The organism is Ruegeria sp. AF3 (assembly GCF_056536285.1).
The window spans coordinates 1,628,307-1,682,450 of sequence record NZ_JBQFJM010000001.1 but is presented as its reverse complement, the minus strand read 5'-3'; the positions used below and the strand labels follow the sequence as shown (position 1 = coordinate 1,682,450).

60 protein-coding genes (2 of these 60 running past the window's edge) are annotated in these 54,144 nt (G+C 59.0%); 33 read left to right on the top strand and 27 right to left on the bottom strand.

Translation table 11 applies throughout. The annotated features are described in order from the left end of the window. Positions 1 to 162: the 3' end of a potassium channel family protein gene (locus ACR3FC_RS08535; RefSeq protein ID WP_209505145.1), read on the top strand. 351 nt of this gene lie to the left of the window's left edge; only the last 162 of its 513 coding nucleotides appear in the window; the start codon falls outside the window, past its left edge; it ends in the stop codon at positions 160 to 162. Positions 163 to 165: 3 nt separating this feature from the next. Here the strand turns inward: ACR3FC_RS08535 and ACR3FC_RS08530 are convergent, their stop codons facing one another. After that, a complete protein-coding gene (locus ACR3FC_RS08530) occupies positions 166 to 495 on the bottom strand; it encodes a hypothetical protein (RefSeq protein ID WP_480474311.1) in 330 nt (109 codons plus the stop codon). 188 nt (positions 496 to 683) lie between these two features. Here ACR3FC_RS08530 and betB point away from each other — a divergent pair, with 188 nt between their 5' ends. Continuing rightward, on the top strand, positions 684 to 2,138 hold the full coding sequence (gene betB / locus ACR3FC_RS08525; RefSeq protein ID WP_480474310.1) for a betaine-aldehyde dehydrogenase: 1,455 nt from the start codon (positions 684 to 686) through the stop codon (positions 2,136 to 2,138). 119 nt (positions 2,139 to 2,257) lie between these two features. Continuing rightward, a complete protein-coding gene (locus tag ACR3FC_RS08520; RefSeq protein ID WP_480474309.1) occupies positions 2,258 to 3,625 on the top strand; it encodes an MmgE/PrpD family protein in 1,368 nt (455 codons plus the stop codon). A 58-nt stretch (positions 3,626 to 3,683) separates the two neighbouring features. Here the strand turns inward: ACR3FC_RS08520 and ACR3FC_RS08515 are convergent, their stop codons facing one another. From ACR3FC_RS08515 to ACR3FC_RS08495, 5 genes are read right to left on the bottom strand one after another with little or no spacing between them, the layout of a single operon-like run. After that, entirely contained in the window at positions 3,684 to 5,831 is a 2,148-nt protein-coding gene (locus ACR3FC_RS08515) for a hypothetical protein (RefSeq protein WP_480474308.1), read from the bottom strand. Then, a complete protein-coding gene (gene motA / locus ACR3FC_RS08510; RefSeq protein WP_209505140.1) occupies positions 5,828 to 6,697 on the bottom strand; it encodes a flagellar motor stator protein MotA in 870 nt (289 codons plus the stop codon). Before motA ends, ACR3FC_RS08515 begins: the two co-directional genes overlap by 4 nt. Before the next feature lie 47 nt (positions 6,698 to 6,744). Beyond that, entirely contained in the window at positions 6,745 to 7,329 is a 585-nt protein-coding gene (locus ACR3FC_RS08505) for a MotE family protein (RefSeq protein ID WP_480474307.1), read from the bottom strand. Continuing rightward, positions 7,326 to 7,808, bottom strand: coding sequence for a hypothetical protein (locus ACR3FC_RS08500; protein WP_480474306.1), 483 nt, complete (start codon positions 7,806 to 7,808; stop codon positions 7,326 to 7,328). The genes ACR3FC_RS08505 and ACR3FC_RS08500 overlap by 4 nt, the downstream gene beginning before the upstream one ends. 9 nt (positions 7,809 to 7,817) lie before the next feature. Further along, entirely contained in the window at positions 7,818 to 8,315 is a 498-nt protein-coding gene (locus ACR3FC_RS08495) for a flagellar basal body-associated FliL family protein (RefSeq protein WP_480474305.1), read from the bottom strand. 118 nt (positions 8,316 to 8,433) lie between these two features. Here ACR3FC_RS08495 and fliF point away from each other — a divergent pair, with 118 nt between their 5' ends. Genes fliF through fliP form a run of 4 tightly spaced genes read left to right on the top strand, consistent with a single transcriptional unit; the run spans position 8,434 to position 11,624 of the window. After that, positions 8,434 to 10,017, top strand: coding sequence for a flagellar basal-body MS-ring/collar protein FliF (gene fliF / locus ACR3FC_RS08490; protein ID WP_480474304.1), 1,584 nt, complete (start codon positions 8,434 to 8,436; stop codon positions 10,015 to 10,017). After that, entirely contained in the window at positions 10,017 to 10,613 is a 597-nt protein-coding gene (locus ACR3FC_RS08485; protein WP_480474303.1) for a FliH/SctL family protein, read from the top strand. Before fliF ends, ACR3FC_RS08485 begins: the two co-directional genes overlap by 1 nt. After that, positions 10,606 to 10,893 (top strand): FliM/FliN family flagellar motor switch protein, encoded by a 288-nt coding sequence (locus tag ACR3FC_RS08480; RefSeq protein WP_480474302.1) that lies wholly within the window; start codon positions 10,606 to 10,608, stop codon positions 10,891 to 10,893. Before ACR3FC_RS08485 ends, ACR3FC_RS08480 begins: the two co-directional genes overlap by 8 nt. Further along, positions 10,893 to 11,624 carry a flagellar type III secretion system pore protein FliP gene (gene fliP, locus ACR3FC_RS08475; RefSeq protein WP_480474301.1) on the top strand — a complete coding sequence of 244 codons (732 nt, stop codon included), beginning with the start codon at positions 10,893 to 10,895 and terminating at the stop codon, positions 11,622 to 11,624. The genes ACR3FC_RS08480 and fliP overlap by 1 nt, the downstream gene beginning before the upstream one ends. Before the next feature lie 102 nt (positions 11,625 to 11,726). Here the strand turns inward: fliP and ACR3FC_RS08470 are convergent, their stop codons facing one another. Further along, positions 11,727 to 12,326: an MlaC/ttg2D family ABC transporter substrate-binding protein gene (locus ACR3FC_RS08470; protein WP_480474300.1), complete on the bottom strand. Its 600-nt coding sequence runs from the start codon at positions 12,324 to 12,326 to the stop codon at positions 11,727 to 11,729. Then, complete coding sequence (locus ACR3FC_RS08465) at positions 12,316 to 13,086, bottom strand: MlaA family lipoprotein (protein ID WP_480476848.1); 771 nt, start codon at positions 13,084 to 13,086, stop codon at positions 12,316 to 12,318. Before ACR3FC_RS08465 ends, ACR3FC_RS08470 begins: the two co-directional genes overlap by 11 nt. 350 nt (positions 13,087 to 13,436) lie before the next feature. Here ACR3FC_RS08465 and ACR3FC_RS08460 point away from each other — a divergent pair, with 350 nt between their 5' ends. From ACR3FC_RS08460 to ACR3FC_RS08445, 4 genes are read left to right on the top strand one after another with little or no spacing between them, the layout of a single operon-like run. Continuing rightward, positions 13,437 to 13,892 (top strand): RidA family protein, encoded by a 456-nt coding sequence (locus ACR3FC_RS08460; RefSeq protein ID WP_480474299.1) that lies wholly within the window; start codon positions 13,437 to 13,439, stop codon positions 13,890 to 13,892. Beyond that, positions 13,889 to 14,656, top strand: a complete 768-nt coding sequence (locus ACR3FC_RS08455) for a glycerophosphodiester phosphodiesterase family protein (protein WP_480474298.1) — start codon at positions 13,889 to 13,891, stop codon at positions 14,654 to 14,656. The genes ACR3FC_RS08460 and ACR3FC_RS08455 overlap by 4 nt, the downstream gene beginning before the upstream one ends. A 45-nt stretch (positions 14,657 to 14,701) precedes the next feature. After that, complete coding sequence (locus ACR3FC_RS08450; protein ID WP_480474296.1) at positions 14,702 to 15,889, top strand: GNAT family N-acetyltransferase; 1,188 nt, start codon at positions 14,702 to 14,704, stop codon at positions 15,887 to 15,889. Then, positions 15,886 to 16,179, top strand: coding sequence for a 4a-hydroxytetrahydrobiopterin dehydratase (locus tag ACR3FC_RS08445; RefSeq protein WP_209505128.1), 294 nt, complete (start codon positions 15,886 to 15,888; stop codon positions 16,177 to 16,179). Before ACR3FC_RS08450 ends, ACR3FC_RS08445 begins: the two co-directional genes overlap by 4 nt. Here the strand turns inward: ACR3FC_RS08445 and ACR3FC_RS08440 are convergent. From ACR3FC_RS08440 to ACR3FC_RS08425, 4 genes are all read right to left on the bottom strand, one after another. Next, positions 16,176 to 16,487 (bottom strand): hypothetical protein, encoded by a 312-nt coding sequence (locus tag ACR3FC_RS08440; RefSeq protein WP_480474295.1) that lies wholly within the window; start codon positions 16,485 to 16,487, stop codon positions 16,176 to 16,178. The two genes, ACR3FC_RS08445 and ACR3FC_RS08440, sit on opposite strands and share 4 nt — an antisense overlap. A gap of 15 nt (positions 16,488 to 16,502) precedes the next feature. Beyond that, positions 16,503 to 16,850 (bottom strand): EF-hand domain-containing protein, encoded by a 348-nt coding sequence (locus ACR3FC_RS08435; protein ID WP_480474294.1) that lies wholly within the window; start codon positions 16,848 to 16,850, stop codon positions 16,503 to 16,505. Between the two features lie 10 nt (positions 16,851 to 16,860). After that, complete coding sequence (locus tag ACR3FC_RS08430) at positions 16,861 to 17,106, bottom strand: glycine zipper 2TM domain-containing protein (RefSeq protein WP_209598444.1); 246 nt, start codon at positions 17,104 to 17,106, stop codon at positions 16,861 to 16,863. Positions 17,107 to 17,209: 103 nt separating this feature from the next. Next, the gene (locus ACR3FC_RS08425) at positions 17,210 to 17,695 is read right to left on the bottom strand and encodes a redoxin family protein (RefSeq protein WP_480474293.1); all 486 of its coding nucleotides are present in this window, start codon (positions 17,693 to 17,695) and stop codon (positions 17,210 to 17,212) included. A 99-nt stretch (positions 17,696 to 17,794) separates the two neighbouring features. Between ACR3FC_RS08425 and ACR3FC_RS08420 the strand changes: the two genes are divergently transcribed. From ACR3FC_RS08420 to ACR3FC_RS08405, 4 genes are read left to right on the top strand one after another with little or no spacing between them, the layout of a single operon-like run. After that, entirely contained in the window at positions 17,795 to 19,006 is a 1,212-nt protein-coding gene (locus ACR3FC_RS08420; protein WP_480474292.1) for an NAD(P)/FAD-dependent oxidoreductase, read from the top strand. After that, positions 19,003 to 19,563 (top strand): 16S rRNA (guanine(966)-N(2))-methyltransferase RsmD, encoded by a 561-nt coding sequence (rsmD, locus tag ACR3FC_RS08415; protein ID WP_480474291.1) that lies wholly within the window; start codon positions 19,003 to 19,005, stop codon positions 19,561 to 19,563. Before ACR3FC_RS08420 ends, rsmD begins: the two co-directional genes overlap by 4 nt. Further along, positions 19,556 to 20,191: an HAD family hydrolase gene (locus ACR3FC_RS08410; RefSeq protein ID WP_480474290.1), complete on the top strand. Its 636-nt coding sequence runs from the start codon at positions 19,556 to 19,558 to the stop codon at positions 20,189 to 20,191. The genes rsmD and ACR3FC_RS08410 overlap by 8 nt, the downstream gene beginning before the upstream one ends. 25 nt (positions 20,192 to 20,216) lie before the next feature. Next, positions 20,217 to 20,396 (top strand): hypothetical protein, encoded by a 180-nt coding sequence (locus ACR3FC_RS08405; RefSeq protein WP_480474289.1) that lies wholly within the window; start codon positions 20,217 to 20,219, stop codon positions 20,394 to 20,396. Here ACR3FC_RS08405 and map read toward each other — a convergent pair. Both map and ACR3FC_RS08395 read right to left on the bottom strand, forming a co-directional pair. Further along, positions 20,384 to 21,196: a type I methionyl aminopeptidase gene (map, locus tag ACR3FC_RS08400; RefSeq protein WP_209598440.1), complete on the bottom strand. Its 813-nt coding sequence runs from the start codon at positions 21,194 to 21,196 to the stop codon at positions 20,384 to 20,386. The genes ACR3FC_RS08405 and map overlap by 13 nt on opposite strands. A gap of 488 nt (positions 21,197 to 21,684) precedes the next feature. Then, positions 21,685 to 22,230 (bottom strand): TetR/AcrR family transcriptional regulator, encoded by a 546-nt coding sequence (locus tag ACR3FC_RS08395; RefSeq protein ID WP_480474288.1) that lies wholly within the window; start codon positions 22,228 to 22,230, stop codon positions 21,685 to 21,687. Between the two features lie 108 nt (positions 22,231 to 22,338). Here ACR3FC_RS08395 and ACR3FC_RS08390 point away from each other — a divergent pair, with 108 nt between their 5' ends. The 5 genes from ACR3FC_RS08390 to ACR3FC_RS08370 are packed head-to-tail and all read left to right on the top strand — an operon-like array spanning position 22,339 to position 26,535. Continuing rightward, positions 22,339 to 23,040: a type 1 glutamine amidotransferase domain-containing protein gene (locus ACR3FC_RS08390; protein WP_480474287.1), complete on the top strand. Its 702-nt coding sequence runs from the start codon at positions 22,339 to 22,341 to the stop codon at positions 23,038 to 23,040. Between the two features lie 57 nt (positions 23,041 to 23,097). Then, positions 23,098 to 24,078, top strand: coding sequence for an MBL fold metallo-hydrolase (locus ACR3FC_RS08385; RefSeq protein ID WP_480474286.1), 981 nt, complete (start codon positions 23,098 to 23,100; stop codon positions 24,076 to 24,078). A 15-nt stretch (positions 24,079 to 24,093) separates the two neighbouring features. Beyond that, positions 24,094 to 24,771 carry a cupin domain-containing protein gene (locus ACR3FC_RS08380; protein WP_480474285.1) on the top strand — a complete coding sequence of 226 codons (678 nt, stop codon included), beginning with the start codon at positions 24,094 to 24,096 and terminating at the stop codon, positions 24,769 to 24,771. Between the two features lie 4 nt (positions 24,772 to 24,775). Continuing rightward, complete coding sequence (locus ACR3FC_RS08375) at positions 24,776 to 25,450, top strand: SDR family NAD(P)-dependent oxidoreductase (RefSeq protein ID WP_480474284.1); 675 nt, start codon at positions 24,776 to 24,778, stop codon at positions 25,448 to 25,450. Then, positions 25,450 to 26,535 (top strand): flavin monoamine oxidase family protein, encoded by a 1,086-nt coding sequence (locus ACR3FC_RS08370; RefSeq protein WP_480474283.1) that lies wholly within the window; start codon positions 25,450 to 25,452, stop codon positions 26,533 to 26,535. The genes ACR3FC_RS08375 and ACR3FC_RS08370 overlap by 1 nt, the downstream gene beginning before the upstream one ends. A gap of 202 nt (positions 26,536 to 26,737) precedes the next feature. Here the strand turns inward: ACR3FC_RS08370 and speB are convergent, their stop codons facing one another. After that, the gene (speB, locus tag ACR3FC_RS08365) at positions 26,738 to 27,682 is read right to left on the bottom strand and encodes an agmatinase (protein ID WP_480474282.1); all 945 of its coding nucleotides are present in this window, start codon (positions 27,680 to 27,682) and stop codon (positions 26,738 to 26,740) included. An 84-nt stretch (positions 27,683 to 27,766) separates the two neighbouring features. After that, on the bottom strand, positions 27,767 to 28,858 hold the full coding sequence (locus ACR3FC_RS08360) for an extracellular solute-binding protein (RefSeq protein WP_480474281.1): 1,092 nt from the start codon (positions 28,856 to 28,858) through the stop codon (positions 27,767 to 27,769). 172 nt (positions 28,859 to 29,030) lie between these two features. On the opposite strand from ACR3FC_RS08360, the gene ACR3FC_RS08355 reads away from it, so the two are divergent. Beyond that, positions 29,031 to 29,831 (top strand): helix-turn-helix transcriptional regulator, encoded by an 801-nt coding sequence (locus ACR3FC_RS08355; RefSeq protein WP_480474280.1) that lies wholly within the window; start codon positions 29,031 to 29,033, stop codon positions 29,829 to 29,831. A gap of 186 nt (positions 29,832 to 30,017) precedes the next feature. Here the strand turns inward: ACR3FC_RS08355 and ACR3FC_RS08350 are convergent, their stop codons facing one another. Then, on the bottom strand, positions 30,018 to 31,715 hold the full coding sequence (locus ACR3FC_RS08350) for an adenylate/guanylate cyclase domain-containing protein (protein WP_480474279.1): 1,698 nt from the start codon (positions 31,713 to 31,715) through the stop codon (positions 30,018 to 30,020). An 86-nt stretch (positions 31,716 to 31,801) separates the two neighbouring features. Then, on the bottom strand, positions 31,802 to 32,509 hold the full coding sequence (gene sfsA, locus ACR3FC_RS08345) for a DNA/RNA nuclease SfsA (protein ID WP_480474278.1): 708 nt from the start codon (positions 32,507 to 32,509) through the stop codon (positions 31,802 to 31,804). A 50-nt stretch (positions 32,510 to 32,559) separates the two neighbouring features. On the opposite strand from sfsA, the gene ACR3FC_RS08340 reads away from it, so the two are divergent. From ACR3FC_RS08340 to ACR3FC_RS08325, 4 genes are read left to right on the top strand one after another with little or no spacing between them, the layout of a single operon-like run. Next, complete coding sequence (locus ACR3FC_RS08340; RefSeq protein WP_480474277.1) at positions 32,560 to 33,282, top strand: competence/damage-inducible protein A; 723 nt, start codon at positions 32,560 to 32,562, stop codon at positions 33,280 to 33,282. Continuing rightward, entirely contained in the window at positions 33,279 to 33,989 is a 711-nt protein-coding gene (locus tag ACR3FC_RS08335; protein ID WP_480474276.1) for a GNAT family N-acetyltransferase, read from the top strand. The genes ACR3FC_RS08340 and ACR3FC_RS08335 overlap by 4 nt, the downstream gene beginning before the upstream one ends. Positions 33,990 to 34,004: 15 nt before the next feature. Continuing rightward, positions 34,005 to 34,577 (top strand): peroxidase-related enzyme, encoded by a 573-nt coding sequence (locus ACR3FC_RS08330; RefSeq protein WP_480474275.1) that lies wholly within the window; start codon positions 34,005 to 34,007, stop codon positions 34,575 to 34,577. Next, positions 34,574 to 35,476, top strand: a complete 903-nt coding sequence (locus tag ACR3FC_RS08325) for an OmpA family protein (protein WP_480474274.1) — start codon at positions 34,574 to 34,576, stop codon at positions 35,474 to 35,476. The genes ACR3FC_RS08330 and ACR3FC_RS08325 overlap by 4 nt, the downstream gene beginning before the upstream one ends. On the opposite strand, the gene ACR3FC_RS08320 is transcribed toward ACR3FC_RS08325, so the two are convergent. Further along, positions 35,469 to 36,431: a sodium-dependent bicarbonate transport family permease gene (locus ACR3FC_RS08320; protein ID WP_480474273.1), complete on the bottom strand. Its 963-nt coding sequence runs from the start codon at positions 36,429 to 36,431 to the stop codon at positions 35,469 to 35,471. The two genes, ACR3FC_RS08325 and ACR3FC_RS08320, sit on opposite strands and share 8 nt — an antisense overlap. Positions 36,432 to 36,529: 98 nt before the next feature. Here ACR3FC_RS08320 and ACR3FC_RS08315 point away from each other — a divergent pair, with 98 nt between their 5' ends. Continuing rightward, positions 36,530 to 37,447, top strand: coding sequence for a hydrogen peroxide-inducible genes activator (locus tag ACR3FC_RS08315; RefSeq protein WP_480474272.1), 918 nt, complete (start codon positions 36,530 to 36,532; stop codon positions 37,445 to 37,447). Between the two features lie 52 nt (positions 37,448 to 37,499). Here ACR3FC_RS08315 and ACR3FC_RS08310 read toward each other — a convergent pair whose 3' ends face one another. Further along, the gene (locus tag ACR3FC_RS08310) at positions 37,500 to 38,405 is read right to left on the bottom strand and encodes a LysR family transcriptional regulator (protein ID WP_480474271.1); all 906 of its coding nucleotides are present in this window, start codon (positions 38,403 to 38,405) and stop codon (positions 37,500 to 37,502) included. Between the two features lie 405 nt (positions 38,406 to 38,810). Further along, a complete protein-coding gene (locus ACR3FC_RS08305) occupies positions 38,811 to 40,838 on the bottom strand; it encodes an FAD-dependent oxidoreductase (protein ID WP_480474270.1) in 2,028 nt (675 codons plus the stop codon). Positions 40,839 to 40,975: 137 nt separating this feature from the next. On the opposite strand from ACR3FC_RS08305, the gene ACR3FC_RS08300 reads away from it, so the two are divergent. Continuing rightward, complete coding sequence (locus tag ACR3FC_RS08300; protein ID WP_480474269.1) at positions 40,976 to 41,467, top strand: RNA pyrophosphohydrolase; 492 nt, start codon at positions 40,976 to 40,978, stop codon at positions 41,465 to 41,467. A gap of 409 nt (positions 41,468 to 41,876) precedes the next feature. Then, complete coding sequence (locus tag ACR3FC_RS08295) at positions 41,877 to 42,776, top strand: LysR family transcriptional regulator (RefSeq protein WP_480474268.1); 900 nt, start codon at positions 41,877 to 41,879, stop codon at positions 42,774 to 42,776. A 74-nt stretch (positions 42,777 to 42,850) separates the two neighbouring features. On the opposite strand, the gene ACR3FC_RS08290 is transcribed toward ACR3FC_RS08295, so the two are convergent. Continuing rightward, positions 42,851 to 43,840 carry an adenosine kinase gene (locus tag ACR3FC_RS08290; RefSeq protein ID WP_480474267.1) on the bottom strand — a complete coding sequence of 330 codons (990 nt, stop codon included), beginning with the start codon at positions 43,838 to 43,840 and terminating at the stop codon, positions 42,851 to 42,853. Then, positions 43,837 to 44,481, bottom strand: coding sequence for an endonuclease III (gene nth / locus ACR3FC_RS08285; protein ID WP_209505105.1), 645 nt, complete (start codon positions 44,479 to 44,481; stop codon positions 43,837 to 43,839). Before nth ends, ACR3FC_RS08290 begins: the two co-directional genes overlap by 4 nt. A 117-nt stretch (positions 44,482 to 44,598) precedes the next feature. On the opposite strand from nth, the gene ACR3FC_RS08280 reads away from it, so the two are divergent. Both ACR3FC_RS08280 and ACR3FC_RS08275 read left to right on the top strand, forming a co-directional pair. Continuing rightward, the gene (locus ACR3FC_RS08280; protein WP_480474266.1) at positions 44,599 to 45,450 is read left to right on the top strand and encodes a bifunctional helix-turn-helix domain-containing protein/methylated-DNA--[protein]-cysteine S-methyltransferase; all 852 of its coding nucleotides are present in this window, start codon (positions 44,599 to 44,601) and stop codon (positions 45,448 to 45,450) included. A gap of 177 nt (positions 45,451 to 45,627) precedes the next feature. Then, the gene (locus tag ACR3FC_RS08275) at positions 45,628 to 46,062 is read left to right on the top strand and encodes a glyoxalase superfamily protein (RefSeq protein WP_480474265.1); all 435 of its coding nucleotides are present in this window, start codon (positions 45,628 to 45,630) and stop codon (positions 46,060 to 46,062) included. A gap of 61 nt (positions 46,063 to 46,123) precedes the next feature. Here ACR3FC_RS08275 and ACR3FC_RS08270 read toward each other — a convergent pair whose 3' ends face one another. Then, positions 46,124 to 47,563: an aldehyde dehydrogenase family protein gene (locus tag ACR3FC_RS08270; protein WP_480474264.1), complete on the bottom strand. Its 1,440-nt coding sequence runs from the start codon at positions 47,561 to 47,563 to the stop codon at positions 46,124 to 46,126. 214 nt (positions 47,564 to 47,777) lie between these two features. Here ACR3FC_RS08270 and ACR3FC_RS08265 point away from each other — a divergent pair, with 214 nt between their 5' ends. Next, the gene (locus tag ACR3FC_RS08265) at positions 47,778 to 48,428 is read left to right on the top strand and encodes a peroxiredoxin (RefSeq protein ID WP_480474263.1); all 651 of its coding nucleotides are present in this window, start codon (positions 47,778 to 47,780) and stop codon (positions 48,426 to 48,428) included. 129 nt (positions 48,429 to 48,557) lie between these two features. Here ACR3FC_RS08265 and ACR3FC_RS08260 read toward each other — a convergent pair whose 3' ends face one another. Beyond that, a complete protein-coding gene (locus ACR3FC_RS08260; RefSeq protein ID WP_480474262.1) occupies positions 48,558 to 49,247 on the bottom strand; it encodes an outer membrane protein in 690 nt (229 codons plus the stop codon). A 265-nt stretch (positions 49,248 to 49,512) separates the two neighbouring features. On the opposite strand from ACR3FC_RS08260, the gene ACR3FC_RS08255 reads away from it, so the two are divergent. After that, positions 49,513 to 50,148 carry a DUF1326 domain-containing protein gene (locus ACR3FC_RS08255; protein WP_480474261.1) on the top strand — a complete coding sequence of 212 codons (636 nt, stop codon included), beginning with the start codon at positions 49,513 to 49,515 and terminating at the stop codon, positions 50,146 to 50,148. Between the two features lie 12 nt (positions 50,149 to 50,160). Here ACR3FC_RS08255 and ACR3FC_RS08250 read toward each other — a convergent pair whose 3' ends face one another. Further along, complete coding sequence (locus ACR3FC_RS08250; RefSeq protein ID WP_480474260.1) at positions 50,161 to 51,165, bottom strand: Hint domain-containing protein; 1,005 nt, start codon at positions 51,163 to 51,165, stop codon at positions 50,161 to 50,163. A 175-nt stretch (positions 51,166 to 51,340) separates the two neighbouring features. Next, a complete protein-coding gene (gene pnp, locus ACR3FC_RS08245) occupies positions 51,341 to 53,491 on the bottom strand; it encodes a polyribonucleotide nucleotidyltransferase (RefSeq protein ID WP_480474259.1) in 2,151 nt (716 codons plus the stop codon). Between the two features lie 331 nt (positions 53,492 to 53,822). Between pnp and ACR3FC_RS08240 the strand changes: the two genes are divergently transcribed. Next, a protein-coding gene (locus ACR3FC_RS08240) for an adenylate/guanylate cyclase domain-containing protein (protein WP_480474258.1) crosses the window boundary here: on the top strand, positions 53,823 to 54,144 show its start. 1,391 nt of this gene lie beyond the right edge of the window; the window shows 322 of its 1,713 coding nt (coding positions 1–322); the start codon lies at positions 53,823 to 53,825; its stop codon lies beyond the right edge, outside the window.

The following is a 54,144-nucleotide window of genomic DNA, read 5'->3' as shown; positions in this document are numbered from 1 at the left end:
GTCACCTTCACCACGGTCGGGTATGGCGACATGTCCCCGACCGGCCTGTGCCGCGGGCTTGCCGTGTCCGAGGCTGTGACCGGTTACATTCTGCTGGGAATGTTTGTTGCGGCTGCGGTTGCGCTATATACCCGCAATCATGCGCCAGAAGACCCTAAATAAGGGTTATCTGTTGTGGTCAATCCAGCGGGACATCATTTTCTTGTCTCGAAAACACTCGGACGGGATCGGGCGACGCTTGCTGCGTGAAATCCGTTCAGCGAACGCCACCTGCTTGCCCGTCGGGTAACTGTCGAATTGCGAGGTGCCACATGATTTGTGGGCCGAAATCCAGTCGGACAACAATCGCCTGTCACGTTGAACTTCGACCGGGATCTCAAGCGCTGATTTCTCGGCAATGGCGCGCGCATATCGCATCTGCCGGTCTGTTACCGGAAGCAGGTGGTAGTCATTGTTTGGCCCGTTCAGGGCCGTGTGGCGCATGTGCTGGGTCATCGGTTTGTCCTCTGACTATGTGGAACATATATAGAACATTAACCAAGGAGTTTCAAGATTTGTGCGCGGTGGCAGGCGTGACCTTGCCGCTTGGATGATTTTATTGACTGGCCAGTCAATAACCATTAGGGCCGATTCAAAATGACCAAATGCCCCGCCCGGACGGGGTCGAGCGAAAAGGACACGGTATGAAGTTTCAGCCCAAGGCCAGCCATTTCATCGACGGCACCTATGTCGAGGATACCGATGGCGCGGCCATTGACGTGATCTACCCCGCTACCGGCGAGGTGATTGCCCGTCTGCATTCGGCAACACCGGCGATTGTAGAAAAGGCTCTGAACAGCGCGAAAACCGCTCAGGCAGCTTGGGCCGCACTGACCGGAACAGAACGCGGCCGCATTCTGCGCCGCGCGGCCGACATTATGCGCGACCGCAACTACGACCTGTCGGTTCTGGAAACCCATGACACCGGCAAACCGATTCAGGAAACCACGGTGGCAGATGCCACATCGGGTGCGGATGCGCTGGAATATTTCGGCGGGTTGGCCGCCTCTCTGACCGGCGAGCATATTCCGCTGGGCGGTGGCGATTTCGTCTACACCATCCGTCAGGCGCTGGGTGTTTGCGTCGGCATCGGGGCGTGGAACTATCCCACGCAGATTGCCTGCTGGAAAGGTGCCCCGGCGCTGGCCTGCGGCAACACAATGGTCTTCAAGCCTTCGGAAACCACGCCCCTTTCGGCATTGAAAGTGGCCGAAATTCTGGTCGAAGCCGGCGCACCCAAGGGTGTCTACAACGTGATTCAAGGCTATGGCGACGTGGGGGCCGCACTGGTCACCGATCCGCGTGTAGCCAAGGTCTCGCTGACCGGATCGGTGCCGACAGGCCGCAAGGTCTATGCCGCGGCAGCTGACGGCATGAAGCACGTCACCATGGAGCTGGGCGGCAAATCTCCGATGATCGTCTTTGACGATGCCGACATCGAAAACGCGGTTTCCGGCGCGATCCTTGGCAATTTCTATTCATCGGGTCAGGTCTGCTCCAACGGTACCCGTGTCTTTGTGCAAAAAGGGATCAAAGATGCCTTCCTGAAACGCCTGTCCGAACGTCTGGCCAACGCCAAAATCGGCGATCCGATGGACGAGGACGTCAGCTTTGGTCCGATGGTCAGCGAAAACCAGTTGAACATCGCGCTGAGCTATGTCGACAAAGCCAGGGCCGAGGGCGCAAGGCTGGTGTTCGGCGGCAACCGGATCGAAGGCGACGGTTTCTACATGCAACCAACCGTTTTTGCGGATGTGAACGATGACATGACCATCGCGCGCGAGGAAATCTTTGGCCCCGTCATGTCGGTGCTGGATTTCGACACGGAATCCGAGGTCATGGCCCGTGCCAATGACACCGAATTTGGTCTGGCTGCAGGCGTCTTCACCAATGACCTGACCCGCGCGCACCGTGTTGTGGCCGGGTTCGAGGCGGGGACCTGTTATATCAACACCTATAACCTTGCCCCGGTCGAAGCCCCGTTCGGGGGATCGAAAATGTCGGGTGTCGGACGCGAGAATTCGAAGATTGCGATCAACCATTTTTCGGAAATGAAAACAGTCTACGTGTCCATGAATGGCGTCGAAGCCCCTTACTAGGGTCTCTTCTTCATACGTTTTCCTCTGATCCCGACATTTGGCGTCGGGAACAGAGTACAAGCCCGCCCTTACCTGTGGCTGACTTTCCTGTACCGGCCCCGCCCGACAGGAGAGCTCTCATGACGCATAACCCGCAGACAGATACATTTTCCAGGGTTGCCGATTTCACGCTGACCCGCGCGGCCTCGGACATGCCCGAAAGCGCACTAGAGGCCGCGGCGCTGATGATGCTCGACACGATGGGGATCCTGATCGCATCCGGCCCGATGCAGGCAGGTGTGATCGCTCGGGACACGGCAGCGTTGCTTTATGCCAGCTCCGATCCTGCTTATGGCGCACGGATGCTGTTCGATGGTCGTACCGTCAGCATGGCAGGTGCTGCCTATGCCGCCGCTACGCAAACCGACAATCTGGATGGTCACGACGGATATAACCCCACCAAGGGCCATATCGGGGTGGTCGTGTTGCCAGCGCTGTCCGCACTGGCCGAACATTGCCCGAACCTGACCGGACCCGAGGCTTTGGCAGCGGTCGTCACCGGGTACGAGGTGGCCGGGCGCGCGGGCCTGTCACTGCACGCCAGTGTCAGCGACTACCACACATCCGGTGCCTGGAACGCGCTGGGCGTGGTCGCGATGGCGGCGCGCCTGCGCGGATTGTCTGCCGACCAAATGCGGCAGGCGATGGGGATCGCCGAATATCACGGGCCACGCAGCCAGATGATGCGCGAGATTGCCAACCCGACAATGCTGCATGACGGGTCGGGCTGGGGCGCGATGGTGGGGCTTTCCGCCGCTGTTCTGGCCGAACGCGGCTTTACCGGCGCGCCCGCCATCACCATCGAGGCGGAAGAGGTCAAACCCTACTGGGATGATCTGGGCACCTTCTGGCAGGTCGAACATCAATATGTAAAACCCTATCCGATCTGTCGCTGGGCCCATGCCGCGATTGATGGCGTGCGCGCTGTCATGATCGCGCATGACCTGACCAGCGCGCAGATCGAAACAGTGCATATCAACAGCTTTCATCAGGCGGCCTGTCTTTTTGCGGGGCTGCCCGAAACAACTTCGCAAGCGCAGTATTCCCTGCCATTTGCCGTGGCCGTTCAGGCCGTTTACGGGCGCATCGGCGTTGAACATATCTCAGGGTCTGGCCTGTCTGATCCCGCGGTCGCCAATCTGATGTCCCGCATCACGGTCGCGGAAAGCGAACACCACAGCGTCCGGTTTCCTGAAGGGCGCTGGGCAGATGTCACGATCACAACAACGGATGGCCGTGTTCTGAAATCCGGGGATATTCATGCCCGCGGCGGCCCCGAGGCCCCCATGACACGGGACGACGTCATCGCCAAATACATGCAGTTTGCAGCCCCTGTGCTTGGGGAAGTACGTGCCGACCGCATCCGTCGTGTAATACTTGGCTGGCCGGACAAAAGCGTGCGCTGTGCAGACCTGACACCGCTGATTTTTGATCCGCCAGAACCGTGAACAGCGCCCCGTCCTGCCTGCATCGATCCGGGCAATTGGTCCGGTCGGTTGGGAAACCTCACTCCACCCTGACCGTGTTCAGCATTTCGACGATCCTCTGCCGCGTTGCCTGACTGTCCTCCAGTAGGCTTCCCGCATCAGCCAGCGGCTTGCCTGACACGCGAACCGGCGGGGCCAAAAGGGCCTCCGCAGTTTGGTTGAGGCTTGCGTATTTTCCGTCAGATGGCCCCGATCTTTTCCCCGGCAACCCGGCCAGCCATAGGTATCGGTTCGCCTCGTCCTGTTGCCCGCGGCTCTGCATGAGTTCGGCCACTGCGGCGTAGTCCTGCACCTTGTCCAACGCCTGCGCCCGCAGGACGAGCGCCTCATCCGAGGTATCATTGGCCAGCTCAAGCATGGCCTGTTGCGGGCGGTCCGACAACAACGCCGCACGGGCGCGCAAACGGGCGCGCTCTGATCGCCGGGCCTGATCTTCAGGCCTGTTTGTCAGCGCAACGGCCTGATCGGCAAAGCCAAGCACGGCCAAGCGTTCGGCCAGTGCAATCGCGGTATCCGTGGACAGCGCCGCCATGCGATCCGACTGCTGCACCAGCGTAACCTGACGCAAAAAGGTAAGGTCGTCTGATCGCTCTGCCAGCAATTGCAGGTGACGGTTGAAAGCGCTGTTGCTGTCCGGGCCGTCTGGCAAAGACTGGATCACATCGAATGCGCTGTCGAAATCCTGACTCAGACCCAGGGCAATCGCATGGGCGCGGTTCATCATCGGGCCCAGTTCGGATCGCCGGAATTCGATCGCGTAAGACGCGGCCAGTTCAAGTTCCCTTGAAGACACGGTCTTGCGGTCTGACCACCGATTTTCCACCATCCGGGCCAAAGCCAAAGGCGCTTCGGTCTTTGTCCCGGCCGAGGTCGCGACCTCGGTCAGCAGGGCCTCTTCAAGGGCGCCGTTGCCTTCGGCTTCGGCGACGCCAGCCCGGGCCAGCGTGGCGTTCGGGGACGGGTTCTGTTCAACCCGGTCGACCGAACGCATTATCCTGCGCGCGGCCTCAAGCTCTTGCGCGTTTGTCAGGATATCCGAAAGCCGCGCGCCAAGATGGCGGCGAAGATGCTCTGGCAGCTTTGCAAAGCTGTGTTCGATGGCTTCAAGATGTGCGTCGGATGCCAGCTGACCTTCGGACAGCACGGCCCAAAGTGCCACGTCGCCGTTACACCGTTGCTGGCCCCTGAATGGATTTGGCACCTGTGCTGGCCGCTCATCCACCAGCCGTGCAATCCCTTCAACATGTCCAGCCTCTTCCGATGGGGTGTTCAATAACTGCAAAACCTTTTGCGCCTCGGCCCCAAAGCCGTGATAGGCATAGAGCTTTGCCAGGCTCAGCGCGCTTTCCGCGTCAAGACGGTCGAACTCTTTGTATAGGGCGGTGCGCAAGGCGGACACCTGCTCTGGAAACGGGCGCGTCCCGGACCATGTCGTGAACCCCAGTTCAGCCGTTGAGATACAAACCGGGTTGTTGTCGATCTGCTGCAAACCAGAGTTCAGAATGTCCTGCAGATCATCCAGAACCGAGGTCACGCGGATGTTCGATGTCAATCCGGGTAACAGCGTCACGGCCTCGGACGAGGCAGAACGGCGCGGTCCGACAGGAGCCAGATTCAGGTCAAGCAGCTCACGATCCGCCCCTTGCACCAGACGGGTCGACAATTGATCCCTGATCCCTTGCGTCTTCCCGGTCAGAAGCGGCAGGTCCAGCTGGGAAGGAAGCTTTTGTTCCGGGGGCTGAGGTTTCAGAGCATCCCGATTTATTCGGGTCGGCGGAGGGATATCTGCAAGTAGGGGCGGCAGGGCTGTTGCTGGTGCAATGTCCAGAACGATCATCGAGTTTCGAAACAGGAACGCCGACGCCGTGCAATCGCATCCGAATTCCAGCTCAAGCGCGCCACCGGGTTGCGCCTGCGACAGCGCGGCCAGCCGATCTGATGTCAACCGCGCAAACACCGAACCCGTCCGAAATGTGACACCCTTCAGGTCAATTGCCAGCTTGGCACTGTTCTTACGCTGGCTCAGAACCCAGCCCGTATCCGGTGGAACGTTGAAAACCAGCCGGGTGTAGCCGTCATGTTCACCGGACCGCACAATCACCTCTTCAGAGGTTGCTGCCGTTGCAAGAGTGATCAACGCTGCTAACAGTATCCCGATTTGCCTCATGCCGCGGCCCGTTTAAGCTCTTTCAACGCATCCTCAAGCTCGGAGAAACCGGGGCGGTTATGCGTTGGTGTGTTCTGGCGTCCCACCTCAATGCACATTGCGGCATTGTGGTTGTGCAGGTTTGCAACCAGAACTTCCTTGATCAGCTGATAGAAGTGGTTGTCTTCCTCGACCACGGATTTCAGCTTGGCCGCAAAGGGACCGACCAGTCCGTAGGCCAGAAAGACGCCCAGAAACGTACCCACAAGGGCGCCGCCGATCAGTTTTCCCAGAACTTCCGGTGGCTGATCAATGGACCCCATTGTCTTGATTACCCCCAGAACGGCGGCGACAATTCCAAGCGCGGGCAGGCCGTCGGCCACGGTTTGCAAGGCGTGGCTCGAATGCAGGGCATGGTGGAAATTCGCTTCCATCCGTTTCTCAAGAACCTCTTCGACCTGATGCGGATCGTCGTAATTCATCGCCGCGGACCGCATCGTGTCGCAAATTAGATCAACCGCTTCCTTGTCGGCCTGAATTCTGGGGTAGGACGAAAACAGGTCCGAGCTGCCGGGGTCTTCTATGTGCTGTTCCACCTCTACCGGATTGGCGCGGGCAATGCGGATGAGGGAAAACAGCAGGCACAACAGGTCGCGGTAATCCTCGGGCTTCCATTTCGGGCCTTTAAAGACCTTCCCCATGTCCTTGATCGTGTGTTTCACGCCGCCGATGTCGTTGCTGATCAAAAAGGCACCAACAGCGGCACCACCGATCATCATCATTTCAAACGGAAGCGACTTTAGAATGATGGTCATCTTGCCGCCAGCGGCCAGATAGCCGCCGAAGACCATCACGAAAATGACGACAATTCCAACAATTCCAATCATCTGAGATCTCCGGCTATGTGTGTTGCACCCGCGGGGAACACGGGCGACTATTCCTGAGGGGCCGAGGCGTTTCGGCCCGCCATGACAACGCTGATCGTATAGGCCGCTTCGGGGCTGAGCCCCGCCAGAACCCCGGCTGCCGCATCCGGTGACATGCGTGACAGAAACCCGGCGGCAAAGGTCGGGTCCATGGTTTCGAACAGCGCAGCCGCGTCTTTCGGCTTCATGTTCTGATAGACATCGGTCAGGCGCGTCAGGTCGTTTTCCGCCGCCCTGTCCGCCAGCGCCAGAGTGGTGCGCAACGACTCCTCGGCCTCCTCAAGCGCGGCCATGCGCATCTCGATAGCCTGACCCGCGATTTCCAGAGCGTTTTCCCGCTCGCGCAGCATGTCTTCCTTTTGTTTGACACGCTCTTCCCGGCGCAGAAGCTCGGTCAGCAGAACCTGCATGTCACGGGTGTTGGACGGGGCGGGTTCATCGTGTTCCGCCTCAGGTTTGGCTGGTTTGGCAAAGGCGGGTCCGGCTTCCAGCCCGATGCGGATAGCGGCCGAGCCGATCATCAGCAATGAGATCACGGCAAGCACCCCTCCGCGGGGCCGCGCGTTGGGAGTGTTGATCCGCGGGCGGCTCATGCCTGCGCCTCGCCTTGCTTGCGGTCATGCCGGAAGAACATCAGCCCCTCAGGTGCGCGTGCCTGTTCTTGGGGCGCAGCGGCTTCGCTGGCCTGCGGCTCGGGTTTGCCTTCGTGTTTCACGCTCTCCGGAACTTCGGTGATGGTGCTTGTCTCTGAAACCTCTGCCTCAGGTTGGGGATCAGCGTCTTTTTCGGGCACGACGTCGTGCATTGACGCCATCATGAGTTCCAGCCGCTGTGCCACCGTTTCGGCGCGCCCCGTCAGCGCCCTAAGCTGGTCGCCTGACTGATCAGAGGCGTTGAGCGCATCATCCAGTGATTTCCGCAGCTCTTCCGCTTGGGTCGACAGCACCGCCACCGCGCCGCCGACGCCCTTTTCAAGATCGGCAAAACGCTTGAGACGGCGCGACAGCACAAAACAATACAGACCCGCACCCATGGCGCCGGCGACCAGCAAAATATCCGCAATCAGCTCCAATTTCGCCTCCTAGTTCAGAACAAATTCCATCACCAGCACGTCGCGCACGCGACCTTCGCCAACGACAATCTCGATGCGGCGCAGCAGGTGGCCCCGGATGCGCATCAACGCCAGTGAATCCTCAAGATCCTTCAATTCGACGGCCCGCAGATACCCGTTCAGGACATCCATGATTCGCGGTCGCATTTTTTCCACGTCAGTCATGTACGGGGCGTTAACCTCAAGCTGTGCGTGAAACTTCAGATGCCGCGCGCCGCCGGAATTCACCGAAACGATCACCGGCGGCAAATCGAGAAAGGCAACATCCGCCAATGCCTTGGCCGGTTCTTCCTTTTCCAAGTCATGGCTTTCCGCCTTCTCGGCCTTGTTCCCCAGCGGCAGCAGCCCGGATGAGGTCAGGAAATACCCACCGGCGGCACCGGCGATGGCCAGAATCACCCCGACGATGGTCCCTTTTTTCCCCTTCTTTTCCGGGGTTTCCGCCTGTTCAGCCGTTGCGTCGGTCATGACGTCCTCATTCCTGTGATCTGTCCTGTCATAACCTCGCAGGGACTAACCGATTGTTAAGGGCAATCGTCCACACAGAAGATGCGCCGGGCAGAAAGTCGGCGAGTCGGAGGTGAGTGTGCAGCAGATCGGAACTGTCTGGGCAAGTTTGGACAGGCGTAAACAAATCGTCGTTGCCGGTGCGGTTGTGCTGGTGTTTCTCGGGATCCTCGGAATGTCGCGCCTTGCGACAGCGCCGTCGATGACCCTGCTTTACGCGGGTCTGGAAAGCGGGGCCGCCGGGGATATCGTGCGTGCGCTGGATCAGCGTGGCGTGGCCTACGAGATTCGGGGCGGATCAATTTACGTCTCGGGCGCACAGCGGGACGAGCTGCGGATGACTTTGGCCAGCGAAGGTCTGCCTGCCAACGGCACCAAGGGCTACGAACTGCTTGATTCGCTGAACGGTTTCGGTACCACTTCCCAGATGTTTGATGCCGCCTACTGGCGCGCGAAAGAGGGTGAACTGGCGCGTACAATCGTGGGCAGCCCGCATGTCAGCCAGGCCCGCGTTCATATCGCCAATGGCTCTGCCAATCCGTTTCAGCGCAGCGTCGCACCGACGGCTTCGGTCTATCTGGTGCCCTCGGGGGGCGAGATCACCGGCGATCAGGCCAAGGCTATCCGGTTTCTTGTCGCCTCGGCCGTTAGTGGTCTGTCGCCTGAAAGCGTGACAGTGATCGATTCGAACGGGTCCGTGATTGGCGGGCAGGACACCGCCGTGGCCGCTGACACGGCAGATGACAAGGCGCGGCAGCTGCGGGAACGGGTTCTGCGTCTGGTCGAAGCGCGTGTCGGTACGGGGAATGCCGTTGTCGAGGTCAGCGTCGATACCGAAACCAGGACGGAATCCCTGCGTGAGCGACGCTTTGACCCCAAGGGCAGGGTGGCGATCAGTACAGATGTCGAGGAACGCTCCGACAGCGCGCGCAACCAGTCAGCTGATGTCACGGTGGCCTCAAACCTGCCCGACGGCGATGGCGCGGGGGGGGAAGAATCGAATTCGACCGGGACCCAGACACGTGAGAGGGTGAATTACGAGGTTTCCGAAACCGAGCTGGAGGTGCACACCGCCCCCGGTGCGATCAAACGCCTTACGGTTGCCGTTCTGGTCAACGGAACGCGGGCGGTGGATGCCTCGGGCGCTGAATCCTTCACACCGCTGCCGCAGACGGAACTCGAAGCACTTGAAGAGCTGGTGGCCTCGGCTGTGGGATTTGACGCCGTGCGCGGGGATGTCATCACTCTGAAATCGCTGGATTTACCAACGGTCGCGCCACAAGGCACGCTGGTTTCCTCTTCGCTTTGGCAAAACATCCACCTGGACGCCATGTCACTGATCCAGATGGCAGCGTTGGCGCTGGTGTCGCTGGTGCTGGCGTTGTTCGTGATCCGTCCGATCCTGATGAAACCTGCGATGGTCCCGGCGATGTTGCCAGCTGCGGAGGGGGGGGCTCCGCCCCCGTCGGTCCTGACCGGTGAAATCGCGGCGGACGGAACGGCAGAGTTCACGCCACTGCCCCAACAAGGGACCGTTCCCGTGCTTGGGGTCAGTGCCATCGGGGACCCGGTTGATCGGTTGCGCGCAATGATCGGCGACAAACAGGAAGAAACGGTCGAGATCCTGCGCAGTTGGCTTGAAGAAGGTGAGGAGCGCGTGTGATGTCCATCGCTCATCTGCTTGAGGATTTCACCACCCGAACCAGCGCCGGAGCCGTTCTGTATCTGGACGAGGAAACGCTGGAAGAACAACGCCTTGCCGCGTTCGAAAACGGGTACGGGGCGGGTTGGGAGGATGCCGCGCAGGCGCAGGAACAGAACCGCGACCGCGTTTCGGCCGAACTGGCGGGATCGCTCGAGGATATGTCCTTCACCTATCACGAGGCGCTTACCCGGATGACATTGTCTCTGGAACCGATGTTCGAAAGCCTGGTTCAGACCGTATTGCCTGACATGGTCGAACGCGGGTTGGCCGCCCGGATCGTCGAACAGCTTTGCGAAATGGCGCGCACGGAAATCGAACAACCGATGCAGATCATGGTGCCGGAAGGGTGCGCGCAAGCGGTGCAATCCCTGCTGCCGCAGACCTTGCAATCCGCACCGCGTGTCATCGAAGACCTTGGCCTGGCGCCTGGACAGGCGCGATTACAGGTCGGCACAAGCCGGCGCGAGATTGATTGCGCGGCCCTGCTGTCCACCATTGCACAGGCATTTGACGCATACGTCTTTGAGGCAAGAAAGGCTTTGTCCAATGAATGACACCCAGTTCCCGATAACTGAAAAACCCAATCCTTTCGAAACGGTTCCGATTGAAGTGACCGTTTCGGTTGGCCGCGCCCGCCCGTTGATCCGGGATTTGCTGAACATGGGTGAGAACGCGGTGCTGACCCTGGACAAGCGGATCGAAGACCCGGTCGACCTGTATGTCGGGGATCAGCTGGTGGCACGCGGGGTGCTTGAGGAGATGGATGGCGATCAGGCGGGGCAACTGGCCGTGCGCCTGACCGAGATTGCAGATCTGCAAAACGGAATCGGCTGATGCGCTATGTGATCTGGCTGGGTCTGGCTGTAGTGGTGTCCCTGCCGTCGATGGCGGCGGCTCAGGATGTGACCCTGTCGCTGGGCGAAGGCGGTTCGATCTCGGCCCGCACCATACAGTTGATCCTGTTGATCACGGTGCTCAGCGTTGCTCCGGGTCTGGCGATCATGATCACCTGCTTCCCGTTTCTGATCACCGTGCTGTCGATCCTGCGGCAGGGTGTTGGCCTTCAGCAATCACCGCCGAATATGCTTTTGGTCAGTCTTGCGCTGTTTCTGACCTATTTCATCATGGACCCGGTGTTCACCGAGGCCTGGACCGCGGGAATACGCCCGATGATGGAAGAAACCATGGCGGTCGAGCCCGCGCTGGAACGCGCGTTAGAGCCGTTTCGTACCTTCATGGCGAACCGGCTGGATTCAGATACGTTTTATGCAATGGCGGCCCTGCGCCCCGGCGGTGACGCGATCGAGCTGTCAGCCCAGGCCCCTCTATCGGTATTGATGCCCTCTTTCATGCTGTCCGAGATCGCGCGCGCCTTTCAGATCGGGTTCCTGATCTTCCTGCCCTTTCTGATCATTGATCTTGTGGTTGCAGCGGTATTGATGTCGATGGGCATGATGATGGTGCCACCTGCCATCGTGTCTTTGCCGTTCAAGCTGGCGTTTTTCGTAATCGCTGACGGGTGGGCTTTGATCGCAGGCGCGTTGGTTCGCAGCTACATGCCGTAAATCTGTCAGGCACGCGCATCACGAGAAAGGGTCAGGCAGACCCGACCCTCTTGAACTTCCAAAAACACGAGCTGTCCGGCACACTTTTGTGCCGGAAACGGCTTAACCCGTCTTTTTCAGGTCCGTGATCAGTTGATTCAGATTGCCTTTGCGGGCGTCCAGCATCGCGCCGATTTCGGTTCGCTCGGTCAGCAACAGATTCACGCCTTCGATGAACATGTTGTAGAACTTGTCCCGACCTGATTTGTCGGAAACAAGGAACGTTACGTCGAACGGGGCTGATCCGCGCAGCTTGACCAACGTGCGAACCTCGTACCCGGCTTTGATCTTGCGGGCATTGCGAACATCGACCTCACCGCCGATAAATTCACGAAAACGGCGACCGTATTTACGCGAGATATAGCCCTGAAATGCAGCGGTGAACTGTTTCAGCTGGGTCGGGCTGGCTGTGCGGGCGTCCGCACCCAACGCATAGCGCGCCATGATCGGCACATCAGCATATTGAACAAAGATCTTTTCGAAATCGCGCAGCATCGCTTTTTCGGATTTACCCGACTCGATCACCCGGTTGATGTCGGAAACCACGTTGGTCACAAGCGCCTTGGCGGCGGCCTCGGTCTGGGCAAAGGCAGGTACGGGCAGCACTGCCAGCGCAAGCCCGGCTGCGATAAAATGACGACGGTTCAACGCGTTATTCAGCATAGGGGTCCTCATAGGGGTCAAGATAGGGGTCCCTGACCGGGTCCGTCCCGGTTTCGGCATAGGGGTCAGAATACAAATCCAGATAGGCGTCTTCGTCATCTCTTGCCAGTTCGAAGCGGCGGTTTTGTAGATAGATCAGGCGAGCCTGCGCATAGCTGTCGGCACTTTCGTAAAGAATGGAATCGACAGTATCCGAGAACCGGCCCCGATCCCCCATGCGCCGCACGATTTCGGCGTAGACACCAAGATTGTCGGCGGGTCGGGTCGGGCTGAAATTGATCGGATTCGAGAACAGGTTGACCACAACCCCGATCGCATCCCTTTGGGTCGACGGGCCATAGAACGGCAGCTCGACATAAGCGCCTTCGCCAACCCCCCAGACATGCAGGGTCTCACCGAAATCAGTGTCAACGGGTGGCAGGTTCAGCTCATCAGCGGGCGAGGACAAGCCAAAGCCGCCGACGGTCATGTTGATCACAAAGCGCAGCAGAGCATTGCCCATCTGTTTTGGGTTGCCCTGAAGCAGGTAGTCAACTGCCTGACCGGGCAGCGAGATGTTTTCGGCAAAAGTGCTGAAACTGGTGACCATCGGGTCAGGAACGATTTTGACATACCCTTTCGAGGCCGGACGGAACAGGAACCGGTCAACACCCAGATTGAACTTGTGAATTCCCCGGTTCGCATTTTCGTACGGATCAAACACGTCGCTGCGCAAGGCACCCTCTGGCGGCGTTGTTGCGCAAGCGGACACAAGGGCCATGACCGACAGTAAAACAAGGTGTTTCAGGCGAAATCTGCTCGACACGATCTTTGTTTCTCCTAAATGGCCCGGCACATGCGCCCGCCGGACATTCAATCAATAATTCACCAATATCCACGTGCCGGGGTGGCACAAGTTGCAGTCACATAGTCGTTTCAGGTCTTAAATGAAACACCTTGCGTGTAACCTGTTCATCACGGTGGGGTAAAGTGACCGTCGATCAACAGTGAGTTTTCAGTAAAGATACGCTCAGATCGCATGAAGGCCGAAATTTGCCGGTTTCCGTCTTTCCCAATCCGTGCTTCCCGGTTAGCGTCCCGCTGAGTTGATATTAGGGAAGGACCCTCGCAATGAGCATCGCTGCAAAACTGGAAAGCCTCGGTGTAACGCTGGAAGACGCGCCCGCGCCTGCGGCCAACTATGTGCCTTTCGTGCGTGTCGGCAACATCCTTTATGTATCTGGCCAGATCTCGAAGACTGATAAGCTGATCACCGGAAAACTGGGCGATGACTTGGATGTCGAAGCCGGGGCTGCGGCGGCGCGTGTCTGCGCGATCAACCTGCTGGCACAGGTCAAGGCGGCTTGCGGCGGCGATATCGAAAAGCTGGTCCGCGTGATCAAGCTGACCGGATTCGTGAACTCGACCGCTGAATTCACGGCACAGCCGCAGGTGATCAACGGCGCGTCCGATTTTCTGGTCGAGGTGCTGGGCGATGCCGGTCGCCATTCGCGTTCCGCCGTCAGCGCGGCGTCGCTTCCGCTGGGTGTCGCGGTCGAGATCGAAGGCATTTTCGAAATCGAATGACGCCGCCCCTACCAGATGTGTTTTTGCAGGCCCCGATTGCGCATCGGGCGCTGCACGACATTACCAAGAACCGCCCGGAAAACAGCCGGGCGGCCATTCGTGCCGCGATTGAAGCTGGCTACGGGATCGAGATCGATCTTCAACTGACATCGGACGACCAGGCAATGGTCTTTCACGATTATGACATGACCCGTCTGACCGGGCAGTCGGGGCCCATTCAGCAGGTCACGGCACTGGCCGCCTCTGGCACGCCGCTTCTGCATGGGGATGACGGCATTCCGACACTGGATGATGTGCTGGAAATTGTCGCGGGCCGGGTGCCGTTGCTGATCGAATTAAAGGATCAGGACGGGGCGATGGGCACGAAGGTGGGCGCGCTTGAACGCGACACCGTACGCGCGTTGCAGGGCTACAAAGGCCCGGTGGCCCTGATGTCCTTCAATCCCAACTCGGTCGCTGAACTGGCGCGGCTGGCCCCGCATCTGCCGCGCGGGATCACGACCTGCGCGTATGAGCCCAGTGTCGAGCTTTTGCCGCAAAGCGTCTGCGATCACTTGCGCGATATCCCGGATTTCGACCGTGTCGGCGCCAGTTTCATCAGCCACGAAGCCGCAGACCTGTCGCGCCCCCGCGTGGCGGAACTCAAGGCGCGGGGCGTGCCGATCCTGTGTTGGACAATCCGGTCGCCCGAACAAGAGGCAGAAGCCCGCAAGGTTGCCGACAATGTGACCTTCGAAGGCTATTTGGCTGCGCATTCGACTTGAACCCCCTCCGTGCGGTCACAGATAAAGGACAGGCGCGGAGGACATATGGATCAGGCACAGATCGAGGTTCAGGTACTGGGCGCTCTGTCGCAGATTTCAGCGGCAGAGTGGGATGCCTGCGCCTGCCCCGAAGCTGCCGATGGCGGGCGGCCGCTTGATCCCTTTACCACACATCGCTTTTTGCTGGCGCTGGAAGACAGCGGCTCGGTAGGGCGTGGCACCGGCTGGCAGCCGCAATACCTGACGGCCTATCATGACGGGATGCTGATCGCGGCGGCCCCGATGTATGCCAAGTCGCACAGCCAGGGCGAATACATCTTCGATCACAGCTGGGCCCATGCCTATGAAAGCGCGGGCGGGCGGTATTACCCCAAACTGCAAATCGCGGTGCCGTTCACCCCGGCAACCGGGCGGCGGTTTCTGGTGCGTCCGGGCTATGAACGGATCGGTATGTCGGCGCTGGTTCAGGGGGCGGTGCAGCTTGCGGCTGACAACCGGGTTTCGTCCCTTCACGCGACCTTCTGTACCGAGGATGAAGCATTGGCTGGCGAACAGATGGGTCTGATGCTGCGCCGATCGCAGCAGTTTCACTGGCTGAACGATAACTATTCGGATTTCGACGGCTTTCTGAGCGCGCTGTCGTCGCGCAAGCGCAAGACTATCCGGAAAGAACGTGCGCAGGCCTGTGGTTTTGGTGGTGAGATCCGCACTCTGACCGGTGACCAGCTGCGCCCCGAACATTGGGACGCGTTCTGGCGGTTCTACCAGGACACCGGATCGCGCAAATGGGGCTCACCCTACCTGACGCGGCGGTTCTTTGATATTGCACAGGATACGATGGCAGATGACATGGCCCTTGTGCTGGCCGAACGGAATGGATTTCCCATTGCGGGTGCGTTGAACTATATCGGCCGTGAAACCCTTTTTGGGCGTTATTGGGGTTGCATCGAACATCATGCCTGCCTGCATTTCGAACTGTGCTATTATAGGGCAATCGACTTTGCCATTGCCCAAGGTCTGGCCCGGGTCGAGGCAGGCGCACAGGGTGAACACAAGCTGGCGCGAGGGTACCTGCCAACACGCACGCATAGCTTGCATTGGGTAGGCGATCCGGGTTTTGCCGATGCGGTCAAGAAATATCTGGACGCCGAAGGCCACGCAGTGGAAGAAGAGATCGAGATTCTGACGGATTACGGCCCGTTCAGGAAATCGAACCCGGAGGAACAGCAATGACCGAACTCTTGTCGACCGAAACCCGTGGCCCGCTGCTGGATCCGCTGTTCAAAAACGGTTGGACCATGGTTGAAGGCCGCGATGCGATCACCAAGACCTTCATTTTCGACAATTTTGTCCACGCCTTCGGCTGGATGACACAGGTGGCAATCTGGGCTGAGAAGTGGAACCATCACCCCGAATGGTTCAATGTCTACCGCACGGTCGAAGTTGTCTTGTCCACCCATGACGTGGGCGGCCTGTCGTCGCTGGATGCCAAGCTGGCCCGCAAGATGGACAGTCTGTGCTAGCGATCGTTGCGGCCTGACCCTTCTCCGCCAGCCAGCGATGCGGCAGTGCCCATCTGCCGGAACTCGACAGGCGTGACAGTGCCGTCGCTGACATCAATCGCCCTTGGAATACCCGTGGTCTTGTTTCCGATCTGCCGCACGCTGCGCGCGGCCGGGTTGATATCCAGACACTTGTTTTCATAACAGGTCAGGCCAGACAGGTTGATCTGTATGCGGGCCTGCCCGTCCGGGCCTGTCACCATCGGGGCCTGCGGCACGTCACAGGCCGCAACCAGCCCCAGCGCCGTCACCCCAAGCCATTTGTTCATCTCATGCTCCTGCTGTTAGTCAAGCTGACCATTCCCGTCCTGATCGGCAGACTGGAAATCCTCGCCCATCTGGGTGTCAAATTCAGGTCTTGAGATTACGTTGTCGCCGTTTCGGTCAGCGTTGCGGAACAGTTTGATATCCATGAACGGTTTGGCCTCGGCCTGACCCAAAGTGCCGTTCCTGTCTTCGTCCATCGTCTGAAAGGCGTAATCCGAGAAAGCATCGAACTCGTCTTTGGACAGGAACCCGTCATTGTTGGCGTCGATGGCCTTCAACTCGTTTTCGTGCAGTTCAGCCACGCTTTCGGCGTGACCCGTACCGGCCAAAGCCACCATGAACATCACTAGGCTTAGCTGTTTCATATCGACCTCCTCAGCACGCGAATCTCTGACCTTCGATGCCGCCAGCGGCAGCGCCCGCTGCGGTCAGGATCGTCTTGCCTGATCCGCCACCAAACTGGTTGCCGATCGCGCCCCCGATAAGCGCCCCGCCCAACGTTCCGCCCAGACAGGCAATTTCGTGCTGGCGTGCAGCTTGCTGTTGCGGGGTTGGGGCCGGTCCACAGGCCGCCAAAAGGGCTGCGCCGGACAGTAATAGGTAGAACGCGTTAAGTTTCATGAAAAAACTCCCCGTATGAATACGCCAAGTATTCGCGCTCTGGGGCGGTGCTTCAAGTTAATTTGGCGGCGAAAGGCCCCGGTCGGACCGGGGCCGATCAAAATCAGATCACATCCAACAGGCCTTCACCGGCGGAAATCTCGCAGGCGCCGGGGTTTTCTTCCATATTCAGCACCGTGACCGTGCCATCCTCGACCAGCATTGCATACCGCTTGGACCGCGCGAAAAGCCCCACGGGCGGCGCGTCGAAATCCATGCCGATGGCCTTGGTGAACTCTGCCGCTGCGTCCGACACCATGGTCAGCCCCGCCTCGGTCGCGCCTGTGGATTGCCCCCACGCCTGCATCACAAACGGATCATTGACCGAAAGGCACAGGATCTCGTCCACGCCCTTGGCGTCAAACTGTTTCTTTGTGCGGATGAAACTGGGCACATGGGCGGTCGTGCAGGTTCCGGTATAGGCCCCCGGCACGGCAAAGATCACCACCTTGCGGCCTTTGGTCTTGTCTGAAATCCGCACCTCTTCCGGCCCGTTCGCACCCATCTGGATCAGCGTTGCTTCGGGTAGGGTATCTCCTGTTGAAATCATTATTCAGCTCCTGTCGTTTGGATTTGCAGAAATGGGCTTAGCCGCAATATAGGTGGTCTGGTCACAGTGACCACTTGAAAACTACGGGGTAGACAAAGCATGAGCCATATTGTCGTGATCGGCGCGGGGCAGGCAGGCGCCTCTTTGGTGGCTCGTCTGCGCAAGGACGGGTTTGCGGGTGAGATCACTCTGATCGGGGCCGAGCCGCATCTGCCCTATCAGCGCCCACCCCTGTCCAAAGCCTATCTGCTGGGCGAGATGGAGCTTGAGCGTCTGTTCCTGCGCCCCGAAAGTTTTTACACGGAAAACAACATCACCCTGCGTTTGGGTCAGCGCGTCACCGGTATCGACCCCAAGGCCAAAACGGTCACCCTGGGGGATGAGGTTATTTCTTACGACGAACTGGCGCTGACCACCGGGTCTGACCCGCGCCGCCTGCCCGCAGCGATTGGTGGGGATCTGGACGGTGTGCATGTGGTGCGCGATCTGGCCCATATCGACGAGATGGAGCCCAAAGTGACCGAAGGTGCCCGCGCGCTGATCGTGGGCGGCGGGTATATCGGGCTCGAAGCTGCCGCCGTCTGCGCCAAGCGCGGTGTCAAGGTCACTCTGGTCGAAATGGCCGACCGTATCCTGCAACGGGTCGCAGCGCCCGAGACCAGCGATTATTTCCGCGCGTTGCACAGTGCATACGGCGCTGACATCCGCGAAGGCGTCGGGCTGGATCATCTGATCGGCGAAAACGGCAAGGTCACCGGTGCGGTTCTGACTGACGGAACAAAGCTGGACGTTGATTTCGTTGTGGTTGGCGTCGGCATTGCACCCGCAACCCAACTGGCCGAGATGGCGGGGCTGGACCTGGACAACGGCATCAGAACCGACGCCCATGGCCGCACGTCCGACCCGTCGATCTGGGCGGCTGGGGATTGCGCCTCCTTTCCCCATGGCGAAGGCCGCATCCGTCTGGAAAGCGTCCCCAATGCCATTGATCAGGCCGAGATCGTGGCCCAGAACATGTTGGGTGCGGCCAAGGACTATGTGGCAACCCCGTGGTTCTGGTCGGATCAATACGAGGTCAAGCTTCAGATCGCGGGTCTGAACACCGGATATAACCGCGTGGTGACCCGGCAGGGCGACGGGCAGACCGTGTCCTTCTGGTATTACAACGGGGAAAAACTGATTGCGGTCGACGCGATGAACGATCCGCGCGCCTATATGGTCGGCAAACGCCTGATCGAAATGGGAAAAACGGCCGACCCGGCTGTCGTGGCTGACCCGGACGCAGACCTTAAACCGCTGCTCAAGGCATGAGGATCATCGCCGGAGAGTTCCGCGGTCGCGCCCTGACCCCCGTCGGCAAGGGCGATGCGGGCGCACATCTGCGCCCGACCACCGACCGGGTGCGCGAAAGCCTGTTCAACGTGCTGGCCCATCAGATCGATTTCGACGGCCTGCGCGTGCTGGACCTGTTTGCTGGCACCGGCGCGCTCGGACTCGAAGCATTGTCACGCGGTGCGGCGCATGTCACCTTCGTCGATGACGGGCGTGTGGCGCAGGGTTTGATCCGCAAGAATATCGACCTGACCCGCAGTGCCGGGCGCACCGACCTGATCCGCCGCGATGCAACCCGGTTGGGCGAAAATCCGGACGCGCCCTACGATCTGATCTTTCTGGACCCGCCCTATGGCAAGGCCATGGGACAGAAAGCCATCGCCGCGCTGGCCAACGGCTGGATCGCGGATGATGCGCTGCTGGTTTGGGAAGAAAACTCACGGATGCAGGCCCCGGCCGGGTTCACGTTGCACGACAGCCGCAAATATGGCGACACGTATATCTCATTGATGCGGAACGGTGATCAGAGTGCATGATCTGGTCATTTTCGATTGCGATGGCGTTCTGGTCGACAGCGAGGTGATCTCGAACCAGGTGTTGGCGGACAATCTGGCGGGCTATGGCCTGCACCTGACCTTGCCCGAATGCATGTCCCTGTTTGTGGGCGGAACCATGGTCGGGGTGCGTGACAAGGCGCGTGCGATGGGCGCAGACCTGCCCGAAGACTGGATTGATCAGGTCTATGCCGAAACCTACGACCGCCTGCGCGCCGGTGTGCCTTTGGTGCCGGGTGTCACGGACCTGCTTGCGGCGCTGGATCAGCGGGGCATCCCCTATTGCGTGGCCTCAAACGGCAGCCCGGACAAGATGCAGATCACGCTCGGCCAGAACGGGCTCTGGGACCGGTTCAAAGATGTGATGTTCTCGGCCCATGTGCTTGGTACCGGCAAGCCTGATCCAAAGATGTTCCAACTGGCGGCGGAACATTTTGGCGCACAGGCCCCCGTGGTTATCGAAGACAGCCACAACGGTGTTACGGCTGCAATCCGGGCCAATATGCGCTGTCTGGCCTACGCGCCGCATGGCGGTGGTGACAGGCTGGCCGATCTGGGGGCCGAGGTGATCACGGATATGTCACAGGCACATCCGCTGTTGCGACTTTGACCCCCAACTGTGCTATGGTGCAGCCATGGACCATGCTCTGACACCCTTTGCCTGGAAAATCTCCCGCGACGCCGAGGTCACGACGAAACCTGACCGCAAACCCCTGCGTGCGCCGGTGTTCATTCACGACGCGGTTACCCCTTGGGGGACTGAGACGATGCTGCTGAAACTCCTGCGCGAACAGGCTGCCGATCAGGACGAATAGGTCGGGTGAAACTTGCCGCCCGGTGACAGCGTAAAGATATCGACCCCATTCGCCGTTACGCCTACCGAATGCTCGAACTGTGCCGACAGCGACTTGTCGCGGGTCACGGCGGTCCAGTCATCGGCCAGTGTCTTGGTTTCGGGACGGCCCAGATTGACCATCGGTTCAATGGTAAAGAACATGCCTTCCTCAAGAACCGCGCCTGTGCCGGGGCGGCCATAATGCAGTACATTCGGCGGCGCGTGGAACACGCGGCCCAGACCGTGCCCGCAAAAGTCGCGAACAACACTCATCCGATGCGCTTCGACATAGGCCTGAATGGCATGGCCGATATCGCCGAACGTGTTGCCCGGTTTGACCATCTCGATGCCCTTGAACAGCGCGTCGTGGGTTACCTGGATCAGACGCTCGGCCTTGCGCGGCAGCTTGCCCGCTACATACATGCGCGAGGTGTCACCGAACCAGCCATCCACGATGACGGTCACATCGATGTTCAGGATATCGCCATCCTTCAGCTTCTTGTCACCGGGAATACCGTGGCAGACCACATGGTTCACACTGATGCAGCTGGCGTGCTCATACCCCTTATAGCCGATCGTGGCCGAGGTCGCGCCCGCATCCTCGACCATCTGTGTGATCAGCCCGTCAAGCGCACCCGTGGTCTGACCGGGAAAGACATGCGCGGCAATATCATCCAGAATCCGCGCCGCCAGAGCGCCCGCCGCGTGCATCCCGGCAAAATCACCCTGTTCATAGATGCGAATACCGTCCTTGGTCAGGCGGCCACGATGCTCTTTCATCGACGCAAAGCTCCAAATGTTACGCGCGGCACTTCTTTTACGCTGCTTGTGCAGAAAGTACCAGAGGGCGTCAGGTTGCGGGTGTCAGATGGGGCAAAAAGCAGCAAGTTCAAGCATCGGCTGACCGAGGGGTGTTTTGATTGTTGGGAATGGCGTTTCGTGACGCAGAAAACCCTCGCATTCACAGCGATGGGTCATCGGTAGCGCCGCGAGGTTCCCGCTTGCGGGCATTCAGCCGTGCAGATTTCTACAAAATCTGAATAATTCTTTGCTGCATCCAGGAACAACCAACAACAGCTGCGCCAGATTTTTTACCGAAGAGAAGGGCGGTTCCTGCGTAAGGAGCGTACTGTAAGCCTCGGTTCGCAATACACGCGTTGGAAAGGAAGGCTACGGTGAGATTACGCATTCTACCTTGATGACACTTACGAGAACATCGTTTTGATGAGGAATGTCGTAGTCGAACTGGGCAGCTCCAAACTCGGTTCCTATCCCTGGCCAATGCCGCGAATTGCCGCTTTGGCGACCTGATCAAATATTGATCGGTCGCTAGAAGCGGAGGCGACAATCATGCCGCCCTCCAAGGCTGCGACGATGAGGCCTGCGGTATCTTCGGCATTCTTGACCTCGTGCTTGGTGAATAGGTTTTCTAACCATGCCTTGTTCATCTCAAAGAAGGCTTTAGTGCGCTGATTGACGTTTTCGGGCAGCCCAATGGCTTCGGCACCCATGATGGCGCAAAGGCAAATGGACTCGTTCAGCACCAGCGCGCCGGAATAGAGCGCCACGAAACCTTCCAATGCAGAATGCAGGTCGTTCAGGTCAATCTTGTCCAGTTCTGCCTTGAACTGCTCGGCGTAGCGGGTGACGAGAGCCTCCCCGAGATCCGGTTTGGTGGGAAAATGGTAGTGAACGCTGGCACTTTTGATTCCCACATCGTTGGCCAGGTCACGGAAGCTCATCTCCGAAAAGCCCGCACTGCGCACGCGTTTCTCGGCGGCGATGAGAATTTTTTCTTTCATTGTCAGCGGCATGACTATCTCCAATCTATCGATTGATAGATAAACGTTGACAGCTCGGGAATCAACTTCTAACTGGTGTCTACCTAGTGATAGATAGACATCCATGAAAGGAACACGCTGATGGCTACTGGAAACAAACAAAAACGCGTCTTGCTGGTCATGTCGTCCGTTGACGAAATGGGCATTTCGGGCAAGCAAACCGGCACCTGGTTCGAAGAGGTCGCAACCCCGTATTACGTCCTGACGGAAGCGGGCTATGAGGTTGTCTTTGCCTCGCCCAAAGGCGGCAACGCGCCGATTGACCTGCTGTCGATGAAGGCTCCGTTCACTACCGAAAACACTGACCGCTTCTTCAACGATCCGGTGGCCATGTTCGCGGTACAGAATACCCGCAAACTGCGCGAGATCGACTATTCGACCTTCGATGCGCTTTTCGTACCCGGCGGTTATGGATTGATCTGGGATCTGGCGTCGGACAGCCATGCTATCAAGATGATCCGGGAGTTCTACGAATCCGAACGGCCTGTCGCGATGGTCTGCCACGCGCCGGCCATACTGCGGGATATCAAGAAGTCAGACGGCAGCTACCTGGTTGAGGGCCTCAGCCTGACCGGTTTCAAGAACGACGAAGACAGTGAGATCGAGCTTCTGCATCACCTTCTGTTCTCTCTCGAAGATGAACTGAAACGCCGTGGCGCCACCTACGTCAGCAAGGCCAACTGGGAGGCCAACGTGGTCGAAGATGGCGCCCTGATGACCGGCCAAAGCCCGGCGTCGGCACCACCACTCGCGGAAGCGCTCAAGCAGCGCCTGGCTGCCTGACGCCTTACGTCGGGGCGGGCACCTGTCCGCCCCGGCAATTCGAAATGGAGAAGTCCCATGTCCGCCGATCTGCAACCCATCGACAGTGTCGAGATTCTCGTTCTCATCGACAACCGGACGGACAGCCTGTCCAGCGTGCCCGAGGGGTTCACCCATGAGTGGATCAACCTCCACAACGTCGGGATGAAGCAAATCTCGGGCGCCGGTCAGTGTTGTGCCAATCACGGCTTGGCGTTGATCATCACAGCCCGGCGCGGTGTGACGGAACATACATTGCTCTTTGACGCCGGGCCGGTGGATTTTGCCGTCGAGTTCAACGCATCACGCCTTGGCAAATCCTTTGCAGCCATCGAGGCGATCGCCCTGTCGCATGGGCATTGGGACCATGCAGGCGGCATTCCAGCGGCAATCGACCTGATCCGCAAGGATGGCCAGACCGGCGAGTTACCGGTTTATCTGCATCCCGGGATGTTCCGCAAACGCGCCTTTCCGCTTTCATCGGGGGAACTGATCGAAATTCGCGAAATCGCCACGCCCGAAGCCCTGGCTGCGCAGGGGGCTACACCCGTTGTTACGGATCAACCGGTCAGCGTGCTGGACGATATGTTCTATATTTCGGGCGAAATTCCCCGTGTCACGGATTACGAGGTCGGATTTCCGGGTCATGTCCGCCGCACCGAAGACGGCGCGGGTTGGGAAGACGACCCGTTGCTCATGGACGAACGCTATGTGGCGGTGAACATCGCGGGCAAAGGGCTGGTGGTGTTTTCGGCCTGTAGCCATGCGGGTATCGTCAATGTCCTTCATGCCGCTCAAAGGGATATCCCCGGAGTGCCGATCCATGGCCTAACCGGCGGCTTTCACCTTGCCGGTGGCAACGAAAAGATCATCGACCGGACCGTCGCCGACTTTGCGCAGTTCGACATCGACCTGATCATGCCCGGCCACTGCACAGGTTGGCGTGCGACAAACGCGCTGGAACGCCAATACGGCGAACGGGTTGTGCCGATTGCCGTCGGCATGAAGATCAACCTTTGAGAAAGGGAATGAGCCATGGAAATCAATGCAAACTTTGATGAACGCGCTGTCGTCCACTCGGAGAACGAGCCCTGGGTCCCCTCGCCAATGAAGGGTGTCGACCGTCGCATGCTCGACCGGATCGGCGACGAGGTTGCACGGGCAACAACGATTGTCCGCTATGCACCAGGCAGCGCCTTTTCGGCCCATACCCATACCGGTGGCGAAGAGTTTCTGGTGCTTGACGGCGTCTTTCAGGACGAGCACGGGGATTTTCCCGTCGGCACCTATGTGCGCAACCCGCCGACCACGTCGCATACGCCAAGCGCGGCGGACGGAGCAACGATCCTGGTCAAGCTTTGGCAGTTCGACCCGGAGGACCGCACACAGCTGACAATCGACACAAACGCGCAGGACCCGCGCCCGGTTGCAGATGGCATATCCGAAATCCCGCTTTTCGAGGATTCCCGTGAACGGGTCCGGATCGAGCTTTGGGATGCATCGGCCAATGTGACCGTGACCGACCACAAGGGGTTCGAGGCACTGGTGATCGAAGGCAGCTTCTCTGAGCACGGAGAGATCTTCGAGAAGAATTCATGGCTGCGTCTGCCGCCGGGTATGGCGCTCGATGCCACGGCCGGGCCCAAAGGCGCGCGCCTGTGGGTCAAATCCGACCACCTGGCAGAACCGCCGGTCATCCCGGGCAAAGGATAGGATCATGGGCAAACCCCTTGCAATTGTCGCTGGTGCTGGTCCGGGGCTTGGGCAGACGCTGGTTTCGGCATTTGGTCAGAATGGCTATACGGCATTTGGTCTCAACCGGACGATCCCGTCGGGTGCCGACCAAATTCTGCAAGTCGACCTGGCGGATCCGAAACACACAAAGGCCAAGCTGCGCAACATCATCTGCACCCATGGCGCGCCGAAGCTTGTTGTTCAGAACACCGCGAAACTCGTGATCGCGCCGTTCGAGGAAACAAGCATCGAGGATTTCGAAGCGACCTGGCGGGCCATGGTCCTGTCAACGGTCAACCTGGCACACCGAATTTTGCCCGCAATGGTTGATACCGGGGGCGGCACCTTTATCGTCTCTGGTGCCACAGCCAGCCTGCGCGGTGGCAGGAACTTTGCAGCCTTCGCTTCGGCCAAGGCGGGTCTGCGGGCATTGACCCAATCCCTGGCCCGCGAATACGGGCCGCAAGGCGTGCATGTGGTGCATGTGATTCTGGACGGGATCGTCGACACCAGGGCCAGCCGGGATCTGCACAAGATGGATCCGGCGCGGATGATGAAACCTGTGGACATCGCTCAGACCTATCTGGCGCTGGCCAACCAACCGCAATCCACCTGGACCCACGAATTGGATCTCAGACCCAAAGGGGAGGCATTCTGATGCAAACCGATACTCTGATTGTTGGCGGAGGTCTCTCCGGCCTTGCCCTTGCCGATCAGCTGACACGAAACGGCACGGATTTCCTTCTGATCGAGGCGCAGGACCGCCTGGGCGGGCGCATCCTGACCAAAGACCTGTCGGGCGGAAAGTTCGACCTTGGCCCGGCCTGGTTCTGGCCCGGCCAGCCGCGAATGGCCGCCTTGGCCCGGCGTTTCCGAATCCCGGTGTTCGAACAGTTTGCCACCGGCGATCAGATGTATCAGGACCAGTCCGGCGCCGTCCAACGTGCCCGCGGCTATGCCTCGATGCAGGGCTCCTACCGGCTTGCCGGGGGCATGGGCGCCATGATCGACGCGCTTGCCGGATCGCTGGGTGCAGGGCGTATCCTGACACATACCGGACTCAGATCGGTCCGGTATTCTCCCGGCAAGATCACCGCATTTCTCGACCATGACGGCGGACCTTATTCTGTCGAAGCCAGACAGATCATGCTGGCCATCCCGCCGCGGGTGATTGCGGATACCGTCAACTTTGAACCAGCGCTGGATGCGGATCAGATCCAAGCCTTGAAAAACATTCCGACCTGGATGGCCGGGCAAGCCAAGATTCTCGCGGTTTACGATGAGCCCCATTGGCGCAACGCTGGGCTTTCAGGTGACGCGATGAGCCACCGCGGCCCCATGGTCGAAATTCATGATGCCTCCCCCATGAAGGGAGGACCTTATGCACTGTTCGGATTCGTCGGATACCCCGCCGATATGCGCGCGACACACAAAGAAGCCATGATGGACCAGGCCTTGGCGCAACTCACGGCCATGTTTGGCCCCAAGATGGCGCAACCCCTTGATCTGGAACTGCAGGATTGGGCAACAATCGCGGAAATCTCCCGCACGCAGGATCATGTTCCGGCTCGCTTCCACCCAAGCTACGGCTTGCCTTCGATCCTTAACAGCCTTGCAGCACGAGGTGTCCATTTCTGCTCAACCGAAACCGCGCACGGGTTCGGCGGATATCTTGAAGGCGCTCTGGAGGCCGCTGAGAAAGCTGCAAAACTCGCGACTCACTCAATGGAAACCAAGGTCTGACCGACATTTGACTGTCACCCTTTGTCCTGGATGGATCATTGATCTGCACGATTTCTATCGTCGCCCAAAAAGAAACTGGTTCACCGCGCCACATGCAACTTTTCGACCATTTCGCTTGGACGTCTGACGTGTTGCACGGCCCCGATCGCTGTGCGAATGAGTTTTGGGCGGCGGCATCACTCACAAGCCATCTCTTTATCCGTTATTTTCGCGCCTTTGCTATTAAGCAAACCATATCCAGCAAGAGCGATGCACCGGCCAAAGCTGTAATCTCTGCATGATCGTACGGAGGGGAGACTTCGACGAGATCGGCCCCGACAAGGTTGACCCCGTCGAGCTTGCGTACCAAAGACTGCCCTTGATAGGTAGACAGTCCTCCGCATACCGGCGTTCCGGTTCCGGGCGCGAATGCCGGATCAAGCGCGTCAATATCGAAGGTCAGGTAAGCAGGCCGGTCTCCTACTGTCTCTTTGATGCGCGCAACCGTTGCATCAATCCCGTTCTCGTGAACCCAATTTGCGTCGAGTACCGTGAACCCGTGAGTCTTTTCATTCAGCGTGCGCATGCCTGCCTGCACTGACGTCTCAGGGGATATGATGCCTTCGACAGTGGCATGGTAGAACATTGAACCATGGTCGATCCGCTTTGGGTGTTCTTCCCATGTATCCGAATGGGCATCAATCTGGATCAGCGAAATGGGGCCGTGGCGTTCTGCCTGCGCCTTCAGGATCGGATAGGTGACCGAGTGATCTCCGCCCATCGTCAGAAGAAAGGCACCGGATTTCAGGATTTCCCGCGCTTGGTCCTGAATTTGTAGCGCAATCTGCTCTGGAAAGCCTGGGTCGATATCACAATCGCCGTAATCAACCATGTTCAGGATTTCGAAGGGATCAAATCCCCAGGGCCAGGGCCCACCATCCCAGGCGAGGTTGGTCGATACAGCACGAATGGCACGTGGCCCGAACCTGCATCCCGGGCGATTGGTCACAGAGAGATCATAGGGAACGCCCCACGTGACCATATCCGCGCGCTCCAGATTGCGGCAATATTGTCGCCGGAACAGACTTGTCGCACCGCTAAAGGTCGGCTCATACCCCATGCCCATTTCATTTTGCGCCAGAAAGGCGCGGTCGGTTGAAGTCACCATTATTGGCTCCGTTCATTTTGATGATTGCTGCCCGAGTGGCGGGGTATTGCAATTCTTTCCCGCCTTTGCCGGGCTTGGCAGGGTTCAGGTGCCGGATTTTACATTCGTCCAAAGACGGTTGCGATTGCGCAGCGTTTTCGCGCCGACACTCAGATCAGGGAAGAGCCGTCTCAATGTCGCCTCATCCGGGTAGATTCCCGGGTCGGTCAGAATGGCTTCATCTACGAACGTATCTGCTGCGGAATTCGCATTCGCAAAATAGACGTAGTTGGACACTCCTGCGATGACATCAGGCCGCAGCATGTAGTCAATGAATCGATATGCCTCATCCGCCCGTGTTGAATCCACCGGGATGGACATGAGGTCGATCCACATCAACGTGCCTTCGCTCGGAATTGTATACAGAATTTCGACACCATTGCCGGACTCCATGGCGCGGGCCTGAGCTATGCCGGCATCACCACTGTACATCACTGCCAAACAGGCATCTCCACCGGGCAAGTCTGTAGATGCTTTCTGGTTGTGAAAATAACGAATGGACGGCGTGACGGCCTCGAAGAGGTCCTGAGCCCTGTCGAGATCGGCGGGGTCATCGGAGTACGGGTCAGCCCCGAGATAGTTCAGCGCCACTGAGACCATTTCTACCGGTGAGTCCAGCACGGCAATCCCACAGTCGGCAAGCTTGGCGGCGATCTGAGGATCAAAAAGAACGTCCCAGGATGTGATGACATCCGTGCCCAGTCGCTCTTTGATCATGGTTGGATTGTAGGCAAGCCCTACTGTGCCCCAAGTGTAAGGTACGCCCAATTGCCGGGCACCGGGTATACTGTCGAGCGACGCCAGAATTTTCGGATTGAGATTGCCGTAGTTGCTCAGGCGCGCGGGGTCGATCGGATGCAACGCCCCGGCCTGAAACTCTCGTTGCGCATTGGACGCGGCGGGGAAAACGACATCGTAACCTGACGCCCCTGTCAGCAGCTTGGTTTCCAGAACTTCGTTTGAATCGTAATAGTCCAGGCTGACATGTGTGCCGGTCTCCTTTTCGTAGTCCGAAACTGTCGTTTCACCAAAGTAATCAGCCCAATTGTAGATTGAGAGGTCTTCGGCTGAAGCCGGAAAAGCGATCGCGAGGTTTGAGGCAATGGCAACAGCCGAAAGGCCAAAATGCGGTTTCATTGTTTCTCCTCCTTGTTGCAGGATTCCGCCCTGAAATTTCACGTCCGGAGAGGCTTTGGTGACGAGGCACAGTCAGCACCCCGGGCGAGCGTTCTGACATCAACAATGGAATCGAATGGCCATTACTGTAAATTTGCGGTAGGATATATATCTTTAGTTATAGGAATTGGCTATGTTACCAGATAGCGGCGACATCTCGGCGGCCAAGTGGGATGAGATCTACGCAATCTTGTTGGAGCGGTTGGAAACAGACTTCTTCCCAACAGCTCTGAGGAAGATGTTGGAACTGCATGTCAGTTTTGAATCGATGATCTTCACGCGCTATCAGGATCAAGCACCACCTGTCTCGCTCTATCACGATCTCGACGACGTGCAAGCGGCCATATCAATTCAGTTTTATGCAACCGGCCCATACCTGCTGGATCCGTTTTCGCAAGCGTGTAGATCGGGAAAAGAACCCGGCGCTTACCGTCTGGCCGATTTAGTCAATGAGGCGTTCTTTCGTTCAGAGTACTACCGGACCTTTTATCGCAAGGTTCGGATCAGCGATGAGTTGGGGGTGCTGATAAGGCTAAACAGCGGGGACTGGGTCGTAATATCTCTGTCGCGAGGCGCCCGTCAGCCCCGGTTTACCCCTGAGGATGTCGCGAAGATCAATTCCATCCATAAGACCCTGTCGGCCGCCGTGATCCGAAACTGGAACCTGAGGGGTGCCGAAAGACAACCGGAAGCCCTGAATCAGGTTGAGGAACGGTTGGCCACTTTTGGTGCGGACAGGTTAAGCCCAAGAGAAGCCGAGGTCGTGCGCCTTGTTTTGCAAGGCCACTCAGCCGGCTCTGCTTCCGCATTTCTCGGGATCACCGAAGGTACAGTCAAAGTGCATCGCCACAACGCCTACTCCAAGCTGGGCGTCAGTTCACAGGCAGAGTTGTTTTCCGCAGCCACTCGATATTTGGCATCAAAGCCATCTTAACTTGGGAAATCCGTAGAACTTTCTTGTGAATGCGGCCAGGGCCGAGATTCACAAGGTGTTCTGGGTGCTGCGGGTGCAACCCACATTGCCGGCATTCGCTACGGGCGCAAAATCAGGACCTGGGCGAACTGACGGTTTTACGGGCTTTGAGGACGTGTTTGCCAGCACAATCCGTTTTCAGCGCCGCTATTCTGGCATCCCTGCCCGTCGAAGCGCCTCAAAATAACGTTCAGCGCCTTCTGAACCACCATAATCCACGTTGCTACGCCACCTCGAGATCGTTTCGCTAGGTTCCAATTGCAGCATCTGCATCAAAGCTGCAGACGCTTTTTCAGTTTCCCCAAGCATTGCGTGTGCAGCAGCTCTCGTGCTGTGAAGAGCGGCATAATCCTTTGAGAATCGCATACCTGCTTCTGCATAGGCGATGGCATCACGGTCTCGGCCGAGCATTACGCAAGAAGTGGCGGCACCTCCGGAAGCGCCCACGAAAACAGCCCCATACCGGCCCAAGCGAAGCGCCGTTTGAAAGCAGCTTAATGCCATTTCAGGAAACCCAGCCCAATTATACCCCCACCCCATAAACAAATGAAGACGGGCATCTAACGGTGCTCTTTTCTGGATTTGTTCAAGCGCCACGGACAACTTATCTGCATCCCCGTCCACATTATAGTCAGCCACGGCGACACTCAGATCAAGCGTTGGATTTTGACCTGCCATGCGTCGCCCGGCCTCAATCCAGGATGGCAGTTTCTCGTAGTAGGTCGACAGTTCGCAACGCAGATTGTAAGTCCTCGCGCCATTCATTGTCCAAATAGCTTCGGCATAGGCGGCCGTGAGAGTTGGTTTGGCTTCAATCGCCTTGGCTTGATACGATAACGTTTCTTCGTAGCTGTCGATCCCGGCACCAGACCAAGCGATCATACCCTTCAGGACGCATTGCTCGGCAGTTAGTTCGTTTTCAGGCAGTACCGAAAGCTTTGCGGTCTCAAACTCGATCAAGGTTCCGCTTACGGCGTCCAACAGCTTTTCTACCACCTCATCTTGCCAATCGAAGATGGCTTCGACCACCCCATCGAACTTCTCGGTCCAGATTTCAGAATCAGAAGGATCATGTAAGCGGGCTTCCAGACGCAATCGATCCCCGTATCCACGTAGCACGCTACGAAGCGCATATCCCTTTGATGGTTCCGTCGAGGATACCGCTGCATTCAACCAGTTGATTGTTCGAAAATAGGAACCGAAATCCGAAGTCAGAGCTGCGGCCATTTCCTTTAGTTCAATGCGTTGGTCGCGGCATGAGACGGGATAAATGGAGAGCCTTGGCAAGTTCGTTTCAGCGAAAGAAACTGCTCTATGCGTGGGTGCCGCGTACAGTCCATGATGCATCCAGACATCTAGGCTGCGCTCGATGTTCTTAAGCTTCTTCTTCCCGACAGATTCGAAAGCAGCCGTCAGAGTGCGGTCAAGGTTCAAGTGTACTGGTTCAGAAATAGCGATGCCGCCGGATGGAGCAATGCTCTCAAGCCGCGCAGCAATGTTTACACCGTCCCCCAGTATGTCGTCGGCTTTTTCTGTAATATCCCCAACATGAACGCCGATCCGCACTTTCATTAACGGGTGCTCAGCCAATTGTTCCTGTATCTGAATTGCTGCAGTCACAGCTTGTGCCGCACTGTCAAATCGAACCAACCAACCATCGCCCACGCTTTTCACGATCCGACCTGATTGGCCCACTATTGTTGGAGTGACGATGTCGGTTTCCAGATGATCGAGCATTTGCAGTGTTGCTTGCTCATCGTTATGCATGAGTGCCGAATACCCGACGACATCAGCGGCCAGTATAGCCGCCAACTTTCGTTGCAAATGTAGTCCATTGTTCGACATGCACTCGACAATAGTTGATAAGCCTCTTCAGACCAACTTGCTAAAGACGATGTCCACTCTGGGCGCCTCGCACCCATTCAGAGCCATCAGACACCAAACCGGGTTTCACTCGTGTCAACCCAAACCCCATCCGGTGATATCCGCGTCCCGCAAATCATCCGCTCTACGCCCATAGCCTGTGCCGCCTCGAACGCTGCTGCATAGGACGGGTCGATATCCGCGGCCAGCGCGAACCGGTCGCAATCGGTGCGTTGCACCAGGTACAGCATGATCGCCCGGTGCCCCTGCGCTGTCATCTGCGCCAGCTCGCCCAGATGTTTGGTGCCGCGGGCGGTGACGCTGTCGGGGAACTCGGCCAGACCGGGCTGACGGGAAAGGGTCACGCTTTTGACCTCGACATAGGCATCTGGCAGGCCGGGGCCGCTCAGCAGGAAGTCGATACGGCTGTTTTGCCCGTATTTCACTTCGGGCCGGACGGTTTCATAAGCGGCCAGCTCGGGGATCTCGCGCGCCTCAAGTGCTGCCCGCAAGGCCCGGTTCGGGACGGAAGTATCGACCCCGGTGAAATGCCCGTTTTCGTGATCCACCAGCCGCCAGCCGAATTTCAGCTTTTTCTTAGGGTCGTCATTGGGCTCCAACCAGATCAACTGGCCCGGTTCAGCCAACCCCATCATGGATCCCGGATTGGCGCAATGGGCGGTGACTTCGCGCCCGTCGTCCAGCCTGCAATCGGCCAGAAAGCGTTTGTAGCGACGGATCAGGCGGGCGGGGACAAGAGGGGTTCCAAAACGCATGTCTCAGGGCCTATACCTGCCCCTGAAGACGATCAAGAGGAGTCCGCGCCATGGCCAATCCAACCGCAGCAATGCTGGTGATCGGGGATGAAATCCTGTCGGGCCGCACCCGCGATGCAAACATGCATTATCTGGCGCAGGAGCTGGCAAAACACGGCATTGATCTGAAAGAGGTTCGCATCGTCAGCGATGACGCCCCCGCCATCGAAGCGGCGGTCAAAGCGCTGTCTGACAGCCACGACACCGTCTTTACCAGCGGCGGCATTGGCCCGACCCATGACGATATCACCGCCGATTGCATTGCGCGCGCCTTCGACACCCCGATTGACGTTCGCGACGACGCGCGCGCGCTGTTGCAGGCGCATTACGACAAGTCCGGGCTGGAACTGAACGCCGCCCGCCTGCGCATGGCGCGTATCCCGGATGGCGCGACATTGATCGACAATCCGGTCTCGACGGCGCCGGGTTTCACCCTAAAGAACGTGCATGTGATGGCCGGGGTGCCGCTGGTGTTTCAGGCTATGGTCGCCAGCGTCCTGCCCACGCTGACCGGTGGCAGCCCCTTGTTGTCGCAAACCCTGCGCGTGGACCGGGGCGAAGGCGATATCGCCGCAAACCTGTCTGCGCTGGCCGAGGATTTCAGCGATCTGTCCATCGGTTGCTATCCGTTTCAGATCAACGGGGCCTTTGGGGCCAACGTGGTGGTGCGCGGCACCGATGGCAGCCGGATTGACGCGGCCATGACCCGTCTGGCGAAAGAGCTTGCGCTTTGAGCGGCGACTGGGCTGACATCGTCGACGGCACATGGCCTGCCGCGCGGTATCGCAGGCTGGGGCCGTTTCAGCTGCGCGAAGGGCAGGGCGGTGGCTCGCGTGTTTCTGCGGCCAATGCACTGGCCCCGGCCAGCGATGCCGATATCGACGCGGCCGAGGCCGCGATGCAGGCCATGGGGCAGAAATCCATCTTCTGCCTGCGTCCGGGGGATGAGGCGCTGGATGCAAAGCTGGCGCAACGGGGATATGACATCCTTGATCCGGTCAACATCTATACGTGCCCCGTCTCTCACCTCACCGATCAGCCGATCCCTCCGGTCATGGTGTTTTCGGTCTGGGAGCCGCTTGAAATCATGCGCGAAATCTGGGCGGCCGGTGGGATCGGGCCCGAACGTCTGGCGGTGATGGAGCGCGCGAAGGGTCCCAAAACCGGTTTGCTTCTGCGCCACAACGACCAACCCAGCGGTGCAGCCTTCGTAGCAATGCATGACGATGTCGCGATGCTTCATGCGCTTGAAATCCTGCCCGCGCACCGCCGTCAGGGGCTGGGTCAGTGGACCATGCGCGCCGCGGCGATTTGGGCAGGTGACAACGGCGCACAAAGCCTCAGTGTGATCTGCACCAAGGCCAATGAAGGTGCCAATGGTCTCTATCGCGCCCTCGGGATGGAGATCGCCAGCGAATACCATTACCGTCACCTTGTCTGAGCAAAAGGGGTCGCCATGACACAGAAAGACATGCCCACCGCGCTGAACCTGCCCATGGTCGATCCGCTGCCGCCGGAAACGCAGAAATATTTCGATATCTGTGTCGAAAAGCTGGGCATGGTGCCGAATGTGCTAAAGGCAAACGCCTTCGACATCGACAAGCTGAACACGTTCACGGCTATGTATAACGATCTGATGCTGGCCGACAGCGGCCTGTCCAAGCTGGAGCGCGAGATGATTGCCGTGGTCGTTTCGTCGATCAACAAGTGCTTCTACTGTCTGGTCGCGCATGGTGCCGCGGTGCGGCAGCTTTCGGGCAACCCGCAACTGGGTGAGATGCTGGTGATGAATTACCGTGTTGCACCGATCGAGCCCCGGCAGCGCGCGATGCTGGACTTTGCCGCCAAAATGACAACCGCCAGCGCCGAGATCGAAGAACCCGACCGCCAGAAACTGCGCGATGCAGGCTTTACCGACCGCGATATCTGGGACATTGCCAATGTTGCCGGGTTCTTCAACATGTCCAACCGGGTGGCCAGCGCCACGGCAATGGTGCCCAACCCCGAGTATCACGCGCAGTTTCGATGATCCGGTCAGCCGCCCTCATTGCCACGCTTTTTGCGGGGCCGGTTCTGGCGCAGGACCTGACCCTGCCAGCCAGCGCCCGCCAGATCAGCGACCGCACCTCGCCGTTGGACAGCTATGACCTGCCAACGGGGCCTTTTGCGAATGGCGCGGTGCCTGCTGACACTCTCGAAGGCCGGGTTGAACGCTACACGTGGCGGCTTCAGGCGGGCTCCAGCACAACCCTCCAGCTACTGGCCCCGCTGCGCGACCAGATCGAGGCGCAGGGCTACAAGATTCTGTTCGAATGTGATGCCCGCGCCTGTGGCGGGTTCGACTTCCGCTTTGGCACCGAGGTCGTTCCGACCCCGGACATGTATGTCGCCATTCAGGATTACCGTTTCCTGTCGGCCACCAAGGGGTCTGTTGCCCTCAGCCTGCTGGTCAGCCGCAACCCCCCGGACGGGTATGTCCAGATGATCCGCGTCACGCCCCAGAATGCACCGGACCCTGTTCCGGTCGTGATCGAACAGGCTGTCGAGGGGTCGGGCGGGCTGCTCGAAGCACTGGCAACATCGGGTCACGTGATACTGGACGATCTGCATTTCCCAACCGGTGAGGTTGCGCTGGACGAGGGGACTTATGCCTCTCTGACCCTGCTGGCCGGATATCTGGCCGAAAATCCCAAGATGCGCCTGGCGCTGGTGGGGCACACCGATGACACCGGCGCGTTGCAGGCCAATATTGCGGTCAGCAAAAGTCGGGCCGAGTCCGTCCGCACCCGTCTGATTGATGCGCATGGCGTGGCCGCCGACCGGATTGAGGCACAGGGCGTCGGCTATCTGTCCCCGCTCACATCGAACGCAACCCCCGAAGGGCGAGAGCTGAACCGCCGGGTCGAGGCGGTCTTGCTCGTCAACTGACCCACCACAGGTACAGCGGCAATCCGACCGTGATGTTGAACGGAAAGGACACACCCAGCGACAGGGTCAGATAAATCCCGGCCTCGGCCTTTGGCAGTGCGATTTTCATGGCGGCCGGAACCGCGATATAAGACGCCGAGGCCGACAGCACCATGAATAGGAACAGGCTGCCTTGCGGCAATCCGATTACCGCACCGACGGCCCAGGCCATCAGCGCGCCGATCAGGGGCATCAATACGCCAAAGGCGAACAGGCCAACCGACAGTTTGTCGCGATTGCTGATCAGGCTACGCCCCGCCGAAAGGCCCATATCCAGCAGGAACAAGCACAGGATGCCGGTGAAAGGCGTGACGATGAAAGGCGCGATCATCTGCATGCCGTCACCCCCGGTAATGGCCCCGATCAGGAACGCCCCGGTCAGCAGCACAATTGATCCATTGGCCAGCAGATCACGCCACAGCTTGTCATCCTTGACGCCATTGCCGCCGGTCTTGTGCGCCAGCCACAGCGCCGACAGAATGGCCGGCACCTCCATCGCTGCCGCCACCGCCACCATGAACCCGTCATGGGCAAGACCTACCAGATCCAGCAGGCTGGTGGCGGTGACAAAGGTGACAATCGAAATCGACCCGTAATGCCCTGCGACCGCCGCAGCGTTCAATGCATCCAGCCGTGTCATCATCCTCAGCAGGGCAAAGGCCACGAAGGGGATGGTAAAGGACAGGGCCACTCCGCCCAGCAGGGTCAGGAACAGTTGCAAATGGATGCCGTGCGCGGCCAGGCTGGCACCGCCTTTGAACCCGATGGCCAACAGCAGGTAGAGCGACATGAACTTGGCCGCGCCCGCCGGGATAGACAAATCGCTGCGCACAAAAGCGGCCAAAAGCCCTAGGGCAAAAAACAAAATGGTGGGCACCAGCAGGTTGCTGGACAGCGTCTCGATCACTCCGGGCATACTTGACTCCTGATCCCTCGTTTCAGGGCTAGGTGCCTTGCAAAATTGATTTCGCCAAATACTATCTTGTTAAGTTTAATATAGTTTTAGGTTATGAAATGCGTCCAACCCTGCGCCAATTGGAATACATCGTCACGGTCAGCCGCCTCGGACGGTTCAGTTTGGCCGCCGAAGTGCTGAATGTCAGCCAACCCAGCCTGTCGGCGCAAATTGCAACCGTAGAACAAGAGCTTGGCGTTCGGATCTTTGACCGCAATCGCGGCGGAATTCAGGTGACCACAAAGGGGGAAGAGTTCATCTCGCGCGCGCAAAGGATCCTTGCCGAGGTCAAGGACCTGCGCCACGCCATGACCAACGATATGCCGGTTGGAGGAAGGTTGCGGTTAGGCGTTTTGCCTTCGATCGGGCCATACCTGTTGCCGCAAGCCATCAAAGAGGTGCACCGCCTGCGCCCTGGATTACGCATTGTCGTGCGCGAGGAAAACACCCGCGATCTGGAACAGGGCCTGAAATCCGGTCGATTTGACCTGATCCTGTCAACGCCCGAGGATCACCCCAATACCGTGCAGCACCGCTTGTTCAATGAACCCCTCTGGGTCGCGGTGGCCGTTGACGACGTTCTGGCGCAGGACCCACAGGGCGTCAGTGCCGCCGACTTGCAGAACCGGCTGTTCCTGACCCTTGATCAAAGCCACCGCCTGTCGCGCATCGTCTATGCGCTGGCAGCGGAATGCGGCGGCGTGGTTTCGGATGAATATGAAGGCACGACGCTTGATTCCATTGTTCTGATGGCGGCTTCGGGGGTTGGGGTTGCGGTTCTGCCTGATCTTTATGCTCGCAGACAGGGGATCTACCGCGACGAGGTGCGCCTGCGACCGCTGTCCATTCCCAATGCAAATCGCGATATCGCATTGCTGGCGCGCAATGCCGAAACGCCGCCGCCGGGCCAGAACGTATTGATGGAAAGCCTGCGCTCTTCCGCGCGATCCATTGGTCTGACGGTGATCGGTTCATAAAAAAAGGCCCGCACTTTGACATGCGGGCCAAAGGTTGGTCTTCAGGGAGAAACTACCAATCCATCGGGCTTTTGTCTTCGAACGCATCGACCAGGAAATCGATGAAGGCCCGGACTTTGGGTTGTGTGAAGCGGCCGGGCGGGTAAACGGCGTAAATGCCTTGTACCTCGTCCGGCAGGGACGGCATGGCATCGACAACCTGCCCCGATTTCAACGCCTCGGCATAAAGATAGCTGGGCAGATACGCGATCCCCAGCCCCGAAATGGCCGCGTTCAGCAGCGACTGTCCGTCATTCACGCTCAGCCAGCCCGCGGTGCGCACCTGACGCTTTTCACCGGACGGTGCGGTCAGCTTCCAGACATTGCCTGACGACTGGCTGGAATAGTGCAGCAACTTGTGTTCGTTCAGATCGTCGATCTTCTGCGGGCGCCCGAACCGTTCGATATAGCTGGGCGCGGCAACCATGCGTTTGACCGTTTCGGTCAACTTGCGGGCGCGCAACGTGCTGTCTTCCAGCTCGCCGATGCGCACGGCCACGTCAAATCCTTCGGAAATCAGTTCGACATAGCGGTTGTTCAGAACCATGTTCACGGTGATGTCGGGGTAGACGGCCAGGAAATCGGAAAGGACCGGTGACAGATGATTGACGCCGAAATCCGTGGCAACGCTGATGCGCAGCAGTCCAGACGGGGCCGATTGCATCGATGTGACCAGCGAATCCGCTTCACCCGCATCATTCAGAACGCGACGTGCGCGGTCATAATAGGCAAGGCCGATTTCCGTCGGCGACACCCGGCGCGTGGTGCGGTTCAGCAACCGGGCCCCCAGACGCGCTTCGAGGCTCGAGACGTGTTTGGACACGGCCGATTTGGAGATGCCCATCTTCTTGGCCGCATCGGTGAAGCCACCCTGGTCCACCACATTGGCGAAGGCTTCCATTTCGGTCAGTCGGTCCATACTCGTTCCCCAGATATTGATTTCCAACCCGACTATCGCTCTGAATCTGGGCGGAATCGGGGCATACATGGGATAATATCAGGGATTTGAATCGGATCGTTTGCGTATGAGAAACGCGGAAACAGTAGTTTCCAAACCGGTCCTGAACCCTGCGATACTGCGTTTTCCGCGCAATTATGCGTTTCTGTTCATCTTAGAATGGCATTTTTGTGACCACAGACGGGGTCAAGAAATCCGTTTTCACCATCGCCGTCCTTGCCTGCCGAAGGGTGCCGTTCTGGCCCGCAACTAAGTGATCCGCCGTCCGACGGTGAAGACGTGGATCAGGCGGAGTTTTGCAACGGCCTTTGGCGCATTGGGTGCAAAACTCGCGCTGTCCGCCTAGGAAACGCTAAACCGGGGCGATCAGAACTTCGCCGCCAGCCGCGTGCCCTGATTGATCGCGCGCTTGGCGTCCAGCTCGGCGGCGACATCCGCACCCCCGATCACATGGGGGGTGATGCCCCGCTCGATCAGCGCGTCCGCCAGTGACCGTTCGGACACCTGACCGGCACACAGCACGATGGTGTCGGCCGCGATCACCGTCGGGTCCGCGCGCTCTTCGCCAAAGCTGACATGCAAGCCGTCATCGTCGATGCGCTCATAATTCACGCCACCCACGAAATTGACGTTCTTCATCTTCAGTGTTGCCCGGTGAATCCAGCCTGTGGTTTTGCCAAGACCTTTGCCGTGCGCCTGTTTCTTGCGCTGCAACAAGGTGACCTGACGCGCGGGGGCGCTGGGTTGCGGCCCCTCGGGCGCCAACCCCGCACGGTGTTCAGCCGGGTCCGTCACGCCCCATTCCTTCATCCACAGTGGCAGGTCGGTCGTGGCGCTGTGACCCTCTTCCAGCAGAAACTCGGACACATCAAAGCCGATGCCACCGGCCCCGATCACGGCAGCAGACTTGCCAACCTCGGCCTTGCCGCGCAGCACGTCGATGTAACTCAGCACGTTGTTCCGATCCTGCCCCGGTATCTGCGGATCACGCGGTCTTACGCCGGTGGCGATGACCACCTCGTCAAAGCCGGTCAGGTCATCTGCGCCAACCTCGCGGTTCAGTTCCACCTTCACGCCCAGATCATCCATCATGGTGCGGTACCAGTCGACCAGTCCCCAGAATTCTTCTTTCCCCGGCACCTGCTTGGCCATGTTCAGCTGCCCGCCGACCTCATCAGCGCGGTCGAACAGGGTGACGTCGTGACCGCGCTGGGCCGCGATCATTGCGGTCGACAGACCGGCAGGGCCTGCACCCACAATGGCAATGGATTTGCGCGTTTTTGCCGGTTCAATCACCAGTTCGGTCTCATGACAGGCGCGCGGGTTCACGAGGCATGAGGTCAGCTTGCCACTGAACGTGTGATCCAGACAGGCCTGATTGCAGGCAATGCAAGGCGCGATCTTTGCCGCCTGATCTGCCATCGCCTTGTTGACGAAATCTGCATCCGCCAGCATCGGGCGGGCCAGCGAGACCATGTCGGCGCAACCGGTCGACAGAACCTCTTCGGCCACCTCGGGCGTGTTGATCCGGTTTGATGTGATCACCGGTATCCCCACCTTGCCCATCAGCTTCTTGGTCACCCAGGCAAAGGCCGCACGCGGCACGCTGGTGGCAATTGTGGGAATCCGCGCCTCGTGCCAGCCGATCCCGGTATTGATGATCGTGGCCCCGGCCTTTTCGATCTCCTGCGCCAGTTGAACCACCTCGTCATGGGTCGAGCCGTTGGGGACCAGATCGATCATCGACAGCCGGTAGATGATGATGAAATCGGTGCCCACCGCCTCACGCGTGCGGCGCACGACCTCTATCGGCAGACGCATCCGGTTCTCATAAGACCCGCCCCAGCGGTCGGTGCGCTTGTTGGTATGGGTCACAAGGAACTGGTTCAGGAAGTACCCCTCGGACCCCATGATCTCGACCCCGTCATAGCCCGCCTTTTGCGCCAGTACGGCAGCGTTGACGATATCGCTGATCTGTTTCTCGATGCCCTCTTCATCCAGCTCAGTGGGCGGGAACGGAGAGATCGGCGATTTCACCGGGCTGGGGGCCACGCATTTCGGCCCATAGGCATAGCGCCCCGCGTGCAGGATCTGCATCGCGATCTTGCCGCCCGCTTCATGTACGCGCTGCGTCACGATGGAATGGTGCGCCACGTCCTTGTCGCTCACCATCATCGAGGCCCCCGGCAGGACCGAGCCTTCAAGGTTCGGACCTATCCCGCCTGTCACCATCAAGGCCACGCCGCCCCGCGCCCGATCCGCATAGAACTCGGCCACCCGGTTCCAGTCGCCGGTCTCCTCGAGCCCCGTATGCATCGAGCCCATCAACACGCGGTTTTTCAACGTGGTAAAGCCCAGATCCAGCGGGGCCAGCATATTCGGGTACGCAGTCATGGCGGAACTCTCCCTCCTGAATTTGCCCGCTAGATTGACGTTCGCGTCAACTTTGTCACGCGAAACCCCACGTCACCCTCTTTGCTGTAGCGCCGGTGATTGCTAGAGGTGGGCGGAACAACCCGATGAGGCCGCGCATGACCCCCGAAGAAATCGCCAAACTGCCCTATCGCCCCTGCGTCGGGCTGATGCTGATGAATGCCGAGGGGAGGGTTTTTGTGGGTATGCGAAACGACGGCCCACAAGACGCCTGGCAAATGCCGCAGGGCGGTGTGGACAAGGGCGAAGACCCCCGCGTCGCGGCCCTGCGCGAGCTGTGGGAAGAAACCGGGGTCACAGCTGATCTGGTCGAAGTCATCGCCGAAACCGAGGGCTGGCTGCCCTATGACCTGCCCCATGACATCGTGCCCCACATCTGGAAAGGACGCTATCGCGGGCAGGAACAAAAATGGTTCCTGCTGCGCTTCACCGGCGCCGACGATCAGATCAACATCGAAACCGACCACCCGGAATTCACCCGCTGGAAATGGCAGGAGCCCGACCGGCTGATCGCCGAAATCGTGCCCTTCAAGCGCGATGTGTATGAGCGCGTGGTCGAGGCTTTTTCCGACTATCTAAACGAACTCTGATCGCTAGGGATGCTTTTCAGGTTGTTCCGCTAAGCGGGACGAAACGGACACGCAGCAATACACAAAACTGCGCAATCCCATTGGAGCCACGTTCAAAACCAAGATGGGTAGCACTGCATCAGGTACTGAACGTCCAATTCACTTTGAAATGCTTCCGGGTGGCTTTGCATCATTTCTTGAATGAACTCCCGTCGTTGTCGTGCCGCTTCATGGTCATTCTCGCAGTACCGTGAAGGATCAGGGATACGTTCAAACAGTTTGTGCAACAATCTGAAAGGTTTCCAAGTATCGAGTTGTGGGGTGATGTGCAAAGTCATCGTTAGCCACCTTGGTTCATGGGTTCTCCATTCAGGTTATTGGCCAGCATCACCTTCTGGTATCGTGCTTGAATTTGTGCTGTTCTACATAAATGCAGAGCGAGAATTGGAACTGGTCCGATGTACGCGTTTTTCTGATGGTCGTCAGAGAGGGGTCGACGCTGGCCGCTTCTCGCAAACTCAGCATGGCCCAACCTACTGTGGCTAGGCGTATTGATGCATTGGAACATGCAGCCGGACTAGTTCTGTTCGAGCGTGACACCAGAGGCTTCAAACTCACGAAAAACGGACTCAATCTCGTCAAGAGCGCCGAGACGCTCGAAGCCGCAGCAAATATGTTTGCCAGACATGCAGGTGAATTGGCGGCAACAAAACCCATTCGTATCACTGCATATTCAGCGAACTTCTCGCCGCGAATGGTCGATATTGTCAATGAATTTTCAGCAAGTAACCCCGGCATAGCGTTTGAGTTCTTGCCTTCAGTGAGAGCTCTGGACCTGATGGCAGGTGAAGCAGATATAGCGCTACGATTGGTGCGGACTGAACCTGACCAAAATTTGATTTCAAGGAAGATTAGCGACGCGAAGTGGTCGCTGTTTGGTGGGAAAAGTTATGAGCAGGAATTTGGATTACCCACCTCATCTCAGGATTTGAAAGGCCACAGGTTCGTCACGTTCCAAAGAGGGGACGTCCCCAACGTTTTTCACCATTGGTTAGTTGAACGCATTGAGCCCCAGCAGATTGTGGCGACCTATAGCGAACTGGACTTAATGCATTCGGCGATCAGGGCGGGTCAAGGGTTGGGAATAAGCAACGTGAAGTTGCTTGAGCCGGACAAAACCCTCATCAGGTGCTTCGACGAGATCGAGGAGCTGTCAGCGCCACATTTGTTGTTGGTTTCACCAGATGCCTACCGACGACCTGAAGTTAGAGCCTTCGTCAAATATTTCGCACCTCGCTATGCGGTAATTTTTAAGGAACAAGCCACCTAAGGCTGAATGAAGCTGCAGCCGACAAGATTGCGAGTTCCCTTCTGAGATGAGAGTTGACGTGGTCCACCTTGGACTCAAAGCAACCCTTCTTCCCGCAACAATTCCAGCATATCCGCCTCGGGTCTCGGGCCGATATGGCTGATAACCTCGCGGGCACAGACGTTGCCGATCCTGGCACAGGTCTCGTAGTCGCGTCCTGTGGCCATTCCGTACAGGAACCCCGCAGCGAACTGGTCACCGGCACCTGTTGCATCTACGGGGACGATCCTCTTGACCGGCACTTCGATGCGCGCGCCTCCGTTCAGGACGGTCACGCCATCACCCGAGCGCGTGCAAACCACCAGCGGGCAAATCTCGGCGGTCTTGATCAGCGCCTCTTCCAGATCGTCGGTTTCAAACAGCGATTTGATTTCGGCCTCGTTGCCAATGACGAAATCCAGCTCATTCTCGATCAGCAGTAGGAAATCGACCCGGTGCCGTTCCACGCAGAACGGGTCGGAAATGGCGATCCCGGTCTTGCCGCCGCCCTTGTGGCAGGCGCGTGCGGCCTCAAGAAACGCGGCTTTTCCCTTTTCCTTGTCGAACAGATAGCCCTCAAGGAACATGATCTGGCTGCTTCCGGCGACCTCATCGGGCACGTCATGCGACGACAGTTCCGAGGAGATGCCCAGATAGGTGTTCATCGACCGCTCGCCATCGGGCGAGACAAAGATCATCGAGCGCGAGGTCGGCAATTCCCCGCCCGGAACAGGCGGGTTCACGAAATCGACGCCATCTTCGTTCATCGCATCCGCATAGAACCGGCCCAGCGCGTCGTCATGCACCCGTCCGATAAAGGCGGCATCCAACCCCAGCGCACCCGCGCCCGCAATCGTGTTGGCAACAGACCCGCCCGGCGTCTGTACCCGGCCCTCCATCGAGGCATACAGCAGCTCGCCGCGCTCCTGCTCGATCAGCTGCATGATGCCCTTTTCAATGCCCATCAGTTCCAGGAAACTGTCATCGGCCTGCGAGATCACGTCCACAACGGCATTTCCGATACCGGTCAGCTGGTAGGTTTTCATAATGTCTTGTCCTCGAATTGACAGAGATCACGGATGATGCAGGTCGGGCATTGCGGCTTGCGCGCCTTGCAATGGTACCGGCCATGCAGGATCAGCCAGTGATGCGCATGGAGTTGAAAATCGGCGGGGATGTTGTCTTCGATGGCGCGCTCGACCGCGTCCACGTCCTTGCCAGGGCAGATGCCGGTGCGGTTGCCGACGCGAAAGATATGCGTGTCCACAGCCTGCGCCGGCTGCCGCCACCACATGTTCAGCACAACGTTGGCGGTCTTGCGCCCGACACCCGGCAGCGATTGCAGCGCTGCACGGGAATTTGGGACTTCACCGCCATAGTCTTCGACCAGAATACGGCTCAGCTTGATGACGTTCTTGGCCTTCTGGCGGAACAGTCCGATGGTCTTGATATGCTCGATCAGGCCCTCCTCGCCCAGATCCAGCATCTTTTGCGGCGTATCGGCGATCTTGAACAATTCGCGCGTGGCCTTGTTGACCCCCGCATCGGTTGCCTGCGCCGACAGCGCCACGGCCACGACCAGCGTGTAGACATTCACATGCTCAAGCTCACCCTTGGGTTCGGGGTCGGCCTCCTGAAAGCGCGTAAAGATCTCGCGGATCGTATGATAGTCGAGTTGCTTTGCCATCCGGGCCTTAATGCCGCCCGAGGGGCCGCGACACAAGCCCAAAGCCAATGCGCAAGTTCCGGGTCGCGGCAGCGTGTCGCGCGCGCTATGGTTTGTGCCAGACAATGAGGTGCAACCATGAACGTCCAGACCCCCGAAAGCGGATACCACTATAACGTCATGCGCCGGGCAATCGACCTGATTGATCAGGGCGGTGAAACCCTCAGCCTCGATGAGTTGGCCCGCCAGATGGATATGAGCCCGGCGCATTTCCAGCGCCTGTTCTCGCGTTGGACTGGTGTGTCGCCAAAACGGTATCAGCAATACCTTACGCTGGGCCATGCAAAGGCGCTGCTGCGCGAACGGTTCACCACGCTTGAAACCGCCCATAATGTCGGCCTGTCCGGCAGTGGCCGCCTGCATGATCTGTTCCTGAAATGGGAATCCATGAGCCCCGGCGAATACGCCCGCAAGGGCACGGGTCTGACGATCTATTGGGGCTGGTTCGAATGCCCCTTTGGTCCCGCGCTGGTCATGGGCACCGACAAGGGGATCTGCGGCATCGCCTTCGGGGCCGAAACCGGAGAGAAGGCGGCGATGGAGGATATGGTCTCGCGCTGGCCCAACGCGGATTATGTCGAAGATACCATGCGTCTGCGCCCCTGGGTTCTCAGCGCTTTCGGCACGGCCCGCGACCGGTTAGAGCCGACGCCGCTCTACCTGATCGGCTCGCCCTTGCAGATCAAGGTATGGGAAGCACTGATGCACATCCCGTCGGGGCAGGTGACGACCTATTCCGAGATCGCGCAGCGCGTGGGTTCGCCGCAGGCCGTGCGCGCCGTGGGCACGGCGGTCGGGCGAAACCCGGTCAGTTGGCTGATCCCGTGTCACCGCGCCCTGCGCAAATCCGGGGGGTTGGGCGGCTATCACTGGGGTCTGCCGGTCAAACGGGCCATGTTGGCCTATGAGGCGGCGCAGGCCGACGCCTGATTGACAGAAGGCCCGACCGCTGCCAAAAAGCACTGCAGGTTCGGGTCCCCTGCCGTTCGCGGCCATAGGCTTTGGTGAAACCCGGTTGAACAAACATCTGTTGCCCTTTCCCGGCGCGCGGATGGTAATGCGAACCCCGTCCTAAACTCGCGCCCGTTCAAGGAAACGAGGCAAAACATGACACTGTCACAAGACATCGCTCCGCTGGAGGAGCTGAAAGAGCAGGCCAAACGCCTGCGACGGAAACTGCACGACACCGGCGTTCAGCTGTCGCACGGTCAGGCGCTGGAACTGGTGGCTCATCAACATGGGGTGCGCGACTGGAACACATTGCACGCGATGGCGGGCAACCGGATGCGCTTGCGCGTGGGCGACCGGGTCGAAGGTCGATACCTGGGCCAGCCCTTCACGGCGGAAATTCGTGGTCTGACCATGCTGGGGGACGGTGCACACCGCCGGGTGACCCTACAGTTCGACACGCCTGTCGATGTAGTCCGGTTCGACAGTTTCTCGGCCTATCGCCAGCGCGTGACAGGAGAGATTGGCTGGGACGGTCGTTCCCGTCGCCATACGTCCGACGGGGAACCCCAGCTAGTGGTGCGGCCTGTCTGACATAACACGGGCGAGGCAACCGCGTTGCCTCGCCCTCTCATCTTGCATTGCGCTGGGTGTATTATTCAGCCGCCCAGCCGCCGACGGATTTGACTTCCAGAAAGTCTTCCAGCCCCCAAACGCCACCTTCGCGCCCGTTGCCGGATTGCTTCATCCCACCAAACGGAGAGCCCGCGCTGCGCGACTGGCCGTTCATCTCGACCATGCCCGACCGCAGAACCCGCGCCATGCGGTTGGCGCGCGCCTTGTCCTGCGTCTGCACATAATTGGTCAGGCCATAAGGCGTGTCATTGGCGATCTCGACAGCCTCTTCCTCGGTGTCGAACGGGATCATGGTCAGGACGGGGCCAAAGATTTCCTCGCGCGCGATGGTCATCTGGTTGTTGGCATCGGCAAAGACCGTGGGGCGGACATAATAGCCCTTGTTCAGCCCCTCAGGGCGTCCGGTGCCGCCCGCGACCAGCCGCGCCCCTTCGTCGATACCTTTCTGGATCAGGTCCTGAATCTTGGTCCATTGAACCTCATTCACGACGGGTCCGATATGGCGGCCCTCGTCCGCGGCATTGCCCACCGTGACCTTGCTGGCGACCTCGGCGGCGATCTCAACGGCCTGATCATAGATCGGGCGCTGCACCAGCATCCGGCTGGGGGCATTACAGCTTTGGCCGGTGTTGTTCATCATATGCAGCACGCCGCGTTTGACAGCCTTTTCATCGGCATCGGCAAAGACCACATTGGCGCCTTTGCCGCCCAGCTCCAGATGCACTTTCTTGAGCGTTTCCGCCGCGTTCTTCGAAATTGCCGTACCCGCACGGGTCGATCCGGTAAAGCTGACCATATCCACGTCGGGATGACCCGACAGCTGCGAACCAACGCCCGGGCCATCGCCGTTCACCAGATTGAATACACCGGGCGGGAACCCTGCCTCGTCCATCATCTCGGCAAAGATCATCGCATTCAGCGGGCTTTGCTCGGAGGGTTTCAGAACCATCGTGCAGCCCGCAATCGCCGCCGCACCGACCTTGAGCGTGACCTGGTTCATCGGCCAGTTCCAGGGCGTGATCAATGCGGCCACGCCAACCGCCTCATAGATGATCCGGTCATTCGGGGCGTGATCCCCCAGAGGGCGTTCAAACTGAAACGCCTTGGCCGCGCGGATGAAGTTCTGTAAATGCCATGTGCCTGCACCAACCTGCTGGCTGCGCGACATGTCAATCGGCGCACCCATTTCCAGCGACATGGCCTGCGCCAGATCTTCCGCGCGGGTCTGGTAGATGTCGATCAGCTTCTCGACCAGTGCGATGCGGGTCTCCACCGGCGTTGCCATCCAGCCCGGCAGGGCGGCCTTGGCGGCGGCAACCGCCGCATCCGTGTCGGCCTGACCACCCAGCGAGATCACCGCGCACGGCTCCTCGGTCGAGGGGTTGATGACCTCGAAATCATTGGGTTGCGACGGCGCGACCCATTGACCATTGATATAGAAATTCCGTTTCTCGATCATCCTGAGCCCTCCTGTCGGTTCAGCTAGAATCCGGCTGTTCGCCGACACTCTGTCACCCAAGCGAAGAGGGGGCAATAGATAATTTGATCAAATTATTTTTCCAGTGAAACCGGCGAATTCCTTGGCCGCGACCACGATGAAAGGTTTAACCTTCGCACAAAGTGATTAGGTTTCAGGCAATCGACTCGGATTTTCAACAGGAAAGGAAGTAGCCATGGGTTTGCGCATCAACGATACGGTCCCGAACTTCACCGCAGAAACAGATCAGGGCACCATTCAGTTTCACGACTGGATTGGCGACAGCTGGGCCATTCTGTTCTCGCACCCCAAGGATTTCACGCCTGTCTGCACCACCGAATTCTCGGCCGTCGCGCAGCTGAACGACGAATGGGCCGCGCGCAACACCAAGGTGATCGGCGTGTCGGTTGACGGTGTTGAAGACCACAAGAAATGGAAGAAGGACATCGAGGAATACGGCAAGGCCAATCCCAGTTTCCCGATCATCGCTGATGACGGTCTGGCCGTGTCGAAAGCCTTCGACATGCTGCCTGCCGAAGCTTACCTTCCCGATGGCCGCACCCCGGCGGACAGCGCCACCGTGCGGTCGGTCTTTATTATCGGCTCGGACAAGCAGCTGAAACTGTCGATGACCTATCCGATGACCGTGGGTCGCAACTTTGCGGAAATCCTGCGCGCGCTGGATGGGTTGCAGATGTCGTCGAAAGGTGTCGCAACGCCCGCCAACTGGGTGCCGGGTGAAGACGTGATCATCCCGCCCTCTGTGTCGAACGAAGACGCCACGGCCAAATTCGGCGCGTTCGAGACGATCTTCCCCTATCTGCGCAAGACCAAAGCGCCGTCCTGAGGCGGTTCCCGGGTCAGGGGGGCTGTCTGCCCCCCATCGCGCCTGCCGGCACAATTCCCCCCGAGGATATTTGGGGCCAGATGAAGCAGGCGGGGGCAGGATGACCTGAGAGAAACCTGCCCCTAGACCTCAGAACTTGTACCGAAGCCCGAAATTGACACTGAACGTATCCAGATCGTCTTCGACAATGCCGGTCAACGCGCCGTTCGGGGCCAGTCGCCGCGACGAGACGTCAAAGGCGCGGGCATAGCGGGCGTCGACGGTAAAGGCGGTTGACGGGTTGATCTCGTAAGCCACACCGGCGATCAGCTGCGCGGCAAAGGTGGTGTCGCTGTCATCCAGCACCACACCCGGCCCATAGGCAAAATCCAGATCCGAATAAGTGGCCCCCAGGCCAAACCCGGCATAGGGCGTCAGCGCACCCGTCTGTTTGAAATCGAACAGCACATTGGCAAACAATGAGGTCTGTGTGACATCGCCCGAGATATTGCCCTCGGCCCCCGGCCCGTTGCCCGAGAAGTTCACACCATCCACGTCGCTGTCGCGGTAAGACAGCTCCAGCTCAATCCGCGTGCCGAACCTGTCATTGGACCATTGCGGGATCTCCTTGCCGATGGCCACGCCCAGACCGAAACCCGCGTCGAACTCTGTGTCGACCGATTGCGGCGCGCCGCCGATCGTGCCCGCGAAATCGCTGTCCTGCAGCTGGCTGTACCCGACAAAGCCCTGAATATAGGTGCCGTCGCCCAGGCTCTGCGCGGCAAGCGCCGTCGCGCTGACGGCGAGGGCCGTTGAGGTAAGTAAAACGTGCTTGATCATGATTGTCTCCGTTGCTCCAAACTCTGCTTGGCTTCGATGTGGGCGGGCTTGGCGGAAAGGAAAGGCGCGGGGTTATCACTTCGTTTCACAGGGTTTTGGACGCGCGTGAATGAATAGATCCGGGGCTGGGCAGGCCCGTTCATCTGCCGTCTCACGGCCCTCAGGTTCTGGTTCGGGGCAATTTGTGATAAGATGTTCCGGGGCAAAACTCAGGCATAAGACCAATCACCTCGGGCTGTCGGACTGTACTTAGCGGGAGAAGACCATGGCTTTTACAGATTGGTATGTTGAAGGAGAGAGTTTCGGGAACTGCAATTGCGGCTATGCCTGCCCCTGCCAGTTCGAAGAGTTGCCGACCCATGGCGATTGCCGGGGGTTCGAAGTGCTTGAGGTGACCAAAGGGCATTTCGGCGACACCGACCTTAGCGGGACCAAAGCCGCGCTGATCTATGCCTGGCCGGGGCCGATCTTTGAAGGCGGCGGCGAGATGCAGGTGATCGTCGATCCCGCAGCAACCCCGGCACAGCGCGACGCGTTGGAAAAGGTCTTTCACGGCGAAGAAACCGAAGAAATGGCGACGCATTGGTACGTGTTCAGGGCAATGTGCGAGACGGTCCATGACACGCTCTACCTGCCGATCGAATTCGAGATGGACCTCGAAGAACGCACGGCCAGCGTTACCGTTGGTGATGTCCTGAATTCCACCGGACAGCCGATCCAGGCCCCACATGGCGGCGGCGCGCATCGGGTGCGCATCGATATCCCCGGCGGGATCGAGTTTTCCATTGCCGAGATCGGCAGCGCCTCGACCCGCTCTGATGCCGCGATCAAGCTGGACCTAAAGGACAGCTATGGCCAGTGGCATCTACTGAAACACGGCCCCGGCGGGGTTGCCCACTGATCGGCACCCCTGTCAGGCGGCGTGTGCAGATGTGTTCGGGACAGGAGTCCAGCAGGGCAGCGTCAGATCCGCCTTCAGCACCCGAACCTCAAAGGGTTTCAGCACCGGCAACGCGGTTGATCCATAGCCACCGGCACCGCAGGCCAGATTCGGAAACAGGGTGAACAGCTCGCGCCTTGTGGCCGGTGCCATCGCGCCCAATGTCGTGTCACCGGGATAGAAGGATTCGGACCAGATGCCTTCGACGTTCACCAGCTCATGCCGGTCAAAGAGGATATGGACGTATTCGACCCCTTGCGCGGGCAGCTCCTGAACAATTGTCCGCCCATTGATCAGCCCCTTGGCCGGGGCCAGCATCGCGGTCTCGCAATGCATCAGCTCCATCATCGCCGAAGTGACGGCGATCCGGTGTTGTGGTGAGACGACCAGATCACGGCTTGGGCTGTTTGTCCCGAAACACCCCGCCATGATCCGTACCGGGCAGAGATGAGGGTCCTGCTGCAACTCCTGCGCTGACAAGCGACGCCTGCCGATCCAGCGCACCGGGCGGGTATGGCCCTTGGCGTTGACAACCGGGTCGCCGGGATTCAGCGTCTCGACCCGGCGCAGCCCGACGGGCGTCCGGATCAGGGACCCGGCGGTGAAACACACGAAAGACGGCAAGGTCTGATACGTGGTTGGCGCTGCCGTCCCGCCAAAGCTGGTCCCCGTGATCGTATCGTTCAACTGCGCCTGACCCGAGGTGACGATGATGTAGCGCGGGTTCGAGAACTGAACCAGAATGAAGGTGACAGGTGCCCCGTTCACCGTTCCCGAATAGCTTTCGAAGGTGCTGAAATTCTGGCTTGTCCCGGAAAAACCGGGCAGGGCCGACAGGTCAAGCTGCGCGCTGTCAGGGTCAGGATCCTGCAACAGGGCGTCATTGTCGGTGATATCAACGGAATAAGCGGCAGTAATATCGACGCTTTTATTGCTGTAGGGGTCTGCGCTGATTTCGAAAACGGTTATCGAGGCCACGGTCGAAAAGCATCCCTGAATGCAACATGATCATCCTTATGGTTGAGTAAATACACGCATGAAGTGTTAACAATTGATTTACCAAGCCACGGGACGCCCGACACTCCTGACCGCGCGGACAAAAAAGCCCCGGTCGAAACCGGGGCCTTTCGCATTCAATCTGAGGGTTGGCAGATTATTCTGCGCTTTCCTCTTTCTTTTCTTTCTTCTCGGGAACGATCTCTTCGCCGGTTTCCTGATCGACCACTTTCATCGACAGGCGAACCTTGCCGCGATCGTCAAAGCCCAGCAGCTTGACCTTCACTTCCTGACCTTCCTTCAGAACATCCGACGGATGGTTCAGGCGGCGGTTTTCGATCTGGGACACGTGGACCAGACCGTCGCGCTTGCCAAAGAAGTTCACGAAGGCACCGAAATCGACGATCTTGACCACCTTGCCGGTATAGACCTGACCTTCTTCCGGCTCGGCCACGATCGACCAGATCATGTCATAGGCCTTCTTGATCGATTCCCCATCGGGCGATGCGATCTTGATGACGCCATCGTCGTTGATGTCGACCTTGGCACCCGAAACCTCGACGATCTCGCGGATGACCTTGCCGCCCGAACCGATCACTTCACGGATCTTGTCGGTCGGGATGTTCATGGTCTCAATGCGCGGTGCGTGGACCGAGAACTCGTTGGTCTCGGACAGGGCTTTGCCCATCTCGCCCAGGATGTGCATCCGGCCGTCCTTGGCCTGTGCCAGGGCGGTTTCCATGATCTGAGGCGTGATGCCCGCGACCTTGATGTCCATCTGAAGCGAGGTGATGCCGTTTGCAGTACCAGCAACCTTGAAGTCCATGTCGCCCAGGTGGTCTTCGTCACCCAGAATGTCGGTCAGAACCGCGTAAGACCCGTCATCTTCCAGGATCAGACCCATGGCCACACCGGCAACCGGGGCTTTCAGCGGAACACCCGCATCCATCATCGACAGCGAACCGCCGCAGACTGACGCCATCGAGCTGGAGCCGTTGGATTCGGTGATCTCGGACACCACGCGGATGGTATAGGGGAAGTCGGTCGGCGCAGGCAGAACCGCCTGCAGCGCGCGCCATGCCAGCTTGCCGTGACCGATTTCGCGACGGCCGGGCGAACCCACGCGGCCCACTTCACCAACCGAATAGGGGGGGAAGTTGTAATGCAGCAGGAAGTTCGATTTGAAGTTGCCGTGCAGCGCGTCGATGAACTGCTCATCGTCGCCGGTGCCCAGCGTGGTCACGGCCAGCGCCTGGGTTTCACCGCGGGTGAACAGGGCAGAGCCGTGGGTGCGCGGCAGCAATGAGGTTTCGGCTTCGATGGCGCGAACATCGGTGGTCGATCGACCGTCGATGCGCTTGCCGCCCTTGACGACGTCACCGCGCAGAATGCCGGCTTCCAGCTTTTTCATCGCCGAACCAAGGTTGGCGTCTTCCAGCTGTTCCTCGGTCAGCGCTTCCTTGATCGTTTCACGGGCAGCGGCAACAGCGGCGGTGCGCTCCTGCTTGTCGGTGATCGCGAACGCGGCGCGCATCTGCTCTTCACCGGCAGCCGACACGGCGGTGTAGAGCTCCGAGTAATCGGGTGCGACGAATTCGAACGGCTCTTTCGCGGCGTCTTCGGCCAGCGAAATGATCAGGTCGATGACCGGCTGGATCTGCTCATGCGCAAAGTTCACCGCACCCAGCATTTCGGCCTCGGACAGCTCATAGGCTTCCGATTCAACCATCATCACGGCGTCTTTGGTACCGGCAACAACAAGATCCAGACGCTGTTCAGGGTTCAGGCGCAGGTCCTGCATGTCGTCCACGGTCGGGTTCAGGACGTATTCGCCATCCACGAATCCAACGCGGGCACCGGCGATCGGGCCCATGAACGGCGCGCCGGAAATGGTCAGCGCAGCCGACGCGGCGATCATTGCAACGATGTCGGGATCATTGACCAGATCGTGGCTCAGCACGGTGCACATCACCAGAACTTCGTTTTTGAAACCGTCAACGAACAGCGGGCGGATCGGACGGTCGATCAGACGCGCGGTCAGCGTCTCTTTCTCGGTCGGGCGCGCCTCGCGCTTGAAGAAGCCACCCGGAACCTTACCGGCGGCATAGTATTTCTCTTGGTAATGTACGGTCAGCGGGAAAAAGTCCTGACCGGGTTTTTGGCTCTTGGCAAAGGTCACGTTGGCCATGACGCTGGTTTCGCCCAGCGTGGCAATCACGGTGCCGTCGGCCTGACGGGCAACCTTGCCGGTTTCCAGTGTCAGCGTCTCCTCGCCCCACTGCATCGATTTCTTCGTTACATCAAACATATGCGTATCCTAGAACGGAGCACTCCCGCCCCTGCGGGTCTCCGGTTTTGCATGGCGGCCCCATTGCCGCCGACCCCATTTATCTTCCGTTCGAGTGCCGGGGTCAGGGCACAACGTCTCAGATACCGCGCGCATACATGAGAATGCGTTCGAAGGAAAGCGAAACCGAAAAAGCTGGCCGGATCATGCTGAGGCAGGCCCTGACCCCTCGCAGCGCGATACAAGGCACAGGGGCCGCATGATGGTGCGATGCGTGCCATTGCCCCCCGTCCGGGAAATGGCCTGACAGAACCGGATCACTGCGCTAACCTCACTTTCATTGGGGGTGCGAATGAAAAGACGGCTTACGACAGTGCTGGCGGCTGACGTTGTCGGGTACTCGGCGCTTATGGATCAGGACCGGCAGGGTACACTTGCAGCGCTGAAATCGTTCCGTGACGACACGCTCACCGCCCTGCTGGAAACCCACAACGGCACATTGATCAAAAGCATGGGGGATGGCTGGATCGCCGAATTCCGGTCAACGTCCGACGCGTCGGATTTTGCGATTGCCCTGCAATCCTGCGACAAGCCCGAAGGGCTGCGGCTGCGCATCGGTATTCACACGGGCGAGGTCATCACGGAAGGCGAAGACATTTTCGGTGATGGCATCA

What these genes read in the sequence shown, in the direction of transcription:
- ACR3FC_RS08530 (WP_480474311.1), bottom strand. Translation starts at nt 495, where the DNA reads ATGACCCAGCACATGCGCCACACGGCCCTGAACGGGCCAAACAATGAC.
- betB (WP_480474310.1), top strand. Translation starts at nt 684, where the DNA reads ATGAAGTTTCAGCCCAAGGCCAGCCATTTCATCGACGGCACCTATGTC.
- ACR3FC_RS08520 (WP_480474309.1), top strand. Translation starts at nt 2,258, where the DNA reads ATGACGCATAACCCGCAGACAGATACATTTTCCAGGGTTGCCGATTTC.
- ACR3FC_RS08515 (WP_480474308.1), bottom strand. Translation starts at nt 5,831, where the DNA reads ATGAGGCAAATCGGGATACTGTTAGCAGCGTTGATCACTCTTGCAACG.
- motA (WP_209505140.1), bottom strand. Translation starts at nt 6,697, where the DNA reads ATGATTGGAATTGTTGGAATTGTCGTCATTTTCGTGATGGTCTTCGGC.
- ACR3FC_RS08505 (WP_480474307.1), bottom strand. Translation starts at nt 7,329, where the DNA reads ATGAGCCGCCCGCGGATCAACACTCCCAACGCGCGGCCCCGCGGAGGG.
- ACR3FC_RS08495 (WP_480474305.1), bottom strand. Translation starts at nt 8,315, where the DNA reads ATGACCGACGCAACGGCTGAACAGGCGGAAACCCCGGAAAAGAAGGGG.
- ACR3FC_RS08485 (WP_480474303.1), top strand. Translation starts at nt 10,017, where the DNA reads ATGTCCATCGCTCATCTGCTTGAGGATTTCACCACCCGAACCAGCGCC.
- ACR3FC_RS08480 (WP_480474302.1), top strand. Translation starts at nt 10,606, where the DNA reads ATGAATGACACCCAGTTCCCGATAACTGAAAAACCCAATCCTTTCGAA.
- fliP (WP_480474301.1), top strand. Translation starts at nt 10,893, where the DNA reads ATGCGCTATGTGATCTGGCTGGGTCTGGCTGTAGTGGTGTCCCTGCCG.
- ACR3FC_RS08470 (WP_480474300.1), bottom strand. Translation starts at nt 12,326, where the DNA reads ATGCTGAATAACGCGTTGAACCGTCGTCATTTTATCGCAGCCGGGCTT.
- ACR3FC_RS08465 (WP_480476848.1), bottom strand. Translation starts at nt 13,086, where the DNA reads ATGGCCCTTGTGTCCGCTTGCGCAACAACGCCGCCAGAGGGTGCCTTG.
- ACR3FC_RS08460 (WP_480474299.1), top strand. Translation starts at nt 13,437, where the DNA reads ATGAGCATCGCTGCAAAACTGGAAAGCCTCGGTGTAACGCTGGAAGAC.
- ACR3FC_RS08455 (WP_480474298.1), top strand. Translation starts at nt 13,889, where the DNA reads ATGACGCCGCCCCTACCAGATGTGTTTTTGCAGGCCCCGATTGCGCAT.
- ACR3FC_RS08450 (WP_480474296.1), top strand. Translation starts at nt 14,702, where the DNA reads ATGGATCAGGCACAGATCGAGGTTCAGGTACTGGGCGCTCTGTCGCAG.
- ACR3FC_RS08445 (WP_209505128.1), top strand. Translation starts at nt 15,886, where the DNA reads ATGACCGAACTCTTGTCGACCGAAACCCGTGGCCCGCTGCTGGATCCG.
- ACR3FC_RS08440 (WP_480474295.1), bottom strand. Translation starts at nt 16,487, where the DNA reads ATGAACAAATGGCTTGGGGTGACGGCGCTGGGGCTGGTTGCGGCCTGT.
- ACR3FC_RS08435 (WP_480474294.1), bottom strand. Translation starts at nt 16,850, where the DNA reads ATGAAACAGCTAAGCCTAGTGATGTTCATGGTGGCTTTGGCCGGTACG.
- ACR3FC_RS08430 (WP_209598444.1), bottom strand. Translation starts at nt 17,106, where the DNA reads ATGAAACTTAACGCGTTCTACCTATTACTGTCCGGCGCAGCCCTTTTG.
- ACR3FC_RS08425 (WP_480474293.1), bottom strand. Translation starts at nt 17,695, where the DNA reads ATGATTTCAACAGGAGATACCCTACCCGAAGCAACGCTGATCCAGATG.
- ACR3FC_RS08420 (WP_480474292.1), top strand. Translation starts at nt 17,795, where the DNA reads ATGAGCCATATTGTCGTGATCGGCGCGGGGCAGGCAGGCGCCTCTTTG.
- rsmD (WP_480474291.1), top strand. Translation starts at nt 19,003, where the DNA reads ATGAGGATCATCGCCGGAGAGTTCCGCGGTCGCGCCCTGACCCCCGTC.
- ACR3FC_RS08405 (WP_480474289.1), top strand. Translation starts at nt 20,217, where the DNA reads ATGGACCATGCTCTGACACCCTTTGCCTGGAAAATCTCCCGCGACGCC.
- map (WP_209598440.1), bottom strand. Translation starts at nt 21,196, where the DNA reads ATGAAAGAGCATCGTGGCCGCCTGACCAAGGACGGTATTCGCATCTAT.
- ACR3FC_RS08395 (WP_480474288.1), bottom strand. Translation starts at nt 22,230, where the DNA reads ATGCCGCTGACAATGAAAGAAAAAATTCTCATCGCCGCCGAGAAACGC.
- ACR3FC_RS08390 (WP_480474287.1), top strand. Translation starts at nt 22,339, where the DNA reads ATGGCTACTGGAAACAAACAAAAACGCGTCTTGCTGGTCATGTCGTCC.
- ACR3FC_RS08385 (WP_480474286.1), top strand. Translation starts at nt 23,098, where the DNA reads ATGTCCGCCGATCTGCAACCCATCGACAGTGTCGAGATTCTCGTTCTC.
- ACR3FC_RS08380 (WP_480474285.1), top strand. Translation starts at nt 24,094, where the DNA reads ATGGAAATCAATGCAAACTTTGATGAACGCGCTGTCGTCCACTCGGAG.
- ACR3FC_RS08375 (WP_480474284.1), top strand. Translation starts at nt 24,776, where the DNA reads ATGGGCAAACCCCTTGCAATTGTCGCTGGTGCTGGTCCGGGGCTTGGG.
- ACR3FC_RS08370 (WP_480474283.1), top strand. Translation starts at nt 25,450, where the DNA reads ATGCAAACCGATACTCTGATTGTTGGCGGAGGTCTCTCCGGCCTTGCC.
- speB (WP_480474282.1), bottom strand. Translation starts at nt 27,682, where the DNA reads ATGGTGACTTCAACCGACCGCGCCTTTCTGGCGCAAAATGAAATGGGC.
- ACR3FC_RS08360 (WP_480474281.1), bottom strand. Translation starts at nt 28,858, where the DNA reads ATGAAACCGCATTTTGGCCTTTCGGCTGTTGCCATTGCCTCAAACCTC.
- ACR3FC_RS08355 (WP_480474280.1), top strand. Translation starts at nt 29,031, where the DNA reads ATGTTACCAGATAGCGGCGACATCTCGGCGGCCAAGTGGGATGAGATC.
- ACR3FC_RS08350 (WP_480474279.1), bottom strand. Translation starts at nt 31,715, where the DNA reads ATGTCGAACAATGGACTACATTTGCAACGAAAGTTGGCGGCTATACTG.
- sfsA (WP_480474278.1), bottom strand. Translation starts at nt 32,509, where the DNA reads ATGCGTTTTGGAACCCCTCTTGTCCCCGCCCGCCTGATCCGTCGCTAC.
- ACR3FC_RS08340 (WP_480474277.1), top strand. Translation starts at nt 32,560, where the DNA reads ATGGCCAATCCAACCGCAGCAATGCTGGTGATCGGGGATGAAATCCTG.
- ACR3FC_RS08330 (WP_480474275.1), top strand. Translation starts at nt 34,005, where the DNA reads ATGACACAGAAAGACATGCCCACCGCGCTGAACCTGCCCATGGTCGAT.
- ACR3FC_RS08325 (WP_480474274.1), top strand. Translation starts at nt 34,574, where the DNA reads ATGATCCGGTCAGCCGCCCTCATTGCCACGCTTTTTGCGGGGCCGGTT.
- ACR3FC_RS08320 (WP_480474273.1), bottom strand. Translation starts at nt 36,431, where the DNA reads ATGCCCGGAGTGATCGAGACGCTGTCCAGCAACCTGCTGGTGCCCACC.
- ACR3FC_RS08315 (WP_480474272.1), top strand. Translation starts at nt 36,530, where the DNA reads ATGCGTCCAACCCTGCGCCAATTGGAATACATCGTCACGGTCAGCCGC.
- ACR3FC_RS08310 (WP_480474271.1), bottom strand. Translation starts at nt 38,405, where the DNA reads ATGGACCGACTGACCGAAATGGAAGCCTTCGCCAATGTGGTGGACCAG.
- ACR3FC_RS08305 (WP_480474270.1), bottom strand. Translation starts at nt 40,838, where the DNA reads ATGACTGCGTACCCGAATATGCTGGCCCCGCTGGATCTGGGCTTTACC.
- ACR3FC_RS08300 (WP_480474269.1), top strand. Translation starts at nt 40,976, where the DNA reads ATGACCCCCGAAGAAATCGCCAAACTGCCCTATCGCCCCTGCGTCGGG.
- ACR3FC_RS08295 (WP_480474268.1), top strand. Translation starts at nt 41,877, where the DNA reads ATGCAGAGCGAGAATTGGAACTGGTCCGATGTACGCGTTTTTCTGATG.
- ACR3FC_RS08290 (WP_480474267.1), bottom strand. Translation starts at nt 43,840, where the DNA reads ATGAAAACCTACCAGCTGACCGGTATCGGAAATGCCGTTGTGGACGTG.
- nth (WP_209505105.1), bottom strand. Translation starts at nt 44,481, where the DNA reads ATGGCAAAGCAACTCGACTATCATACGATCCGCGAGATCTTTACGCGC.
- ACR3FC_RS08280 (WP_480474266.1), top strand. Translation starts at nt 44,599, where the DNA reads ATGAACGTCCAGACCCCCGAAAGCGGATACCACTATAACGTCATGCGC.
- ACR3FC_RS08275 (WP_480474265.1), top strand. Translation starts at nt 45,628, where the DNA reads ATGACACTGTCACAAGACATCGCTCCGCTGGAGGAGCTGAAAGAGCAG.
- ACR3FC_RS08270 (WP_480474264.1), bottom strand. Translation starts at nt 47,563, where the DNA reads ATGATCGAGAAACGGAATTTCTATATCAATGGTCAATGGGTCGCGCCG.
- ACR3FC_RS08265 (WP_480474263.1), top strand. Translation starts at nt 47,778, where the DNA reads ATGGGTTTGCGCATCAACGATACGGTCCCGAACTTCACCGCAGAAACA.
- ACR3FC_RS08260 (WP_480474262.1), bottom strand. Translation starts at nt 49,247, where the DNA reads ATGATCAAGCACGTTTTACTTACCTCAACGGCCCTCGCCGTCAGCGCG.
- ACR3FC_RS08255 (WP_480474261.1), top strand. Translation starts at nt 49,513, where the DNA reads ATGGCTTTTACAGATTGGTATGTTGAAGGAGAGAGTTTCGGGAACTGC.
- pnp (WP_480474259.1), bottom strand. Translation starts at nt 53,491, where the DNA reads ATGTTTGATGTAACGAAGAAATCGATGCAGTGGGGCGAGGAGACGCTG.